This window comes from Anabaena sp. UHCC 0187 (genome assembly GCF_009712035.1).
Lineage (GTDB): Bacteria > Cyanobacteriota > Cyanobacteriia > Cyanobacteriales > Nostocaceae > Dolichospermum.
The window spans coordinates 459355-517025 of record NZ_VILB01000011.1 but is presented as its reverse complement, the minus strand read 5'-3'; the positions used below and the strand labels follow the sequence as shown (position 1 = coordinate 517025).

The 57671-nt window shown below is 37.9% G+C and carries 54 protein-coding genes; 26 read left to right on the top strand and 28 right to left on the bottom strand.

Annotated elements, in window-relative coordinates; all coding sequences use genetic code 11:
• Nucleotides 1–75: 75 nt before the first annotated feature.
• The gene (locus tag FJR11_RS11480) at nucleotides 76–543 is read left to right on the top strand and encodes a GNAT family N-acetyltransferase (protein ID WP_168503799.1); all 468 of its coding nucleotides are present in this window, start codon (nucleotides 76–78) and stop codon (nucleotides 541–543) included.
• Here FJR11_RS11480 and FJR11_RS11475 read toward each other — a convergent pair.
• Together FJR11_RS11475 and FJR11_RS11470 are read right to left on the bottom strand one after the other, a co-directional pair.
• A complete protein-coding gene (locus tag FJR11_RS11475) occupies nucleotides 488–1411 on the bottom strand; it encodes a sensor histidine kinase KdpD (protein ID WP_168503798.1) in 924 nt (307 codons plus the stop codon). The genes FJR11_RS11480 and FJR11_RS11475 overlap by 56 nt on opposite strands.
• A gap of 17 nt (nucleotides 1412–1428) precedes the next feature.
• Complete coding sequence (locus FJR11_RS11470) at nucleotides 1429–2004, bottom strand: L-threonylcarbamoyladenylate synthase (RefSeq protein ID WP_168503797.1); 576 nt, start codon at nucleotides 2002–2004, stop codon at nucleotides 1429–1431.
• Between the two features lie 236 nt (nucleotides 2005–2240).
• On the opposite strand from FJR11_RS11470, the gene FJR11_RS11465 reads away from it, so the two are divergent.
• From FJR11_RS11465 to hypB, 9 genes are all read left to right on the top strand, one after another.
• Nucleotides 2241–5480, top strand: coding sequence for a type ISP restriction/modification enzyme (locus tag FJR11_RS11465; RefSeq protein WP_168503796.1), 3240 nt, complete (start codon nucleotides 2241–2243; stop codon nucleotides 5478–5480).
• A gap of 119 nt (nucleotides 5481–5599) precedes the next feature.
• A complete protein-coding gene (locus FJR11_RS11460; RefSeq protein ID WP_168503795.1) occupies nucleotides 5600–6760 on the top strand; it encodes a hypothetical protein in 1161 nt (386 codons plus the stop codon).
• Between the two features lie 39 nt (nucleotides 6761–6799).
• Nucleotides 6800–9151, top strand: coding sequence for a carbamoyltransferase HypF (gene hypF / locus FJR11_RS11455; protein ID WP_168503794.1), 2352 nt, complete (start codon nucleotides 6800–6802; stop codon nucleotides 9149–9151).
• A 58-nt stretch (nucleotides 9152–9209) separates the two neighbouring features.
• Nucleotides 9210–9458, top strand: a complete 249-nt coding sequence (locus FJR11_RS11450; protein WP_168503793.1) for a HypC/HybG/HupF family hydrogenase formation chaperone — start codon at nucleotides 9210–9212, stop codon at nucleotides 9456–9458.
• A 49-nt stretch (nucleotides 9459–9507) separates the two neighbouring features.
• Nucleotides 9508–10659, top strand: coding sequence for a hydrogenase formation protein HypD (gene hypD, locus FJR11_RS11445; RefSeq protein WP_168503792.1), 1152 nt, complete (start codon nucleotides 9508–9510; stop codon nucleotides 10657–10659).
• Between the two features lie 24 nt (nucleotides 10660–10683).
• Nucleotides 10684–10974, top strand: a complete 291-nt coding sequence (locus FJR11_RS11440) for a tautomerase family protein (RefSeq protein WP_168503791.1) — start codon at nucleotides 10684–10686, stop codon at nucleotides 10972–10974.
• Between the two features lie 69 nt (nucleotides 10975–11043).
• A complete protein-coding gene (gene hypE / locus FJR11_RS11435) occupies nucleotides 11044–12138 on the top strand; it encodes a hydrogenase expression/formation protein HypE (protein WP_168503790.1) in 1095 nt (364 codons plus the stop codon).
• Nucleotides 12139–12190: 52 nt separating this feature from the next.
• Complete coding sequence (hypA, locus tag FJR11_RS11430) at nucleotides 12191–12532, top strand: hydrogenase maturation nickel metallochaperone HypA (protein ID WP_168503789.1); 342 nt, start codon at nucleotides 12191–12193, stop codon at nucleotides 12530–12532.
• Entirely contained in the window at nucleotides 12523–13347 is an 825-nt protein-coding gene (hypB, locus tag FJR11_RS11425) for a hydrogenase nickel incorporation protein HypB (protein ID WP_168503788.1), read from the top strand. Before hypA ends, hypB begins: the two co-directional genes overlap by 10 nt.
• A 292-nt stretch (nucleotides 13348–13639) precedes the next feature.
• Here the strand turns inward: hypB and FJR11_RS11420 are convergent, their stop codons facing one another.
• The 7 genes from FJR11_RS11420 to FJR11_RS11390 form a co-directional block, all read right to left on the bottom strand.
• Nucleotides 13640–14248, bottom strand: a complete 609-nt coding sequence (locus FJR11_RS11420; RefSeq protein WP_168503787.1) for a class I SAM-dependent methyltransferase — start codon at nucleotides 14246–14248, stop codon at nucleotides 13640–13642.
• 253 nt (nucleotides 14249–14501) lie between these two features.
• On the bottom strand, nucleotides 14502–14873 hold the full coding sequence (locus FJR11_RS11415; protein ID WP_015079393.1) for a hypothetical protein: 372 nt from the start codon (nucleotides 14871–14873) through the stop codon (nucleotides 14502–14504).
• The gene (locus tag FJR11_RS11410) at nucleotides 14866–15864 is read right to left on the bottom strand and encodes an LLM class flavin-dependent oxidoreductase (RefSeq protein WP_168503786.1); all 999 of its coding nucleotides are present in this window, start codon (nucleotides 15862–15864) and stop codon (nucleotides 14866–14868) included. Before FJR11_RS11410 ends, FJR11_RS11415 begins: the two co-directional genes overlap by 8 nt.
• An 18-nt stretch (nucleotides 15865–15882) precedes the next feature.
• Nucleotides 15883–16218, bottom strand: coding sequence for a hypothetical protein (locus FJR11_RS11405; protein ID WP_168503785.1), 336 nt, complete (start codon nucleotides 16216–16218; stop codon nucleotides 15883–15885).
• A 136-nt stretch (nucleotides 16219–16354) separates the two neighbouring features.
• Nucleotides 16355–16666: a hypothetical protein gene (locus FJR11_RS11400; protein WP_168503784.1), complete on the bottom strand. Its 312-nt coding sequence runs from the start codon at nucleotides 16664–16666 to the stop codon at nucleotides 16355–16357.
• 2 nt (nucleotides 16667–16668) lie between these two features.
• Nucleotides 16669–16932, bottom strand: coding sequence for a hypothetical protein (locus FJR11_RS11395; protein WP_015079389.1), 264 nt, complete (start codon nucleotides 16930–16932; stop codon nucleotides 16669–16671).
• 37 nt (nucleotides 16933–16969) lie between these two features.
• A complete protein-coding gene (locus FJR11_RS11390) occupies nucleotides 16970–17398 on the bottom strand; it encodes a hypothetical protein (RefSeq protein WP_168503783.1) in 429 nt (142 codons plus the stop codon).
• A gap of 900 nt (nucleotides 17399–18298) precedes the next feature.
• Between FJR11_RS11390 and cysK the strand changes: the two genes are divergently transcribed.
• From cysK to FJR11_RS11360, 6 genes are all read left to right on the top strand, one after another.
• On the top strand, nucleotides 18299–19240 hold the full coding sequence (gene cysK, locus FJR11_RS11385) for a cysteine synthase A (RefSeq protein ID WP_168503782.1): 942 nt from the start codon (nucleotides 18299–18301) through the stop codon (nucleotides 19238–19240).
• A gap of 204 nt (nucleotides 19241–19444) precedes the next feature.
• Nucleotides 19445–19966 carry a photosystem I assembly protein Ycf3 gene (locus FJR11_RS11380; protein ID WP_168503781.1) on the top strand — a complete coding sequence of 174 codons (522 nt, stop codon included), beginning with the start codon at nucleotides 19445–19447 and terminating at the stop codon, nucleotides 19964–19966.
• 82 nt (nucleotides 19967–20048) lie between these two features.
• Nucleotides 20049–20339 carry an Asp-tRNA(Asn)/Glu-tRNA(Gln) amidotransferase subunit GatC gene (gene gatC / locus FJR11_RS11375; protein ID WP_168503780.1) on the top strand — a complete coding sequence of 97 codons (291 nt, stop codon included), beginning with the start codon at nucleotides 20049–20051 and terminating at the stop codon, nucleotides 20337–20339.
• Nucleotides 20340–20599: 260 nt separating this feature from the next.
• Nucleotides 20600–21091: an N-acetyltransferase gene (locus FJR11_RS11370; protein ID WP_168503779.1), complete on the top strand. Its 492-nt coding sequence runs from the start codon at nucleotides 20600–20602 to the stop codon at nucleotides 21089–21091.
• 109 nt (nucleotides 21092–21200) lie between these two features.
• The gene (locus tag FJR11_RS11365) at nucleotides 21201–22304 is read left to right on the top strand and encodes a hypothetical protein (protein ID WP_254444739.1); all 1104 of its coding nucleotides are present in this window, start codon (nucleotides 21201–21203) and stop codon (nucleotides 22302–22304) included.
• A gap of 4 nt (nucleotides 22305–22308) precedes the next feature.
• On the top strand, nucleotides 22309–23373 hold the full coding sequence (locus FJR11_RS11360) for a hypothetical protein (protein WP_174763006.1): 1065 nt from the start codon (nucleotides 22309–22311) through the stop codon (nucleotides 23371–23373).
• 266 nt (nucleotides 23374–23639) lie between these two features.
• On the opposite strand, the gene hpnH is transcribed toward FJR11_RS11360, so the two are convergent.
• The 3 genes from hpnH to mutL all read right to left on the bottom strand — a co-directional run bounded on the left by hpnH (nucleotide 23640) and on the right by mutL (nucleotide 27522).
• On the bottom strand, nucleotides 23640–24656 hold the full coding sequence (gene hpnH / locus FJR11_RS11355) for an adenosyl-hopene transferase HpnH (protein WP_168503778.1): 1017 nt from the start codon (nucleotides 24654–24656) through the stop codon (nucleotides 23640–23642).
• Between the two features lie 128 nt (nucleotides 24657–24784).
• Nucleotides 24785–25765 carry a hopanoid-associated sugar epimerase gene (hpnA, locus tag FJR11_RS11350; protein ID WP_168503777.1) on the bottom strand — a complete coding sequence of 327 codons (981 nt, stop codon included), beginning with the start codon at nucleotides 25763–25765 and terminating at the stop codon, nucleotides 24785–24787.
• An 89-nt stretch (nucleotides 25766–25854) separates the two neighbouring features.
• Nucleotides 25855–27522 (bottom strand): DNA mismatch repair endonuclease MutL, encoded by a 1668-nt coding sequence (gene mutL / locus FJR11_RS11345; RefSeq protein ID WP_168503776.1) that lies wholly within the window; start codon nucleotides 27520–27522, stop codon nucleotides 25855–25857.
• A gap of 172 nt (nucleotides 27523–27694) precedes the next feature.
• Here mutL and FJR11_RS11340 point away from each other — a divergent pair, with 172 nt between their 5' ends.
• Nucleotides 27695–28030, top strand: coding sequence for a rhodanese-like domain-containing protein (locus tag FJR11_RS11340; RefSeq protein ID WP_168503775.1), 336 nt, complete (start codon nucleotides 27695–27697; stop codon nucleotides 28028–28030).
• Nucleotides 28031–28125: 95 nt separating this feature from the next.
• Here FJR11_RS11340 and FJR11_RS11335 read toward each other — a convergent pair whose 3' ends face one another.
• Nucleotides 28126–29136, bottom strand: a complete 1011-nt coding sequence (locus FJR11_RS11335) for an adenosine deaminase (protein ID WP_168503774.1) — start codon at nucleotides 29134–29136, stop codon at nucleotides 28126–28128.
• Nucleotides 29137–29396: 260 nt separating this feature from the next.
• On the opposite strand from FJR11_RS11335, the gene FJR11_RS11330 reads away from it, so the two are divergent.
• Nucleotides 29397–30119 (top strand): hypothetical protein, encoded by a 723-nt coding sequence (locus tag FJR11_RS11330; RefSeq protein ID WP_168503773.1) that lies wholly within the window; start codon nucleotides 29397–29399, stop codon nucleotides 30117–30119.
• Between the two features lie 120 nt (nucleotides 30120–30239).
• Here the strand turns inward: FJR11_RS11330 and FJR11_RS11325 are convergent, their stop codons facing one another.
• The 4 genes from FJR11_RS11325 to FJR11_RS11310 all read right to left on the bottom strand — a co-directional run bounded on the left by FJR11_RS11325 (nucleotide 30240) and on the right by FJR11_RS11310 (nucleotide 34525).
• Nucleotides 30240–31556, bottom strand: a complete 1317-nt coding sequence (locus FJR11_RS11325) for an ABC transporter substrate-binding protein (protein WP_168503772.1) — start codon at nucleotides 31554–31556, stop codon at nucleotides 30240–30242.
• Nucleotides 31557–31660: 104 nt separating this feature from the next.
• Nucleotides 31661–32413, bottom strand: coding sequence for an MBL fold metallo-hydrolase (locus FJR11_RS11320; RefSeq protein ID WP_168503771.1), 753 nt, complete (start codon nucleotides 32411–32413; stop codon nucleotides 31661–31663).
• 51 nt (nucleotides 32414–32464) lie between these two features.
• Complete coding sequence (locus tag FJR11_RS11315) at nucleotides 32465–33235, bottom strand: circadian clock KaiB family protein (RefSeq protein ID WP_168503770.1); 771 nt, start codon at nucleotides 33233–33235, stop codon at nucleotides 32465–32467.
• 33 nt (nucleotides 33236–33268) lie between these two features.
• The gene (locus tag FJR11_RS11310) at nucleotides 33269–34525 is read right to left on the bottom strand and encodes a type IV pilus twitching motility protein PilT (RefSeq protein ID WP_168503769.1); all 1257 of its coding nucleotides are present in this window, start codon (nucleotides 34523–34525) and stop codon (nucleotides 33269–33271) included.
• 477 nt (nucleotides 34526–35002) lie between these two features.
• Here FJR11_RS11310 and FJR11_RS11305 point away from each other — a divergent pair, with 477 nt between their 5' ends.
• Nucleotides 35003–35377, top strand: a complete 375-nt coding sequence (locus tag FJR11_RS11305) for a hypothetical protein (RefSeq protein ID WP_168503768.1) — start codon at nucleotides 35003–35005, stop codon at nucleotides 35375–35377.
• 133 nt (nucleotides 35378–35510) lie between these two features.
• Here the strand turns inward: FJR11_RS11305 and opcA are convergent, their stop codons facing one another.
• The 7 genes from opcA to FJR11_RS11275 form a co-directional block, all read right to left on the bottom strand.
• Entirely contained in the window at nucleotides 35511–36884 is a 1374-nt protein-coding gene (gene opcA / locus FJR11_RS11300; RefSeq protein WP_168503767.1) for a glucose-6-phosphate dehydrogenase assembly protein OpcA, read from the bottom strand.
• A 109-nt stretch (nucleotides 36885–36993) separates the two neighbouring features.
• A complete protein-coding gene (zwf, locus tag FJR11_RS11295; RefSeq protein ID WP_168503766.1) occupies nucleotides 36994–38523 on the bottom strand; it encodes a glucose-6-phosphate dehydrogenase in 1530 nt (509 codons plus the stop codon).
• A gap of 323 nt (nucleotides 38524–38846) precedes the next feature.
• Nucleotides 38847–39878, bottom strand: coding sequence for a class 1 fructose-bisphosphatase (gene fbp, locus FJR11_RS11290; RefSeq protein ID WP_168503765.1), 1032 nt, complete (start codon nucleotides 39876–39878; stop codon nucleotides 38847–38849).
• 355 nt (nucleotides 39879–40233) lie between these two features.
• On the bottom strand, nucleotides 40234–40365 hold the full coding sequence (locus FJR11_RS23770) for a hypothetical protein (protein WP_256366777.1): 132 nt from the start codon (nucleotides 40363–40365) through the stop codon (nucleotides 40234–40236).
• A 221-nt stretch (nucleotides 40366–40586) separates the two neighbouring features.
• Nucleotides 40587–40814 (bottom strand): hypothetical protein, encoded by a 228-nt coding sequence (locus FJR11_RS11285; protein WP_168503764.1) that lies wholly within the window; start codon nucleotides 40812–40814, stop codon nucleotides 40587–40589.
• 105 nt (nucleotides 40815–40919) lie between these two features.
• On the bottom strand, nucleotides 40920–42767 hold the full coding sequence (locus FJR11_RS11280) for a S8 family peptidase (protein WP_168503763.1): 1848 nt from the start codon (nucleotides 42765–42767) through the stop codon (nucleotides 40920–40922).
• Nucleotides 42768–42854: 87 nt separating this feature from the next.
• Nucleotides 42855–43289: a BLUF domain-containing protein gene (locus FJR11_RS11275; protein WP_168503762.1), complete on the bottom strand. Its 435-nt coding sequence runs from the start codon at nucleotides 43287–43289 to the stop codon at nucleotides 42855–42857.
• 316 nt (nucleotides 43290–43605) lie between these two features.
• Here FJR11_RS11275 and FJR11_RS11270 point away from each other — a divergent pair, with 316 nt between their 5' ends.
• The 3 genes from FJR11_RS11270 to FJR11_RS11260 are packed head-to-tail and all read left to right on the top strand — an operon-like array spanning nucleotide 43606 to nucleotide 46383.
• Nucleotides 43606–44034 carry a hypothetical protein gene (locus FJR11_RS11270; RefSeq protein ID WP_168503761.1) on the top strand — a complete coding sequence of 143 codons (429 nt, stop codon included), beginning with the start codon at nucleotides 43606–43608 and terminating at the stop codon, nucleotides 44032–44034.
• Nucleotides 44035–44089: 55 nt separating this feature from the next.
• The gene (locus tag FJR11_RS11265; RefSeq protein WP_168503760.1) at nucleotides 44090–45442 is read left to right on the top strand and encodes an AAA family ATPase; all 1353 of its coding nucleotides are present in this window, start codon (nucleotides 44090–44092) and stop codon (nucleotides 45440–45442) included.
• Nucleotides 45443–45465: 23 nt separating this feature from the next.
• Complete coding sequence (locus FJR11_RS11260; protein ID WP_254444738.1) at nucleotides 45466–46383, top strand: DUF4435 domain-containing protein; 918 nt, start codon at nucleotides 45466–45468, stop codon at nucleotides 46381–46383.
• A gap of 11 nt (nucleotides 46384–46394) precedes the next feature.
• Here the strand turns inward: FJR11_RS11260 and FJR11_RS11255 are convergent, their stop codons facing one another.
• Nucleotides 46395–47048, bottom strand: coding sequence for an alpha-ketoglutarate-dependent dioxygenase AlkB (locus FJR11_RS11255; protein WP_168503758.1), 654 nt, complete (start codon nucleotides 47046–47048; stop codon nucleotides 46395–46397).
• Between the two features lie 227 nt (nucleotides 47049–47275).
• On the opposite strand from FJR11_RS11255, the gene uvrA reads away from it, so the two are divergent.
• The gene (gene uvrA / locus FJR11_RS11250; protein WP_168503757.1) at nucleotides 47276–50218 is read left to right on the top strand and encodes an excinuclease ABC subunit UvrA; all 2943 of its coding nucleotides are present in this window, start codon (nucleotides 47276–47278) and stop codon (nucleotides 50216–50218) included.
• Nucleotides 50219–50399: 181 nt separating this feature from the next.
• The gene (locus tag FJR11_RS11245; RefSeq protein WP_174763005.1) at nucleotides 50400–50930 is read left to right on the top strand and encodes a hypothetical protein; all 531 of its coding nucleotides are present in this window, start codon (nucleotides 50400–50402) and stop codon (nucleotides 50928–50930) included.
• A gap of 2 nt (nucleotides 50931–50932) precedes the next feature.
• On the opposite strand, the gene FJR11_RS11240 is transcribed toward FJR11_RS11245, so the two are convergent.
• Nucleotides 50933–52063 carry an extracellular solute-binding protein gene (locus FJR11_RS11240; protein WP_168503756.1) on the bottom strand — a complete coding sequence of 377 codons (1131 nt, stop codon included), beginning with the start codon at nucleotides 52061–52063 and terminating at the stop codon, nucleotides 50933–50935.
• Nucleotides 52064–52285: 222 nt separating this feature from the next.
• On the opposite strand from FJR11_RS11240, the gene FJR11_RS11235 reads away from it, so the two are divergent.
• On the top strand, nucleotides 52286–53440 hold the full coding sequence (locus tag FJR11_RS11235) for an RNA-guided endonuclease TnpB family protein (protein ID WP_168503755.1): 1155 nt from the start codon (nucleotides 52286–52288) through the stop codon (nucleotides 53438–53440).
• Between the two features lie 143 nt (nucleotides 53441–53583).
• Here FJR11_RS11235 and FJR11_RS11230 read toward each other — a convergent pair whose 3' ends face one another.
• Nucleotides 53584–55776, bottom strand: coding sequence for an adenylate/guanylate cyclase domain-containing protein (locus FJR11_RS11230; protein WP_168503754.1), 2193 nt, complete (start codon nucleotides 55774–55776; stop codon nucleotides 53584–53586).
• Between the two features lie 322 nt (nucleotides 55777–56098).
• On the opposite strand from FJR11_RS11230, the gene FJR11_RS11225 reads away from it, so the two are divergent.
• Nucleotides 56099–56452, top strand: a complete 354-nt coding sequence (locus FJR11_RS11225; protein ID WP_168503753.1) for a hypothetical protein — start codon at nucleotides 56099–56101, stop codon at nucleotides 56450–56452.
• A gap of 146 nt (nucleotides 56453–56598) precedes the next feature.
• Here the strand turns inward: FJR11_RS11225 and cobT are convergent.
• A partial coding sequence (cobT, locus tag FJR11_RS11220) for a nicotinate mononucleotide-dependent phosphoribosyltransferase CobT (RefSeq protein ID WP_168503752.1) occupies nucleotides 56599–57671 on the bottom strand: 1073 nt, incomplete at its 5' end.

Genomic DNA, 57671 nt, shown 5'->3' with positions numbered 1-57671 from the left:
TATACAGGTTTAGTAATTTCTAGGAAAATATGCCATAACAGAAACAAAAATCCTAGGATAAATGGGTGTTTATAGATGAAATATTCTCAGATTCAATTTAGCCACAGTCATGCGGATATTGATCTTTACCAACTCCAAGAACTGTTTAATCTGGCTGCTTTTTGGGCAAAAGGACGAAGTATTAAGGATTGGGGTATAGCTATTGCTAATAGTGAACCTGTGATTTCTGTCTGGGATAGGGAATTATTAATTGGCTTTGCGAGAGCGACTTCTGATGGCATCTATCGCGCTACAATTTGGGATGTTGTCATTCATCCAGATTATCAAGGTAATGGATTGGGCAGCAAGCTAGTAGAAACTGTTTTAAGTCATCCGCGAATGCAAAAAGTAGAGCGTGTGTATTTGATGACAACTCACCAACAGGAATTTTATGAGAAGATTGGTTTTCAAGCAAATAACACAACAACAATGGTGCTATACAATCAATCTAATTTTGCTTTTGTTCCTGGAGAGATTCAACTTCAAGAGTCGTTAGAGGCATAGATATTTGCCATCTTGTTAACTGTGATTTTTCTTCCTGGTTGGTGAGGAAAGGCAAAATTTCTAACTTTCCTCCCATCAATTCTATTAAACTTTGATTAAGTGAAAGTTTCATTCCTGGTGACAGAACTATATTTTTCTGAGTTGTCTGATTTTCAGCTATCATCAAATCTATAGATTCACTTGTAACTACAGTTTCAGTGGGTACATCTAAGCAGATATTTACATAATTATCTGTAGGTTGTAGATGACTAGAAAGATAAATATTCCCTTCTTCCATTTGAGTAATTGTCGTATCTATCAAGTTTATTAATACTTGTTTGAGCCAACGGGAATCTGCCAAAATGTAAATTTCTGGATCTGGTGGTGATAAAGTAAAAGGATAATTACGATTGACTGCTAATAGATAAGTTAAGTTATAAATTTCTTGTAAAAATTCAGATAATTGCAAAGTTTCAATATCTAATTTATTTCTACCAGATTCTATTTTAGAAACAGTGAGAATTTCATCAATTAGTTTGAGTAATTTTAGGGATTTTTCGTGAGCTTGGCCGACAAATTCCCGTTCTTCTTCGGGATTTTCGCACAAGTCTGCCAAAATTAATTGATGTAATCCGATTAAACCACTTAATGGCGATCGCAATTCATGGCTAGTCCGAGCTAAAAAACCAGATTTAAACTGGCTGATTTCCCGCGCCATTTGATATGCTAATTGGGTTTGCTTCAATTCTTGTAAAATCTCAGTTTCTTGTTGCTGTGGAGCATTTGCCAAGGAAATGGATGGAGATTTAGAGGACTGAAGAAATAATTTACAAAAACCTATTCCTAATCCTATTCCTGTTCCTAGATATAGCCAGTTACTAAAATTCATGATTTTAAATGAAATGATCAATTATCTAATTTAATACTACCTGATCTTAAAATCTGCCAATTGTTCCCAGTCCATTTAGCAACGGTGGAAGGTATGCCCAAACCTTGATATTCTATAGATTCTAAAGTGAGAACTTCGGGAAATTGAGCTTCTATTTCGGCTTTTTTTTCTAAGGCTGGTTGTCCTGATAAATTAGCACTGGTTGTAGCCATTGGCCCAGTTTGCGCCAAAATAGTTTGAGCAATGGGATTATTTGGGACTCTAATCCCAATGGTAGTGGGTTCGAGAGGGTTCATGACTAGAGGAATTTTGTCACTAGCTGGTAAAACTAAAGTTAATGCACCTGGCCAATATTGATTAACAACTTTTTGCCAAATTTGGTATTCTATTTGGCTACCTTGAACATAATCCCACAAATCTTCCGCTTTGGCAGCCATTAAAATCAACGGTTTATCAAAACTGCGTTGTTTAGCAGCATAAATCAATTCTGATTGTGCGGGTATGGTGGCTAATGCGGGGACGGTATCTGTGGGGAAGCTGATGAGTTTTCCAGCGTTTGCGGCGGTTATCAGGGTTTGTAGAGAAACATTCATAAATAAATATAGTTTTCTTGCGAGAGTAGGGGTTTAGTGTTGCTAAACCCTTAATTTTGAAATCACATCAGAATCATACACAGCTAAGGTAACATTCTGCATCTTTCTTAACAATCAAAAAAAGATTGATAGATATAATGTTAGGAGAAAGAAGCGGGTAATGGTATCAAATTGATAAAATTTAAAAAATATGTGCCATCCTAGAAGGAGAATTAATAACTAATTTTCCAGGAATTATGTCTACTTTTAATAACTACATTCAAGATTTACAAGAAAATAGCCAACGTAGTGGAGAACGCAGTCATTACCCCAGTCTAAAAAGTCTAATTGAGGGTTTAACGATTGGTGTTAATGCTAGAATTGAAGAGAAAGGGAATCAAGCAGGAATCCCTGATTTAACTATCAGAAAAAATGATCTAATTTTGGGATATATAGAAGCTAAAGATATTAATATTGATTTAAGTAAAATCGAAAATACTGCACAAATCAAACGTTACTTAGAATCAAATATTGGTTATAATTTGATTTTAACTAATTATCTAGAATTTCGTTGGTATGTAGATGGAGAATGTGAGAAAATTGTTAAATTAGCTGATTTAGAACAAGGTGAAATTATTCTGGTTAAGGATTTACAAGCAATAACAGAATTACTGCAATCATTTCTGAATCAAAAAGCCAAAGATATTAATAATTATTATGATTTAGCTAAAGAAATGGCAGCTTATACCAAAACCATTAGAAATGCTATTCAATCATCTTTAGAAATAGAAACAAGTACAGAAGAATTAAATCAATTAAAAGAAACATTTAAAAAATTATTACTTTTAGATATAGATAATGATAAATTTGCGGATATGTACTCCCAAACTATTGCTTATGGGTTATTTACCGCAAAAATTGGTCATGCACAAAACCCTGGAGAATTTACATTTAGTCGGACAACAGCAAGTATTTATATTAGTGATAAAATCCCTTTTTTGAAAGGTTTATTTGATTTAGTTTTAGGAACTGATAGCGTTAGTAAAATTCACAAATCAATTGAAAATTTAATAGATTTATTCAACAACATAGACATGACCAATATTTTAGAAAATTTTGGTCAAGAAACCCGCACAGAAGATCCAGTTATTCACTTTTATGAAACATTTTTAGCTGCTTATCAAGCTTCATTAAGAAAAAGCAGGGGAGTTTATTATACTCCTGAACCTGTGGTTAATTTTATTGTCCGTTCTGTTAATGATCTTTTAGTTAATGAAGAAATTTTTGATTTACAATATGGTTTAGGAAATCGCAAAGTCACAATTCTTGACCCCGCAACCGGAACAGGAACTTTTTTATATGCAGTTATTAAACAAATTCGTGACAATGTCGCTAAATATGGTGTTGACAAATGGAATAGTTTTTTAAGAGATGTAAAACTTTTAAACCGCTTATTTGGGTTTGAATTATTGATGACTCCTTATACTATAGCACATCTAAAATTAGGTTTATTATTAGGAGATTTAGGTTATAAATTTGCACCAGAAGAAAGATTAAAAGTTTATTTAACTAATGCGTTGGAAGAAGGAATAAAACAAGGTGACTTAATTCCTGGTATTACGCAAATTATCGCTGAAGAATCAAGTCAAGCAGCAAAAGTAAAAACAGAAATTTCTGTGACTGTAGTATTAGGAAATCCTCCTTATTCTGTCAGTTCCCAAAATGCTAGTAAACGGAAAAGAATCTTAAATCAAGATGAGAGATATTTAGCTGACGTTGAGTATACTGGTTCAGTTTGGAATCGGATTTATAAAATAGGAAAAGCGGGTAAAACCATTACTGAATTAACTCATATTGGGGAACTTTTAGAATTATATAAAGGTAGGGTCAGACTAGAAGGAGAAAAAAATATTCAACCTTTAGATGATGATTATATTAAATTTATTCGTTTTGCTCAATATCAAATTGAAAATAATGCTCAAGATGCTGGTATTATTGGTTTTATTACTAATCATTCCTATCTCAATGGTTTAATTCATCGAGGTATGAGGGAAGAATTATTAAAGTATTTTGATAAATTATATATCATGGATTTACATGGTAATTCCTTATTAAAAGAAACCACCCCAGAGGGAAATATTGATCAAAATGTTTTTGATATTCAACAAGGTGTAGCGATTTTAATTGCTGTGCGCGAAAAAAGCAAACCTGATTATGGTTCTAGTGCTTATAAATCCAGAGATGGTATAAAGGAAATGGCAAAGGTGTTATATTATGATGTCTGGGGAAGACGTGAGGATAAATATAAGTTTTTAGAATCTGCAAGTTTAAATAATGTTGATTGGATAGAGTTACAACCAACTGAACCCAATTACTTTTTCGCACCAAAAGATTTTGATTTAGCTACTGAATATAATCAGGGATGCTTAATCAGCGATATATTTATAACTAATTCTAGTGGCTTTACCACTCATAGAGATAACTTTGCAATAGATTTTGATAAAGATGTAGTTAAAAAAAGAATAAGTGATTTAATTTCTGAAGATTTATCTAATGGTTATTTGCAAGAATTATATAGTATTCATGATAGTAGAGATTGGAATTTAGCTGAAGCGCGAAAACAAGTTAGAAAAAATCTCAACTGGGAAAATGATTTAATTTCTTGTTTGTATCGTCCTTTTGATAAGCGTTTCTGTTATTTAAGTACAGTAGCAATGGATTTTCCCCGTCCACCATTGAAACAGCATCTAATACAAGATAATCTAAGTTTATTATGTAATCGTCAGCTTTCTATTATAGGGTGGAGACATATTTTTGTTACTGATTTAGTTCCTGAAATCTGTTCTATTTCATCAGCAAGTAGAGAAAGGACTTATGTTTTTCCTCTCTACACATATCCAAATACAGAAAATAAACAAACAAACCTTTTCATAGAAAAAACTCCAAACTTATCTCCAAAATTCTTAGAAACTATCAAAGAAAAATTTGGTAAAATACCCACACCAGAACAAATATTTTACTATGCTTATGCTATATTTCATAGTCCTACCTATCGCACTAGATACGCTGAATTTCTGAAAATAGATTTTCCTCGTCTTCCCTTAACCAGTAATCAAAAACTCTTTCACGAATTAGCTATAAAAGGAGAAGAATTAGTTAATTTACATTTAATGAAATCTGATACACTCAACACCTTAACGACAACATACCAAGCCATAGGAGATAATCTAATTAGCGAAGTTACTTACAATGTAGAATTGCAAAGAGTTTATATAAATAAACAGAATTATTTTACAGATATTCCCCCACATATCTGGGAATTTAAAATTGGTGGATATCAAGTATTAGATAAATGGTTAAAAGATCGAAAAAACGCCAAGCGAGAATTATCTACTGAGGAAATTAACCAGTATCAAAAAATTGTCATTGCTTTAACAGAAACTTTGCGAATAATGCAGGAAATTGATAGAACTATTCCAGATTTTCCGATAATCTAAGTAGGTTGGGTTGACGCAAGGAAACCCAACATTTTCCGAACTTTGTTGGGTTTCGCTATCGCTTAACCCAACCTACAATTTTATTAACTGAACCATAAAATATTAATTCCCTATCTACATTGAAAACCCAAAATATCCCCCATTTACCCCTCTCCCCTCATGGTGCAAAAATAATATTAGGAAACAATATTACACCTGAACAAATAGCCATACCTATTGCACCTACTCCCACAACAATGTTTGGACCCCGTGCAGCTTGTTTATTGTCACCAACGGGACCATTATGGGTAGCAGATACAGGACATCATCGTTTATTAGGTTGGCGAAATTTACCCACAAAAGATCATCAACCGGCTGACTGGGTAATAGGACAACCAGACTTTTTTCATGAAGGACAAAACGCCAAAGGTACACCAGGGAAATCTACATTTAGTGTCCCTACAGGTATTTGTAAATGTGGTAATGGTTTAGCCGTTGCAGATGCTTGGAATCATCGGATTTTAATCTGGTATAATGTTCCCATAGATAGTCATATTCCCGCAGATTTAGTATTAGGACAAACTAACTTTATTGATAATTTACATAACCGAGGAAATCAACAACCTGCGGCAAATACTTTACATTGGCCTTATGGTGTTTTCTCTCATCAAGGTAAGCTATTTGTAGCTGATACTGGCAATCGTCGGTTATTAATTTGGCATCAATTACCCACAGAAAATGGACAACCTGCGGATATAGTTTTGGGACAACCAGATATGATATCTCGTAATGAAAATGGAGGGGGTTCTCCTACGGCTTCCAGTATGCGTTGGTGTCATGATATCACCCTTTGGGAAGATAATTTAGTTGTCACCGATGCAGGTAATAACCGAGTCATGATTTGGTCAGGAATTCCCACAGAAAATAATGCCCCTTGTGCGGTGGTTTTAGGACAAAAAAACTTCAATTTTGTGGAATTAAATCAAGGGGTTTATTTGCCTAGTGCCAGTAGTTTAAGTATGCCTTATGGGGTAGATGTTGCGGGGGATTGGTTAATAGTTGCTGATACTGCTAATTCTCGTTTGCTAGGATGGAAAAAACGAGCATCTATTTTATTATTGCAAGGTGCGGATGCTGATGGTGTGATGGGACAAGATAACTTTACAAATAAGAGTGAAAATCGGAATTTTGGACTACCAACAAGACGAAGTTTGAATTGGTGTTATGGAATTAAGGTTTGTGGGGAAACTGCGGTGGTTGCTGATTCTGGGAATAATCGCGTTTTGATTTGGAAGTTTTAATTATCTCACGCCAAGGCGCAAAGACGCAAAGGAAGAAAAATGCCGCTTGAGGAAATTCGGGTTTGTGGTACTGTGCAAGGTGTGGGTTTTCGTCCTACTGTGTATGGTTTGGCGAAGGTTTTGGGTTTGAAAGGTGATGTTTGTAATGATGGTGAAGGGGTGTTAATTCGTGTTTCTGGTAGTGAGGAAGAAATCACGGAGTTTGTAAATAAAATATATCAAGAATGTCCGCCTTTGGCAAGAATTAATGAGGTGATTAGAAGTCCATATTTGGGGGAGTTTGATTTTGATGATTTTGTGATTTCTCGCAGTGTTAATAGTGTGGTGAAAACGGAAATTTCTCCTGACGCGGCAAGTTGTCCCCAATGTCAAAGGGAGATTTTTGATCCTTTTAGTCGTTATTTTCGTTATCCTTTTACTAATTGTACTGATTGTGGTCCAAGGTTGAGTATTATTCGGGCTATTCCTTACGATAGAAATAACACTAGCATGGTGAATTTTTCAATGTGTAAGGAATGTGAAAAGGAATATCAAGATGTGGAAAATCGTCGGTTTCATGCCCAACCTGTGGCTTGTTTTACCTGTGGACCTCGCGCATGGTTAGAAAGGGCTGACGGTAAACCTGTAATATCTGATATGTTCTCAATGTTGGATGATGTTGATGCTGTTTGTACTTTATTACAAAAGGGTGAAATTGTTGCTATTAAAGGTTTAGGAGGTTTTCATTTAGCTTGTGGTGCAACTTTAGCAAATGCAGTTGCTAAACTCAGAAATCGTAAACAAAGATATCATAAACCGTTGGCTTTAATGGCTAGAGATATTAATATTATTTCTGAATATTGCTATATTAATGATTTAGAAAAAGAATTATTAACCAGTCCAGCAGCACCTATTGTTTTATTAAAAATTAAAGATCATAGTAAATTAGCATCTGCCATAGCCCCAGGACAAAATACCCTGGGTTTCATGCTACCTTATACGCCTTTACATCACTTAATTCTGAGAAGAATGAAAGTACCCATAGTTTTAACTAGTGGGAATATTTCTGATGAACCACAATGTATAGATAATGAAGATGCAAAAGATAAATTATCGAAAATAGCTGATTATTTTCTTTTACATAATCGAGATATTGTTAATAGGGTGGATGATTCCATAGTTAGAGTTATTGATAATCAACTTCAAACCCTCAGACGTGCCAGGGGATATGCACCAGCACCGATTAAATTACCACCTGGATTTGCAAAAATACCGCCAATTTTAGCAATGGGTAGCGAGTTAAAAAATACCTTTTGTTTATTAAGAGAAGGTGAGGCGATTTTATCACAACATTTAGGAGATTTGGAAAATGCGGCTGCTTTCAATGCTTATCAAGAAACATTGAATTTATATCTCAACTTATTTCAACATAAACCAGAAATAATTGCTATTGATAAACATCCAGAATATCTATCATCTAAACTTGGTAAAGAACTAGCAACAGGTAACAAAATTAAATTAGCAGAAATTCAACATCATCACGCCCATATTGCGGCTTGTATGGCAGAAAATCAAATTTCCTTAGATACAAAATCCATTTTAGGAATAGCATTTGATGGTTTAGGGTATGGTGAAGATGGTACAATATGGGGAGGAGAATTTATCTTAGCAGATTATCGAAATTTTCAACGTTTAGCCACATTTAAACCTATGTCCATGATAGGAGGAAAACAGGCAATTTATCAACCTTGGAGAAATACATACTCTCAATTGATTAATGCTTTTACCTGGGAAGAAATTAAAGAAAAATATAGTGATTTAGAAATAATCAAATTCTTGGAACATAAAAACCCTAAATTACTCAATCAAATCATAGAAAAAGGTATTAATTCACCCATAACATCATCAGTAGGGAGATTATTTGATGCAGTTGCAGCCGCAATAGGTATTTGTCGAGAACAATGCAGTTATGAAGGACAAGCAGCCATAGAAATGGAAGCAATAGCTGATATAAATATTTTAAACAATGATAAAGAAACTGTAAATTATTCCTTTAAACTTGAAAAATCAGATAATATCTATTATATAGATACATCTCCAACATGGCGAGAAATACTCAATGATATCAAACAGCAAATTTCACCATCAGAAATAGCTGCGAAATTTCATCAAAGTTTAGCTATTGCCACTGTCAAAATAGTTAAACAATTGAGACAAGAACATCAATTTAATCAAGTAGCATTAACAGGGGGAGTATTTCAAAATCAAATTCTATTACAACAGGTAAAAATGCGATTAGAAAAATTAGAAATTAATGTATTAACTCATAGCATAATTCCTGCAAATGATGGCGGATTATCACTAGGACAAGCCGTAATTGCAGCCGCTAAATACTTAAAAGAAATAACATAAAAACCTCTGTTGTCTCTGCGCCTCTGCGTGAAATAAATCTTAAAAAAGGAAAACTGAAATGTGCTTAGGAATACCCGGACAAATCACAGAAATAACCAACCCAGAACATAAACTAGCTATAGTTAATATTGGAGGAGTCAAACGCCAAATAAACATAGCCTGTATAGTTGACGAACAACACCCTCCAGAAGCTTGTATAGGAGATTGGGTATTAGTCCACGTTGGTTTTGCCATGAACCGAATCAACGAACAAGAAGCCGCAGAAACATTACAGTTACTAGAAGAAATAGCCCAATCTTATACTTAAAAACCTCTCTTCCTTTGCGTCTTTGCGCCTTTGCGTGAGAAATAAAAATATGAAATATGTAAACGAATTTCGTAACCCAGAAAAAGCCCAAGCCTTACAACAAGAAATCAAAAAACTCAGCCAAAAAATAGACAAACATATAAAAATAATGGAAGTATGCGGAGGACATACCCATGCTATTTTCAAATACGGAATCGAAGAAATATTACCCGATAATATTGAATTAATTCATGGTCCGGGTTGTCCAGTTTGCGTAATGCCTAAAGGGAGAATAGATGATGCGATCGCACTCTGCCAAAATCCTAACATAATCTTTACCACATTTGGCGACGCAATGCGCGTACCCGGTGCAAAAACCAGCTTATTGCAAGCCAAAGCCCAAGGTGCGGATATTCGCATGGTTTATTCACCCTTAGATAGCCTAAAAATAGCCAAAGAAAACCCCCATAAAGAAATAGTCTTTTTCGGCTTAGGCTTTGAAACCACCGCCCCCAGCACCGCATTTACCATCCTCCAAGCAGCCGCAGAAAATATTACTAACTTTAGTATGTTTTCTAATCATGTATTAGTAATTCCTGCCTTACAAGCATTATTAGAAAACCCCGATTTACAACTTGATGGTTTTGTCGGTCCCGGTCATGTAAGTATGGTCATAGGCACAGAACCATACGAATTTATTGCCCAAAAATATCATAAACCCATCGTTATTTCTGGCTTTGAACCATTAGATATCTTCCAATCAATTTGGATGTTATTAAAACAAATAGTAGAAAATCGTTGTCAAGTCGAAAATCAATATAATCGCTTAGTAGAACCTAGGGGAAATCAAAACGCCTTAACAGCCATAAATAAAGTGTTTACAGTGCGTGAAAAATTTGCATGGAGAGGTTTAGGAGAAATCCCCAATTCCGGTTTTAAAATTCGCGCAGAATACGCCCAATTTGATGCTGAAGCTAAATTTACAATTCCTAATTTAAAAGTAGCAGATCATAAAGCTTGCCAATGTGGAGAAATTCTTAAAGGAGTTTTAAAACCTTGGCAATGTAAAGTATTTGGAACAGCTTGCACACCGGAAACACCCATAGGAACTTGTATGGTTTCTTCTGAAGGTGCTTGTGCAGCGTATTATAAATATGGGCGACTTTCAACAATGGCTAAAAGAGAAAAATTAGGTGCATCGACCCAACCTCTATCAGTCTAAATTGCACAATTTGAGGAAAATTAGATGGCTTATGTAACCGTCCGCATTGGTAAAAATAATTCCATAGAAAAAAAGAGGAAATTAGTTAAAAATATAACTGATGCCTTATCCTCAGTTATAGACACTAAATCTGAATCAATAATTGTTCATATTGAAGAAATTGAAGGAGAAGATTGGGCAGTTGGTGGAGTTTTGTCTTATGATAAAAACAGCAATAGGCGCGATGAAAGAGACGACCGAGACGACCGAGACGACAGACGCGAAAGAAAAGAAAGGGACGACCGAGACGACCGAGATGATAGAAAAAATAGGTAAATAATTTAAACTGACAGGCAAGATGCCTGTCTTAAAAGAAAACACTTTATCATTAGAAAAAAATTAAAAATGACAATTAACTCTCATCAAAATCTGCTTTTTCAAAAAATAGAAACAGCCCGCCGTCGTCCTTCTCAAATTAAAGATACCCACATTAATTTATCTCATGGTAGTGGTGGTAAAGCCATGAGAGATTTAATAGATAATATCTTTGTTAAAAGTTTTGATAATCCCATTTTATCGCAATTAGAAGACCAAGCCACATTTGATTTAGCTAATCTTTCCCAACATGGCAATAGATTAGCATTTACTACAGATTCCTATGTCGTAGACCCCTTATTTTTTCCTGGTTCAGACATAGGAGAACTCGCTATCAATGGCACAATTAATGATTTAGCAGTGAGTGGGGCAAAACCTTTATATCTCACTTGTAGCATGATTTTAGAAGAAGGTTTACCAATAGAAACATTGCGAAAAGTTGTGGCTAGTATGCAAAAAGCGGCAGCATCAGCAGGAGTGCAAATAGTCACAGGAGACACAAAAGTTGTTAATCGTGGTTGTGCTGATAAACTATTTATTAATACTGCTGGTATTGGCATAATTCCCGCAAACATTGATATCTCTCCTCGCAATATTCAACCGGGAGACGTAGTAATTATTAATGGAGAAATAGGAAATCATGGAACAGCAATATTAATTGCCAGAGGAGAATTAGCATTAGAAACAGATATAGAAAGCGACTGTCAACCATTACATGAATTAGTCGCTGAAATTATCAAAGTTTGCCCACAAATTCACGCTATGAGAGACGCAACTAGAGGAGGTTTAGCCACAGTATTAAATGAATTTGCCCTCACAGCCAACGTAGGAATACGCATAAATGAAAACGCCATTCCCATTAGAGAAGAAGTAAATGGAGTCTGTGAAATACTCGGTTTAGAACCCTTGTATTTAGCCAACGAAGGAAAATTAGTTATAGTTGCACCACCAGAAAAAGCCGATTTAATTTTAGCAACAATGAAAACCCACCCCACAGGAAAACAAGCATCTATCATTGGTGAAATTATTCCCACACCACCAGGAATAGTCCTCTTAAAAACCACCTTCGGTGCAGAAAGAATAATAGATATGCTAGTCGGCGACCAACTCCCAAGAATTTGTTAAACTCCCTCCTCTCTCTGTGCCTCTGCGTCTCTGCGTGAAATAAAAAAAAGCTATGCACGAACTAGGAATCACCCAAAACATCATCGCTATAGTTAGCGAAAATGCCCAAAATAAAAAAGTTCAAAGAGTATTATTAGAAATTGGCGAATTATCAGCTATTATGCCAGATGCCATTAAATTCTGTTTTGATATTTGCGCCCAAGGTACAATAGTTGAAGGGGCAATATTAGAGATTTTAGAAATACCCGGAATGGCTAAATGTCGTCAATGTGGTACAACTTTTAGTATAGATAAACCTTTCGGGATTTGTGAATGTGGTAGTGTGCAATTAGATATCATAGCTGGTGAAGAATTAAAAATCAAAGAAATTGAAGTGGAGGAATTATGTGTGTAACTTGCGGCTGTGCTGACGATAATCAAACGACAATTACAAACATGGACAATGAACATCATCATACTCATACTTTAGCAGATGGGACTGTAATTACTCATACTCATCACCATGAAGAACTACCCCAAATTCATGCTAAAATTCATAATACAACGATATCTTTAGAACAAGAAATTTTAGGTAAAAATAACTTATTAGCTGCCCAAAATCGCGGCTGGTTTAAAGGTCGAAATATTCTGGCTTTGAATTTAATGAGTTCTCCCGGTGCGGGAAAAACTACATTATTAACTCGCACTATTAATGATTTAAAAGATAAATTAACTATTAGTGTGATTGAAGGTGATCAAGAAACTACTAATGATGCGGAAAAGATTAAACAAACAGGCTGTAAAGTCGTGCAAATTAACACGGGTACAGGCTGTCATTTAGACGCATCAATGATAGAAAGGGGTTTGCAGGAACTTAACCCACCTTTAAATTCTGTGGTGATGATTGAAAATGTCGGAAATTTGGTTTGTCCGGCTTTGTTTGACTTGGGAGAAGCTGCTAAGGTTGTAATTTTATCAGTGACGGAAGGGGAAGATAAACCAATTAAATATCCTCATATTTTCCGCAATAGTGAAATTATGATTCTCACGAAAGTTGATTTACTTCCCTATTTACAATTTGATGTTCAACGTTGTATTGAATATGCAAAACAGGTAAATCCCAAAATCCAAGTTTTCCAAGTTTCTGCTACTACTGGGGAAGGGTTGGTAGGTTTATATCATTGGTTATCTCAACAGGTGAATAATTCAACTAATTTAATTTCTCTATAAATCAATGTGCTTTGTGTTGAGTATAATATTTTTTTTACTAACCGCAGAGGCGCAGAGGACGCAGAGAGAATAAAAAATGCTTATACCCGCATTTCTCACAAACAATGTGATCGCAATCTATATAATCCTTATAGAGAAACTGTTTCAGGCATTTTTCACCGGGTTGATTTTTGATGCAGTCTGAAAACCCAGAATCCATATTTTATAAGGGTTTGAGGATTTTGGTGAGAAATCCGGGTTATATTGCACTATTTTCGTGGGGTGGGCATTGCCCACTCTCATAAAATTAGCTTTATTTCTGAAAAACCGTTAATAATACAAAACCTAATAAATCATAGTGGCCTAAACAATTTAAACCAGCATTATTACCCATTTCTTCTCTTTGTTTTTGGCTATAAAACTTAATTCCTGTATGAGAATGGGGCGTAATTTGACATGGTGATGAGTTATTAAAGGTGATGTCTACTAAATAGAATTTACCACCGGGAGAAAGTACCCTGGCTACCTCATTTAAAACCTGTTCTGGTTGGGGATAATGTAAGAAACTAATAGTATTAAAAACCGCATCAAATTGTCCCTCAGCAAAGGGGAGATTTTCCGCATTACCTTCAAGATAAATTAATCGGGGACGGTGACGGTTATTTTGTCTCGCTATCCGCAACATTTGGGTAGATAAATCTAAACCTGTAGCTGTAATTTCTGGAAAATGAGTTGCTAATCTATCTAATAAGCGTCCAGTCCCACAACCTAAATCTAGAACATTTGCATGAGGTGATAATTCAACTTTTGTGAGTAATCTTTGATGAATTGCTTGGTAAATAAATGAAGGAAATGCCCAATCATAACTATTTGCCCAACGGTCAAATAATTCTTTTTTATTATTGACAAAGTTACTAATCATGTCCGATATATTTTTGTATTTACTTTATTATAACAAGATAGAAGGCGTTGCTGATAGCCTGCGTGGCGAAGCCATATTGAGGTATGAAATTCCCAAATTGAACCTTTAAAACTCTTACCTTTGCGCCTTTGCGCCTTTGCGTGAGACTAAAATTCATACCCTTAATAAGCAACGCCAGATAGAAGATAGATACCCGACTACTTAAAGAAGTTGGGTATCTGGTGATTTTAGTGATTAAAATATAATTTAGGATTTACAACCAATCTCGATAGGCTGAAATTTCGGTTACTCCAATTTCAAAAGGTGATCCTTTGCCAAAGGGAGGATAAACGCGAATTTTGGCATTTTTAGTAAATCTTTCCAGTCTATTTCCCAATTGGGGAATATTGCTGACTATATGCCAATAAGCAACTATATCGGGACAGTCTACAATTAACATCAAAGTAGTGTTATTTGTAGTCATGTACCACTGACAATTAGATAGTAATACTTGAGTAATGCGATCGCACGCATAGAAAAAGCATCTACCAATAGACTGTTCTAACTCCAAATGAAGAATTCCATCCTCTTTTGTTACCTTAGTAGGAGGTAAATCATCGGGAGGAAGTAAAGAAAGTTTAGACATAATTCCGCACCTCTTGATTGTAGCGTTGCAAACTTTCTCGATTTTTTTGCAAAGAAAAAGATGAGGGTTTTAACGCTAGTGTGCTGAGATCTAATTCGTCCTGAAATTTCTTGATTTTGTCACGACAACCGTTAACATCACCGATAATTGAATTCTCAATCAAATAGTCTTCATCAAAACAAATATTTGTCCGATCAAATGCTGGTTGTTGAGGACTTTTCTGCATTACTTGAGTCGAGTTAGCTGTCATTTCTTTACTGAAGTGGCGAATAAAAGGCAATGCTTCATTTACCGCTTCATCATGAGTTTTACCTACAAAAAAGAACCGGGCTAACAGGAACTTATCAGCACCACTGGAATTAAATTCCCGATATTTATTGACTGTCTTCTTCAGTCTTTCTAAAGAAAAAGGTGGACCACCCATGATTCCAAAGGAATTTTTAGCAGCAAATTCAATTGCTTCATCATCACCCGTAGCAACATATATGGGAATTGGTTTTTGCAATGGTTGGGGATGAATTGTGAGATTTTCACATTGATAATATTCGCCATTAAATGATACGTCAGTTTCATATAAAAGCTTTTGAATCAATGCTACTGACTCTAACATTCTGGTACGAGATTCCTGAGTTGTCACCCCAAAATGTTTATTTTGCTGCGGAAATGGTCCACCTTTAGCAACTCCAAAAGCCAGCCTCCCACTACAAAGATTGTCCAAAGTAGCAATATCTTCAGCTACGCGAATTGGTTGGTGAAATGGCAATAACACAGCCGCAGTTCCTAGACGAATTTGCGAAGTCACACCTGCTAAATGCGCCAATAACAACAGAATTGAAGAACTAAGATTGAACTCATTAAAATGATGTTCTGTTACCCAAGCTTCTTCAAAACCTAAACTTTCAGCCTCTTTTACCAATAAAACTTGCTCAAAGATAGTCCGTCTAGCATCTTGGTGATGATTTTCGTAATTGCAGAAAAGTCCTGTTTTCATTGTTGACCAAATATTAGATTAGGCTGCCATTAATTGCAACTCCAACCATAATCGAGGTTCAGACTGTTTTAACTTCGACATAGGGTCACGTAGCAATCGTTTAGCATTGAGACAAACTACTTGAATTAAACCCATATTTTCGGCTAAGTCTCTGAGGATTTCTTTTTTGGCTTGAATACAGGGCATTATGTCTTCTCGACAATAAATTCCTATATATCGAAACCGTTTTGCAGGTCGTCCCCAAAAGCAAGTGATAACTTTCACATGACAGCCTTCTAAGAGTTCTCCCACGGCTGGATAATAGTCATTTACGACTCTAATAAATTCTTGGGCTAGGATGTCTTCAGTAATCATTTGACTGATTCTTCTGTAGCTTCCATAACTCTATTTAGTATAACATATAATTGTCATTTAAACCTGACAAAATTAATAATAAAATACCAGATCCCCGACTTCTTTAAGAAGTCGGGGATCTAAAGATTTCAAGTTTTTATCGAGAATTACGTTCTGCTACTAAAACATCAGCAATAATATCTGGTAGACTTTTCAAATCGGTATATCCTTCTGCACCAGAAATTGGCGAAATAAAAGTATAGTTAGGGTCACAGACTCCTGTGTCATAAACCTGCATAAACCATCTATCAGGTAATCCCTCTACACCCAATTCTACAATGTACCAACTCTCACCCATTAATCGAGAATTGCACACTGTAAACCAATCTCTATAGTCATCAGCAATATTCCAATCTGCCAAAAGAAATTCTAATGATATTTTTCCAGCATCAGTTGAAGTCAATAGCATTATTACTCCTGAGTGACAACTTGATTAGAAACTTCAGGATATAAACCTAATTCCTTTGCTAATTGTTTAGCAACAAAAAATAGAAATTGCGCTCCATCTTGATTACCTTGATGGGCAAACATTGTGGCTACTTGTAACATTGCTTGAACTAAACCAGAATCAATTAATTCCGGTTGTGCTTCCAAAACTTCTGGTTCTTGACCATTAGGACATTGGAGAAGTTCATCAATTAAATTAAAATACTGTGTTTGGCGTTCGTCTGTCATGATAATTTAGTTTATGGTGAATGATTAATTTGCAAAATTACTGTTCGATGCTTTGTTGCCACATTCTTTCCAACATGGCAATATGTTCTTTTAATACAGCAGCCCGGTAGACAAGATACCTGTCATAAGCGATAATTCCTACACCAATACAAATCGGTGTCACTAAAAATAACCATTGCAAAATTGTCGCTAATTTATATTTTTTTGCCGCAATTTTTAGTTGATGTAGAAAATTATTGTCAGATAATTTAACCTTGACTAAAGATGGCTGAGTATTGATAATCTGTGTTTGGGGAACTAATTGAGGAGATGCTATCTTTATTTTCGGCAATTCACAGGATAAATTCTGTGTTTTAACGAACTCTCTATGTTGTCCCCAAACTATAGCAAATACTACTACCCCTGGAGAAATCAATGCTAAAGTTACCAAACTTACGGTCAGCACATTTAAAAGTTTGACTTTCATATTTATTCTCCATTGCCAGGTATAGATTACCTAGATAGAAATAAAATTTCTATTAGATTGATTTTTGCACCTTTTTGTTATTCAAAATATGCTTATCAAAATCTACTCAAAAACAAAATTATGTCCTTTCCGTATGGAGTAATACAGATAGTATTTAGATAAATCTTGAGAGATATAGGAGTTAAGAAGTCCCCCCTGATTCGTCAGACTTTCATCTTAGGAACTTCGGGGGGTAGAGGGGAATCTCTGCGTAAATCCTATATCGTTTATATCAGTTGCCTTTCTAGTCCCAGCTTTAAGCGATGCCAATTAATATTATTAAGATGATTACGACAATACTCACAGCCTGTAATCCTGACTGTGCAAGCATATAAAAAAATATTTGGTGTAGGGGTGCTAGTATTTTTTGAGTGGGGTACTAGCATTTTTGAGGGAGGGGACGGGGGATTTTGTACTCAAACTCAAACTAAGATGGGCTATTGGTTTGAGATATTTTGAAAGTAAGATTCACAAGTACAAACTGTACTCAAATCACAGGATCTCATGACAAGGCTAGACCTAAGATATCTTGAATAACTCAGAAACAAAATTAAGATATTCTAAGGAAATTAGAATAGTATTGTTTTCAACAATCAATACCTTCACCATTTTTGTAGGTTGGGTTAAGCGACAGCGCAACCCAACATTGGCGGTAAGATAGTAAGAGTTGTTGGGTTTCCTTGCGTCAACCCAACCTACGAATCAAGACTTTTTTCAATTTGGCGAAGGTATTAACAATTGGTAAAATTTTGTGCTGGCAATAGACAGAGATTGTGGTAGAATAGCTATGGCTGATATAAAAATTAATCAGATAAATACGTAACCAAAATAGATTAATATATAAATTTTAGGAGTGAATAAATGCGAATTGCTAAAGACGTAACAGAACTTATTGGGAAAACTCCATTAATTCAGTTAAATAAAATTCCCCAAGCCGAGGGAGTGGTAGCTAGAATAGTTGTCAAATTAGAAAGCATGAATCCTGCGGCCTCTGTAAAAGATAGAATTGGCGTAAGCATGATTCTTTCCGCTGAAGCCGAAGGTTTAATTTCACCGGGTAAAACCATTTTAGTCGAACCCACATCTGGTAATACAGGTATCGCCTTAGCAATGGTAGCAGCCGCCCGTGGCTATCAATTAATTTTAACCATGCCGGAAACCATGAGCCAAGAAAGACGCGCCATGTTGCGGGCTTATGGTGCTAGTTTGGAATTAACACCCGGTACTCAAGGAATGCGGGGAGCAATTAACAAAGCGGAGGAAATTGTTGCCAATACTCCCAATGCTTTTATGTTGCAGCAATTTGCTAACTCAGCCAATCCAAAAATTCACCGAGAAACCACCGCTGAGGAAATTTGGGAAGATACTGACGGAGAAGTTGATATCTTAATTTCTGGGGTCGGAACTGGCGGCACAATTACTGGTATTGCTGAGGTCATTAAAGAACGGAAACCGAGTTTTCAAGTAATTGCCGTAGAACCTAGTAATAGTCCGATTCTATCGGGTGGTAAGGCAGGTTCTCACAAAATTCAAGGTATTGGTGCGGGGTTTATTCCTGATGTTTTGCGTCAAGACTTAATTGATGAAGTAGTACAAGTTGAAGACGCAGCCGCAATGGAATATGGACGGAGATTAGCTAGAGAAGAAGGGTTATTATCAGGAATATCTTCAGGTGCGGCTTTAGCTGCTGCTATTGAAGTCGGTAAACGCCCAGAAAATGCTGGTAAATTAATAGTAATGATTCAACCTTCTTTTGGTGAACGCTATTTAAGTACCGCCATGTTTCAAGATTTGATGAGTTAATTAATTAACCCAAATTTTGAATGTGGATATTCCATTCCATAGGATTTTAATAGTGCTTTTGGGATTTTCCTAAAAGCTTGGTGTGATACTGCCACTGTTACCGATGCAGGTGATAGTGCTATCGTTATTTTATCCGGTAACATCCGGGTTAAATATCGCGTAAATGTATCATCCTGCTTCATTTGAGCAACCATAGAGGCGAATATGCCAAGAACACAGAAAAACGATAACTTTGTTGACAAATCCTTTACCGTAATGGCGGATATCATTCTCAAGATATTGCCAACCAACCGAAAAGCTAAAGAAGCATTTGTTTACTACCGAGATGGGATGTCCGCACAGGCAGAAGGTGAATATGCCGAAGCCCTAGATTACTATGTAGAAGCCCTGGAAATGGAAGAAGACTCCAATGATCGGAGTTATATTCTCTATAATATGGGCTTAATTTATGCCAGTAATGGTGATCATAATAAGGCTTTAGAGTATTATCATCAAGCCATTGAGTTAAATCCCCAATTACCCCAAGCCTTGAATAATATTGCGGTAATATATCATTTTCAAGGTGAGAAGGCTAAGGAAGCCGGAGATCATGATGGTGGTGAAGCATTATTTGATCAAGCATCGGATTATTGGATTAGAGCAATTCGCATGGCTCCCAATAATTATATTGAAGCTCAAAACTGGATCAAAACCACCGGGCGATCGCAAATTGACGTATTCTTTTAAATTAATCATTTGTCGGTTGTACAATTTTGCCTAACAACTGACAAATGACAACTAACAACTGACAACTGACAACTGACAAATTATGATTGATAGTGAACAAGTTCGTAAAGTTGCTAATCTCGCTCGTTTAGAATTGACAGCAGATGAAGAAGTACAATTTACTACTCAATTGGGTAGTATTCTGGATTATATAGAACAACTAAATCAACTGGATGTCACCAATGTAATACCGACAACCAGAGCTATTGATGTTAGCAATGTCACCAGAGAAGATATTCTTCAACCCTGCCCTGACAGAGAAGCAATCCTCAGCAGTGCGCCTCAACAGGAAGGTGATTTTTTCCGAGTTCCCAAAATTCTTAATGCTGATTAGCTAGGAACTGATTGAAGATATAGGAAATATAGGCAAGAATTTTTTCTTTCTCCTCAACTCCTGCAATATCACTACAAAAGAGTAGAGACGCTCCGAGGAACGTCTCTACATCCCCGTAGGGACAGGGGATTAGGGGATTAGGTTTTTGGGTATGAGTTCAATATAGCAGATGATTTTTTATTTGCCAAGTATTTTGGCAACTATTTTCCGCATACTGGTGTCAAAAAACGAGGCGTATTTTTTGGAAACGGAGGAGAAAAATGAAAAAGCCAAATATTACAATTAGAAAAGCCACCATAAATGATCATCAAGGCGTGATTAAGTACGCTATCAAACTTGTTCATCAACATCAAAATTTTAATCCCTTGAGGTTTGTTGAATTTGCCAATCATGAACAACAGCTTTTTGATTTTTTTGCCGAAGAGATTGTTAATCCCCAAGCAGTTGTTTTGGTTGTCGAAGTCGAAAATGAAATTGTTGGTTACTCATTTACACGGTTAGAAGAAAGCAGTTTGGTTGATATTGCACCAGCTTCAGCATGGCTTCATGACATTTATATTGATGAATCGGTGCGGGGATGGGGAGCAGGAAAATTGCTGTTAGATGCTTCTATAGATGCCGCAAAACAGTTAGGTTCACAAATATTGATCCTTCAAGTTGCAGCACAAAACGAATTTGCTAAAAAGCTATTTGAAGATAATGGATTTAGTGTGGCAACTTACGAGATGATGATGGATTTAAATGCAGGATGAAATAAAGTTAGAGATTTTATGAGAGCATTAGGAATAAAAGTAACTATAACAAGTGATGGTAAGTTGTAAGTCAATAAACTGGTAAGATATAATTTGAGTACCACAAAATATGGATTTATCTATGAAATTCAAAATAATTGATATTCAAGAAGATACAAATCTTAATTGCTACTCTGTTCTTACAGTAGTTAGCATTCCTGATTTTATAGAATTTGTTAAACCTATTCATGAAGAAAAAGGCAACCTTGATGAGCAGAGAGAAGTTTTGCAAACTAGGTCTGCTAAAATTATTCGTAATCAAATGCTGGAAGATTTGAAAGAGGGTGGAATACTACCTCCTATAGTATTAGGAATTATTTGTTATGAAGATATAGATCAACATAATTTTTTTAATTTAATTCAAAATAAACAAAAAATTAGTATTTTAGATGGAATGCAAAGAATACAAGCCTTAAAAGATGCTATGCTTCAAAAAGAAATTGCTCAGAATTTGAGGGTTGAGTTTTGGTTTGCTCCAGATGAAGATGCTTTATTATATAGAATGTTGGTACTCAATTCTGGTCAAATTCCTTGGGGAATTGATAAACAATTAGAAGTAGTTTTTAAACCGATTGTGCAGAATTTAAAATATCGTATTCCCTATTTAGAGAATTTAATTTCTGAAAAAATATATAAACAGTCAGAAATTGTCGAGTTATTTTTGGCATTTACTTCTAGAAAAGTCAGAATTAACAAAAAACAACAATTAGCTGAATATCATGCAGCTTTAGATATTATGAGTTTAATTAGGGAGAAATCAGTACACACTATTGGTAAATTTGAAGAAATATTTATATTGATGACTGAAATTGACCAATTACTTGAAGGAATTGAAGACCGCTATGTTTTTAATAATCAAACTGCAAGAGTTGGTTTTATGGTAGCTTGTGCCGAAAAAACCTTTGGTTTATTAGGAAGTAATCTTGAAAAAGACTATTCACAAATAGAGAGTAATTTTCACGATATACGATTAAAACTACATAGACTTAAATCTCAGATAGTTTGTCAGAGTCTTGAGCAAAACTATAACTTTCTTGCCTTGGATATTTTAAAAGAAAACTTACGTTCTATTCCCAAAGAAAAACATAGACAAGCTTTTTTAGATGGGTTTAAAGTGATCTTTTCTGAACCTGAAATTGACTCTTTTGCTGTTTGTTGGAATAAAATGTACTAAAACTATGAGCAGAAATATTATAATATCAATCAAAAGAGTCGTAGAAAAAATATCAAATGTTATTGATACAAAGGAAACTTATACTATTCATGGTGATTCAACTTGTATGGACTGGTTGAAATTTCTAAATATTGATAATATAATACGGTTATTTCCTAATTTTTATAGTGCTTGGCTGACTTATCGAAATTTTCATTATTTAGTATTAATCAATCATGAATTTTCATCTCAATTTCCCAGTTTTTTGCAAGAAGAAACTCTTAATTCGGGTGCTTGGATAGTCATTATTGATGAATTAGACTTATCTATTAAAAAAGATGCGGATATATCAATATTAGAAGAAATTTTGGATAACGAATGGGAAACTAAGAAAACTAGAAATGGAGAAGAACTTAAATCAGTCAATATTGAGGAAGAAATTAATGGATATACGCTAAAAGATTTCTTTCCAAGAATTGCTTTATATAAAATAATTGACAGATTTACTCAAAAAGAAGAATTAAATCAAATGACAGGCATTGCTTTAACCGAAAACAATAGTTATTGTTTGCTACCATATAGTGTGGAACTATTGCAAGAGTTTAAAAGTACCTTTGAAAATGGGAATAAATATATTCCTTTTGAAAATATTTTAGCGAGTTATGTAGCCTCTGATTTTAAATTTGCTTATTTGGATTTGTATAGGTGCATAGAAGGATTACAACCTCTCTATTTTTTAAAAGATTTTTATGATAAATTGGGCTTTAAATATGATAAATTGACATTGACAGGCAAATCTGTCCAAGATTTCTATAGTGATTTTTATGAAACTACGAAATTAGAACCTAAATTAGAAGATTCTTTAAAAAAGCTACTGGACTCAATAAATATAAATTATCAATATGCTGATAAACAAAATTATAGTCCTAGTAAGTATTTGTGTAACCTCAGAAATCAAATTGTTCATTTGCGTCCAAAGCAAACTAATAATTTAATACCTAAATCAATTGATAATTGGAATCTTTTAATATTTGATATGCTAACAATAGTTCAAGAACTTTATCAAGCTAATCAAGACTTATTAACTTGATTAGGAAATCAGTATTTTACTTTATTCTTGATTAACTAAAAAATCAGAATCAAGAATTTGAGAAATACTATAGGAATTTTCAGAAGGAAAAAATGATTAATCTGACAATTATTTTATCCTGATATGGCTACGCCACGCTTCGCTATCAGATATTTTTACCATCAGAATCAGGAATTTCTAGATTTGAAGATTAATAAGATTAAATACCACTTAACTACTATTTAATCCTGTACATCCTTTAATCCTGAGTATCCTGATTCAGACGATTACTTCCCAAACACAGTAGTTAGAGAACGAGCAATATTTTTCGGCTGCATAGCATCCATTGCTGCTGTTGGTTCATAACCACAATGAACCATACAATCAGCACATTTAGGATTACCACTAGCGCCGCCATATTGACTCCAATCAGTCTTATCCAACAACTCTTTGAAGGTTGCATAGTAACCCTCATTCAACAGATAGCAAGGTTTTTGCCAGCCGAGAACACTGTAACTAGGACTACCCCAAGGAGTGCATTCATAGTCTTTCTCACCAATGAGAAAATCTAAGAATAAAGGATTGTGATTAAAGTTCCAATTCTTCTTACCAGATGTGTAAGGTGAGAGAATTTCTCTAAATAAAGCGCGGGTTTGTTCTTTTTGCAGAAAATGATCTTGATCTGGGGCCCATTCGTAACTATAACCAGGAGAAATCATCATCCCGTCAGTACCCAAGGTTTCCAGAAAATCAAAAAATCCCTGCATTTCTTGAATATCACAACCTTCAAAAATAGTAGTGTTAGTAGCGACACGAAAACCCTTAGCTTTAGCTGCGCGAATTGCTTGAACAGCAGTATCAAAAACGCCTTTTCTGTCTACACATTTATCATGCCATTCTCGCATTCCATCTAAATGGACGCTAAAAGTTAGATAGGGAGAAGGTTTAAACTTATCAAGACTCTTTTCTAGTAATAAACCATTAGTACACAAGTAAATATATTTCTTGCGTTTAATTAAACCCTCAACAATTTCACCTATTTGGGGATGTAATAAAGGTTCTCCACCAGGAATAGAAACAACTGGTGCGCCGCATTCTTCCACCGCCGCAAAACACTGTTCTGGGGTAAGATTTTGCTTGAGTATTTCCACTGGATGCTGGATTTTACCGCAACCAGTACAAGCTAAATTACACCGAAACAGCGGTTCTAACATCAAGACCAGGGGAAAGCGTTTCCGTCCTAATAGACGTTGAGTTACTAGATACTTACCAATATCAATTGCTTGTTGTAAATTAATTGCCATGAAACTAACACTCCTCGATTAATTACACCACTTACTTAAAGACCTAACCCCCAACCCCCTTCCCTAAGATGGAAGGGGGCTTATTTCCCCTCTCCTTGTAGGAGAGGGGTTAGGGGAGAGGTTTTTCATTAGACATAACCATTAGACACAAACCAATCTACAGCATCCTTGAGGGCTATATTCAGAGGGGACTGAGGTAAACCTAATTCGCGGATAGCCTTAGAAGCATCATAATACATTGGTTGCTGTGCCATGCGGACACCATCTATGGGAACGGTGGGGGTTTTTCCTAGAGGTGCAAGAATTTTTTCATCTACCCAAGCTACAGTTAGGGGTATCCAAGCTGGTATAGATGTTTGCGGTGCGGGTAAATTGGTGATGTGGGAAAGTTGTTCTAGAAGTTGTTTGAGACTAAGATTTTGATTACCGAGAATATAGCGATCGCCTGACTGGCCTTTTTGTAATCCTAATAAATGTCCCCAAGCTACATCTCGCACATCAATAAAATTTAACCCCGTATCCACATAAGCTGGCATTTGTCGCCGCAAAAACCGCAGAATAATGTCCCCTGTGGGTGTCGGTTTAATATCTAAGGGACCAATGGGACTACTAGGATTAACAATCACAATATCCTGTCCTTTTTTTGCAGCTTCTATTGCAACTTGTTCAGCCAAAAATTTAGATTTTTTGTAGTCTCCTACTAATTTTGCTACCGGACTTTGATGGGTTTCATTCACAATTTCCCCTGATTTACCGACACCAATAGCAGCAACAGAACTGGTATAAACTGTCCTTTCAATTCCCGCTTTTTCAGCCGCTGCTAAAATATTGCGCGTACCTTCCACATTATCAAGATAAAGCAATTCTCGGTCTTTTTGCCACAGAGAATAATGGGCAGCAACATGAAACAAATATTGACAACCCTGCATCTGTTCCCAGATATTTGGGTTATTTAAATCGCCTTTAACAATATCTACAGCCAAACCCTGTAAATTTCCCAGGTTACTACTAGAACGGACTAAAGCTGTAACTTTGTAGCCTTCCTGTAGCAGCAACCGCACGACATGAGAACCAATAAACCCCGTACCACCAGTGACAAAAGCCCGCATTCAATTACCCCTTATTCCTCACCCACATTTCTCACAAATAAAAAATCGTATACCAAAATAGTTATTTTCAAACACCCTCTAAAGATACTTTAAATTCCATGACTTTTGCCAATTACCCAATTCCGTCGAAAAAACCGTGCCAATGCCGATTCTTCCAAAGATAAATAAATTGGTCTACCATGGGGACAGGTACGCGGGTTACGGGTCTGTTGCCAATTATCTAATAAAGTCTGCATTTCTGGTAAACTCATTTTTGTGCCATTGCGAATTGCACTCCGACAAGCAACAGCAACTTGAGCAGTTTGTAAATCTCCTCCCCAACTTAATTCTAAAATTGCCTCAGCACAATCTTCCCGTTGTTTTAATATAGCTGGTATGTTACGCACTGCCCAAAGTTTATCACCAAATGGTTCAATATCTAGACCAATCCGTTGTAATTGGGAAACCTGTGCTGGTGATAATTGATAAATAATAATTGGAGTTTCTACAGGTACTAATTGCCAGTTATCACATAACTTTTCATATAATACTCGTTCATGGGCAATATGTTGTTCTACTAACCACATTCCCCCAGAATGTTCAGCCACAATATAAGTATTACTTACTTGAGCAACAGCTTTTAAATAGTTTTGATTTTCACTACTTGGGGAATTTTGGGAACTGGAAGAATTAAAGTTATATTCACCTTTGGATTCGGCGACTTTTAATAAATTACTAACTCTGGTGGTGTGAACTGATTCTTTAATATTAGTTTCCGAAATCCGCAGTGATTTATTAATAGCTTCGGTAATTTGTTCTTGCCAAAAAGGTAGTTCATTCAGATAAATTTCTGTTTTAGCTGGGTTACGATTCCAGTTAATTTGTTCAGGAGAAATAGTCAAATGTAAAAAACAAACAGGATAGCGATCGCGTGGTAATGTTTTATGAAAAGCCGAAAGAATAGTTTGTTCTAATTCCGGTGTTTTAATCATTCTGCCATTAATTGCCACCTTCACCCAATCAGGACGATGACGATGACATCTATCGGGTAATCCTATCACTAAATGCAAAGATGAATTTTCCAAGTTTGGGATTTCTACATTCACTTCTTGTAAATCACCTTGTCGTACTTGGGGGAGGATTTGGGGAATTAGTTTTCCTACAGTTGGTGCGGGACAAATCGTAAACCATTCTTTGTCATTTTGCCAAACTTGATAATTAACATGAGGATGACATAAAGCTATTTGTTGAATTATCCCTTGTACAGCTTTCAATTGTTGATTTGTTGCTGGTAAACCTTGACGACGGTTTTCACAATTAGCAAATAAATTATTAACAGTTACTACAGTACCAGGTGCAATGGCAGCAAAGTCTACTTCTGCTACTTCTCCTTCATTATTGTAATTAATTCGCCAGCCTTCACTTCCCCCCAAAGGACGACTTAAAACTTCTACATTTGCCAAAGTTGTTAAACTATGTAACGCCTCACCACGAAACCCCAAACTGCTAATTTTCCACAAATCTGCACTAGAATGAATTTTACTGGTACTGTGTGCAGTTGCGGCTTGTTGCAAATCATCCAAGTTCATCCCGCAACCATTATCAGCCACACGAACTCGCCACAATTGCGGCCATAAAGAAACTACAATGCGCGTTGCTCCAGCATCTAGAGAATTTTCCACCAACTCCCTGACAACAGCCATTAAAGAGTCAATTACCTCTCCTGCCGTAATTAGATATACAACCTCTGTTGGTAAAGCTTGAATAGTAGATGTCATTATGAATAATTACAAATTAAAAATTAAAAATTGTCTGTACATTCAGACAATTAGCTTACAATATTATGATTACAAAATTATTATTTCTCAAATCTGCTGTCATTCTAAAGAAATACAAATTAAGAGGGGATATTTGGTAGATTTCTGATTAGATTAGACGCGGGAAAAGTTTATGAGTATTAATTTAGTTGCTGATGTTAATGACTTAAGGACAAGTCTCCAATGGGGTCAACCTGCTTTTACAATTATTGATGTGCGCGATCGCTCAACATACAATCATAGCCGCATCACCGGAGCAATTTCTATCCCCCTCAATGACCTGGAATCTCGCGCCCAAACATCCCTCCACAGAGAACGCCAAATCTACATTTATGGCGAAAATGACAGCCAATCAGCCCTAGCTGTGAGAACCTTACAATTCCTCGGTTTTACCACCGTGGCTGAACTGGGTGGTGGTTTAGAAGCCTGGAAATCCATTGGTGGTGCTACAGAAGGCGTAGCAGCTTAAAGGAGGCAGGGGAGCAGGGGGCAGGGAGCAGAGAGAAAGAAGTTTCCTATTCCCTATTCTCTCTTAACTGTCACCTGTCACCTGTCACCTATTTTCTACCTCAACAACCCAGTTAACAAAGATGCTGGACGTTGACTGTGAGGCCAAGCGAACGCATGACGAAAAGCTGCATCCTGACAAGCTTGTAACTGTTGAAAATTAATAATGTCGTAAGTCAAAAGATTTTCATATTCAAACGGGAGACGCATATTATGTAATCCCGCATTATCCGTACAAATGGCAATATCAACTCCGGCTGCAAAACAGCGGTCAAAAACTAATTTTAGCTGACGAATATCCTGTAAAGTCCCAGTTTTTAAGTAAGTTGTCGGACAAACCTCTAAACATTGCCCTCTTCTCGCAATTTCTGGCAGTAATTCAGGATACAAAAGCGGAATTTGGATACCGTGACCAATTCGCATTAAATAGGGTAACAATTCTGGATAACAACCGTCCTTGGTTTCATAAAGATGCCCTGTGGTGTTAATACCCAAAGAATGGGCATAATTATATAAACTGACCCATTCTTCCATGCGTTCAGCATAATAGCGATCGCCACCTGCCACATCTATCGCACAGACATATTCTTTATTTTGTGCCGCTAAATCAATAATTGCCTGATTTACCTCAAAGGGTAAACGGGAGTGCATACAGAGAATTTGACGAGTAACAATGGGATATTCGGGTACATGACTAGATTTACCGACAATATCCACAATTTCCCCCATTTTATCAATTCTCTCATTTTGGCTCAAATGTTCAGGAGTGCGTAAATAGGGAGTATAACGTAATTCCAAATAAGCCAAATTCTCAAAAATATAAGCGCCGCGCAATAAGCGGTAAATAAAGTAGGGTAAGGTTTCTACGGTTTGCACACTTTCAACTAGGGTGTGCAGTTCTAAATATTCATCTAAGGTGTTCCGGGGACGAGTGTAAAAATCTTCAAATTCTGGATATTCAGCAAAGCGAGAAATTAACTCAGTATTATGACGTTGGAAATATCGCCATAGTACACGAGGTACGACTGAACCACCTAAATGCCGATGCAATTCTGCGTATAAAGCCATAGTGGTATTTTGCTGCGAAAATTTCATTAATTTTAACAAAAACCTCAATAAAAAAAATGGCATTGCTAAAATTAGGCTGGGATAAGGATTTTATCAATTACCCATTACCGACCTAAAATATATAATTAGCAACTTGGGTTAATTCAACAAAATCAAGATGCAAATTTTTAGTTTTCGTGTTAAATGGTGAGTATTAACGAAATTTGTTAACTTAGATGATATCTAATAGGTGTCAGTCTTAAATCTAGTGAGGAGTGAACATGAGTAATATTAATCTTCGTAAAAGCTTTTTGGCCTTACCAGGTATTGTGGCTTTGGTAATCCTAGGTAGTGGAATTTCCGTCAATGCTCAAACAACTGAGCCAGAAACAATTATCATCCCCACAAACCAAGAATCAATATCTACCACAGCTACCGAAGAAATAGCCAGCCGGACAATCACACCTGTACCAGGGACAGTGGAAACTTCATCAGTCATGCTCAATCCTGGTTCTACAGAAGCTAGTGAAAAAACAGAACCATCCAATCGAGTAGCACAATCCGACATTGGTATAGCTAGAGAAACTCGTGGTGGTAGTAGCTATGTTGGCGTTGGTGTGAACGTTGGTGTAACAGGTAACTCTTCTGCCTTGGGTGATGGTAATTTCACTGTCATCAGTAAAATTGGTGTTACCAAATCTCTATCAGTTAGACCAGCAGTAATCTTAGGAAACGACACCACAATTCTCGCTCCTATCACTTACGATTTTTCCTTTAAATCAGCAGATCCATTTAGTGAACCTTTAGCCATAGCTCCTTATGTGGGATTAGGTGCAGCCATTAAAACTGGTAATCAATCTGAAACCGCTTTTTTAGTAACTGGTGGGATAGACGTACCCCTAAATAATCGCCTAACCGCCACAGCCGCCGTCAACGCTGGGTTTTTTAATCAAACTGATGTCGGGCTTTTATTAGGTGTTGGTTATAACTTCAGTGGGTTTTAGAAAATAGGGAATAGGTGACAGGTGCTACGCCACGGGGACAGGTGACAGTTAAGAGAGAATAGGGAATAGGAAACTTCTTTCTCCCAGCCCCCTGCTGCACCCTGCCCCCTGTTCCTCTGCTTACTTAGGACTAACCTTATCAATTACCTTGATTTTGCCATCATCGCCCACAGTCCAGACATCATAAGTACCAATAACATCACCGTTAGCGTCAACATCTACATCACCGCTTGCGCCTTGGTAATTAATCTGTTTCCCTGCTTTCAGAAGCTTCAATCCTTCACAGACATCGCTAACTGGTGTACCACTACCAGCGGCTACTTCCCGCAGTTTACCAGCGATCGCTACCCCTGTATTTTCCTTAGCGGCTTGGGCGGCTAATACCAATAAGGCCGCAGCGTCCCAAGCTTGAGGTGCATATTCTCCTGGTGAACCGCCTTTTTTATCTTTCCAAAGTTTATTAAAGTTTTCCAAACCTGGACCACTAGAACCAGGAACTGTCCCAATTGCCCCGGATAAAATATACTTGCCATCACTAGCTTTACCGACTTGATCAGGGAAAGTAGGGGATTTTACACCGTCAGTGAGTAAAATTTGTACTCCTTTGGTGACACCTTGCTGATAAGCAGCTTTGAGAAATAAACTCCCAGTTTCTGCATATAACACACCTAAAACAGCATCTGGTTTGCCAGCAAATGCCGCAGTTGCTTCTGTATCAAATGTTTGCGCTTTAGGATCATAGCGAACAGGCTTATCTTTATTAACTACTGTTCCACCTAATTTTTCAAAAGTCTCCACAAATGCTTTTTCAAAACCCACACCATAGTCATTGTTAATAACTACAGTGGAAACGCGTTTAAAACCCTTTTTCCGAGCCAGTTGAGCCAAAGCCAATGCTTGGTAAGTATCAGGGGGAGCAGTCCGCGCCCAAAAGCCCTTAAAGTCGCCTTTTTTAGCTTTGTCAGTAAATACGGGGCTGGTGCTACCAGGAGAAATGATCATAACCTTATTAGGTACAGCCACAGAAACCGCCGCAGTAGACACACTACTAGCAAAAGAACCGACAACACCACCGACTTTATCTAAAGTTGCTAATTTAGTCATTCCCGCAGCCCCGGCTTTGGGGTCTGTTTGGTCGTCTACTTGTATCAAAGTGACTTTTTCACCATTTACACCCCCGCAAGCGTTAACTGTGTCTACCAGTAAGGGAACTGAACCAACCATTTGTTGGCCAATGGAAGCCAAGTCACCAGTTGTGGGTAATAAACTCCCAATTTTCAATCCTTTGGTATCACTGGTTGTAGTAGTAGCTGTTGGTGAAGCGGGACTACTTGCTGTAGGTGATGATGGGGGAGTAGGATTTTCACAAGCGGCTAATAAGAAACCACTGGCGAGGGTAGCTATACTCAAGGCTAGGGAAACACGAATTTTTGCCATAGTTAATCACACAGATATTGAGAAAACTTGATGTACATATATTTACATCAAGCCTTTAAATCGCAGATTATAACATCCTCAAACTATCATTGATTTTAAATTATTCAAACCATAACTTTTTCACCGGGTTTAGGCGCAATTACCTGGGTTGTTAAATTGTTTTTTTCGAGTAATGTCTGAAATTCTTCTACAGTTCCCCTAGCTTGGAGGAATTTTACCAATAATCCCTCAAACAAAATATCCCCTCCGGCTGCGGTAGGAAGCATAAATCGAGGCTTTACCGATTTTGCCACTTCTAGGGCGCTATTCATGCCTTTGATAATCGGACCAAGTACAGGTAAACTCAAATCAATAATTGGTGTAATTACTACGTCAATGGGTGCTATTTCTTGGAGTTGGGGAGAATGATAACCATGAGGTTCATAATACAATGTAGAATTATTTGCTAAATCTTTGAGCAGATAGCCGTTTTCTAATAAAGTCGGTCCAATGGGAGAACCGGGAAAAGCTTTAATTTCTACTTGTTGATTTAAGGTGAAGGTTTCGCCATGATTAAGGCTAATGATTTGTTGATAACCCAGTTTTTCTACTACTTTAACCGCATTGGGAGAAGCAACAACAGGGATATTTTTGTCAAGTTGCTTTAAGGTGGGTGGGTGTGCGTGATCTTCTAAGCCTTGAGAAAGGAGAATTAAATTTATATTATCTGGTATTGACCGATCCTGAGAACGAGAACCTTTAAATAACCAATCTAAATTATTAAAGGTTAAATCACCAATTAACCAAGGGTCAATTAGTATTCTCTGTTCCCCAATTTCCACCAACCAACTATTACTATCTAACCAAGTAAAATTCATAATTACAGAAGTTCCTCATTTTTAATTTTTAATTCTGAATTTTTAATTGACTCACTGTCCCGCTAACATTTGTAAAAGTTTATCCATATTATCTAAATTACCAACCATCCGCCGAATTGGATGCGGCCAAACCTTAACTAAAGTAGGAGTAGCGGAAACTTGATCAATTTCCGCCTGTTCTGGATTTGTGAGAACATCAACAACTTTAAGAGTATAAGGATATCCTAGCGATCGCTCTAGGGATTCGTGCAAGTTTTGGAGAATTTTTTCCGTAGTGGCGCTATGACCGGCGACAAACAAGCGCAAAACATAGCCTGGGGGACTTTGGCTATTTTCTAGTGCTGCTTGTGTATTGGCCACTGGTTGCGGGTACTGTGAAGGAGAATCAGCCAAATCCAAACGCACAATTAAATCATGATCTTCCCAAAGTTGAGGAAACGTAGTGCGATAAGTTGATAATACCAAGCGATCGCACAATCCATCCTGCCAAGGTGCTGATTGCCACACCAAATCCCCCGTCCCAAAAATCGCATTTAGCACAGGTTGATGACGAATTACTGCGGGATAAGCTTCCGCAAATATTTGAAGTTGTTGAGTTCGAGGATTTAACCAGTGATCAATAGTTGCAGTATAACAAGGTACTAAAAAATGTGGCGGCTCTGGTAAATCGAGGATTTCCTGCAAAGCCGCACACAGATGTAAATGCCATCGTCCTTGTTTACTAGGGTCAATACAATAAATTAAATCTCCTCCAGGCGTAAATAAGGCAATACCTTTGAACAACTGAGGCTTAGATAGTTTGTCTAAATTCAACTTAGTCATTGGTCATTGGTCATTGGTGATTACCATTACCCATTAAACACGACCTCGGAGGAATTGCGCCATTTCATTGGGAGTTGGCGACATTTCCAAAGCTGTTTCCTCAGTAATTCGGCCTTCTTGGTAAAGATTGAGTAATGACTGATTCATTGTCACCATGCCATCAAAGCCGGCTTGTTTCATTAACTCTCCAATTTCATCATACTTACCGTCTTTCACCCATTCTTTGACAGCTTCAGTATTAATGAGAACATCATGAAAAGCTGCCCGTTTGCCATCTGTAGTTCGGCATAAACCTTGAGCAATAACACATACTAAGGATTCCGCCAATGCTACGCGCATGGCATCTTGTTCTGCACCGGAATACAAATTGAGAATCCGTTCAATAGTTTTTACAGCACTATTGGTGTGCAGAGTTCCCATCACCAAGTGACCTGTTTGCGCTGCTTTGAGTGCAGTATTCACAGTTTCCTTATCCCGCATTTCCCCCACCAGAATCAAATCTGGATCTTCCCGCAAAGCTGCTTTTAAGGCGTTATCAAATTTCAAAGTGTGCATTCCCACTTCCCGTTGTTTGACTAGGGACTTGCGACTTTGGTGAACAAATTCTACTGGATCTTCAATCGTAATAATATGTTTAGCCATCTCCCGATTGATATAATCAACCATTGCTGCCATTGTTGTGGATTTACCTGAACCAGTTGGCCCTGTCACCAAAACCAAGCCTTTGTGACTATGACAAATATCCCGAAACACTGGTGGTAAACGCAATTGCTCCATAGACAGAATTTTGAGAGGAATTAACCGCAGTACCATGGCATAACCACGCAGGGAGTCAAAGATATTAATCCGCACACGGGCAAATTCGTACTGAGTCGCCCCATCAAATTCTAGTTGTTCTTGAAACCTTTGAATTTCTGCATCTGTGAGAATCTCCCGCAACCAACTCATAAAAGTCGGTTTATCAATTTCCGGATAACTTGTAGTTTGAATCTCCCCCCGGCTGCGGAAGCGGGGTATTTCTCCTACTCCCAAGTGAACATCAGAGTAACCCTGATCAAATGCTTCTTTGATCAACTGCGCCAAGGTAAGTCCTGAAGCTTTATTTGTGGGGGTAGTTGAAGATGCTGCTGCTGGATTTATGCCCACAGGTGCAGTCATTGTTGACTGTGCTGCATTCATTCCTAAATTATTTACCCCTTGACGCTGTGCTGTTGGTAGCGGACCTGTTGCCGTTGCTGTTGGTAATGGTGGCGGTGGCGGTGGCATTCTGCGTGCTTGTGGTTCTGTCATATATTTTGGTAGATGGAAAATTTAACTAATTGCTAAAATCATAAAGTAGCTGTAACTAATAATATAAGTGATTGCAGACAAAGAGATGGGTAAATGCGCGGAAAATTTAGAATTACCCGTCACCTGTTATCTGTGTTTTCTCACTTCTTTATGAATTATGAGAAACAATCCAGTTTGCTATAAGAAATGTTAAGCATCTGGCAAGTCCGATGGCGGGGATCAATATCTGCTTCTCATCTATCATTAGGCTATATTTCTCAAGGCATAGACCACAACTCTTTTCCCTACCTGTGGGTATATGTGAATTCTCATTCATAAGTAGAAAAAATCAACTGTAAACTTTAGTAAAGAAATGCTCATTTTGGAGCTAAGGTTTTATATACTAAATTTCACTGAAACAAAATCAAAATCAGTTAATTCGCTTTCGAGTGATCAACAACTGAAATTTAAACTTGCTGTGTATTAGGAGGAAAAGTCATGGTTTCTGCTCAAAGCTCTAATCTAGGTCAGACCGACTCCTTGTTAATGATGAAAAGCTTTTTAATCTGGACATTTACATTGGCAGTGTGCTTGTTAGTCGTCGGCTTTCCATTGGTTGTATTGATGGCTACAGTTGGTTGTCTATTGTCTATTGTTTTGCAATCTGTGATGCCTGCTAGTGCCGTGTTAATTGTGGCAGGTGGTTTAGTAATGTTTAATGTTATGGCAGTATTAATTGCTGCTGGAGTGCTAACGGCTAAAGGTATTCATCCTACGCAAATAAAATGGTTAAGTTGGTTGCATGGTAAAGCTGAAAAAGCCCAAACCACTGTTTATGCAGCTTGTCCTTTAACTTGTGAAATCAACCAATAATTATCATTAGCTAAAACTCGACAAACAGTACATCTGCCCGGTTTAGCCGGGTTTTTTAATGTTTAGAAAAGGCAAGAGGCAAGAGGCAAGAGGCAAGAATATTACCAATTACCCATTACCCATTACCAATTAACTATTTGCCTAATTTAATAGTGTTACCAATGACAGTTAGACTGTCTTCAAATAAAGCCTCACGTCCCCAGCGTTGTACCTGTTGACTTAACAACGCTTCTGCCTTTTGTTCCGAAAGAGAACTGACCTGTTGGAACAACCCAGAAGACTGAGCGCCACCATGAGTTTCCATTCGCATACAACCGCCAGTTTCTGAACAAATCACAGTTCCACAATTAGCTTGAGGATTGGTAGAACTCAAGCGCAAACCAATTAAATCACCAATAATTTCGCCCATATCAGCAATGGGAACACCTGCTAACTCGGCTTCTATGTGTTTTTGGTCTTGAGACAGGAATTTAATGTATGTGATATCATAATCACCGTTTTCCTGCCGATAGGAAACTGGCTGCCATTCCAAGCGATTAGCTAACCAACCCAAATACAACAATGCTTGAGCAGCATTGCCTTTTTCATAATCAATATTGACACGATCAATTTCTTTGAGCGCAGCGCGACGATTAGGCGCATCAAAAGCTTGTGCTGTCAACTCTTGCCATGCTGACAACCGCCGCCAATTCAAATCAGCCAGAGGTACACCAGATTCTACTAACTTTTGCAAGCTGAGTAAATCATCTTCTGGTGTATTAAAGTTGCAAGAATCAACAATGACATTATTGCAAACTGCCGCTAAACGTTTGAATAGAGGGTTAGCAGCATCAGGTGTAGCTTTCCACCAAAGGAACTTAGGTAAACCACCAATTAACAAAGCGGGAATCATCCCCCCAATGCGTTCTAAAGCCCCAGCAGTCCCAGTGAGAGTAATATATTCACAGCAGACAAGAGTGCTAGAAGATTGCTTTTGAATTGGACAATAGGCAGAAACTTGTGCCTTTACCCCTTCATCATCCCCAGCAATGGGACATAAAGCAATGATTCGGCAAGGGTTACGGATAGCAATTTCGTCAGCAATGGTGGGACTGGTAGGACTGAAAGTATAGCCCATAGCTGCACCATGATTATCTCCCTTGGGTCCAGTTTGCTGCTTTTGGAAATACTCTTGGCGCAAAGCCGTGAGAGTTTCTGGTGTAGCACTACCAGTTTCTGGAAGATGATGCTTTTTCTGTAATTCTTGTAAGGCTGTTTTGGTTTGGGGTCCCAAAATGCCATCAACCGGACCATTATAAAAGCCTGTCGCAGTTAACAAATACTGGGTTTCTTCGGGTTCGTAAACCACTAAAGTAAATGTTGTTGCACGGGTAGCAGCGGGTAAACCACCGTCTTCCCCTTGAATACCGTAACTTTGCCAAACTTTAGTGAGTTCCACTTCAATTTCGCTGAGGGAAACATCCTTGGGCGCTTGCAAAGAAAAAATTGTTGGTGCTTGGGAAATCATAGTCTATTTTGGATTGTGAGTAAAAAACTGGTGATTGGTAATTGGTGATTGGTAATTGGTAAGATTTATTTGCCCATTACCCATTACCTATTACCCATTACCCAAATACTTAAAGTCTGCGCCAACGGCGGCCGTCTTGGTTAATTAATAATTCTGCTTCTGTTGGTTCCCATGTACCAGCTTCATACTGAGGCACTGTAGCCGGATCTGCGGGTAAATCCCATACAGATAGGGCTGGTGTAACTACTTGCCAAGCAGCTTCTACTTCATCCGCCCGTGTAAATAAAGTTTGGTCGCCCATCATACAATCAAGGAAAAGGCGGTCATAGGCGTCACTTGTAGCTGAAATCCCAAAAGAACCATAGCTAAAATCCATATCTACGGAACGGGTACGGAAATCGCCACCGGGCATTTTCACATCAAACCGCAGGGAAATCCCTTCATTGGGTTGTATCCGCATGGTCAAAACGTTGGGACTTGCTTGTTGAGAAGCGGAGGGGAACATTCTGGCAGGAACTTCGCGGAAGTGAATGGCAATTTCACTGACTTTTTTTGGCATCCGCTTGCCAGTCCGCAGGTAGAAAGGAACACCTTTCCAACGCCAGTTATCCACCATAAACTTCATAGCTACATAGGTGGGGGTGGTGGATTCAGGATTAACTCCTGGTTCATTTCGATACCCTTCTACCTGTTGTCCTTTCATCCAGCCGGCGCTGTACTGGCCACGAATTGCTGATTTTGACAAATCATGAACATCCGCTAATCGAGTAGCTCGTAGCACCTTCACCTTTTCTGTACGGATACTATCAGCATCCATAGCGTTGGGCGCTTCCATAGCCGTTAAACAGTAAAGCTGCATGAGGTGGTTTTGCAACATATCCCGCAATGCACCGGCACTTTCATAATAGCCAGCCCGGTCTTCAACGCCTACGGTTTCAGCTACAGTGATTTGTACGTGGTCAACAAATTGCCGATTCCACAAAGGTTCAAAAATGGCATTGGCAAAGCGGAAAACCAGCAAGTTTTGGACTGTTTCTTTACCTAAGTAGTGGTCAATGCGATAAACTTGGTTTTCTTTACAAAACTTTTGGACTACTTGGTTGAGGTTTTGGGCGGAAGCTAAGTCACGTCCAAAGGGTTTTTCGATCACGAGACGATGTTTTTCGGGATCATCTAACATTCCCCCTAACCCTAGCTGCTTAATAGCTTCAGGGAAGAAGTTGGGGGCAACGGAAAGGTAGAACATCCGGTTTCCGCGTGTTCCCCGTTTCTCGTCTAGTTCAGCTAATAGGGTTTTGAGTTTTTGATAACCTGCGGGGTCGTCTATGTTCCCAGGACAGTAAAACAAACCTTGAGAAAAGTCTTGCCAAAGTTCACCTAGTTCTACACCAGCATGAGCTTCTTCCATGCCTTTTTGCATCTGCTCACGGAAGTATTCATGACTCCATTCCCGACGGGCTACGCCCACAATGGTGGTTTCTGCGGGAATCCGTCTTTCTCTCCGCAATTTGTATAATGCTGGGACTAATTTCCGCCAAGTTAAATCTCCAGACGCGCCAAAGATGACAATTATTTGTGGTTCGGGCATTCCTTGCTGCTGTAGTCCAGCCCGCAATGGATTTTCTAACAAACTGACCATAGGATTTTAGATTTTAGATTTTAGATTTGGGGTTGGGGTTTAGGTAAGAGGGGAAAGTAAAGATTTTCCTGATTTCTTTATCTTTCTCTGATTCCCCAATTCCCTCTACAGGTGAGAATAGCTTGACTTGGCTTTTTAAAGAGTTCAGGAATGACACAGACGGTACACAGACGGGAGATTGTAGGTACATCAATACAGAATTTAAGTTAATCAATGCTTTACTCTGGTCATTGTTTCATGACGGCACTGATATTGCTGTTGATGTTGGAGTGTTTTAAGGTTTTGATGGGTAATTCAACTAGCGATCGCTCAAAACCACAAATTTAGCTTTTAATAAAAGACATCACCTTGGCGACATTTTCTTTACTACCAATAATTAACGGTGTCCGCTGGTGCAGTTTGGTAGGAACTACATCTAAAATATCCATTGTTCCTGTAGTCGCTATACCCCCAGCTTGTTCAATTAAAAATGCTAAGGGAGCAGTTTCATACAGCAAACGTAATTTACCCTCTGGTTTTTGTAGTGTTCCTGGATAGAGAAATACCCCACCCTGTAATAAAATTCTGTGAATATCGCTGACCATTGCGCCACTGTAACGGGAACTATAGCCTTCTGTGCGGTGAACATAACGGATATATTCTCGAAAAGATTCATCCCATTGCCAGAAGTTACCATCATTAACGCTATAGGTGGCGGCATGATCTGGCATTTTGATATTTTCTTGACAGAGAATAAACTCACCTAAGCTAGGATCAAGAATGAATGAATGTACACCTGTACCTATGCTATAAACTAGCATGGTGCTTGGTCCATAAAGAATATATCCTGCTGCTAATTGCTTGCGGCCATTTGTAAGTAGATCCTTGGCTTCACCATCAGCATCTTCTCCTTCTTGCTGACGAATGGCAAAGATAGAACCTAAACTGAGATTGTTATCTGTGTTAGATGAGCCGTCAATGGGGTCATAAAGAAGCGTATAACGACCAATGGGGCAGTTTTCGGGGATGTAGTAGGGTTTTTCCATCTCTTCGGAAGCCAGACGACAAACTAAGCCGCTTTGCTTGAAGACGGAAATAAATACTTCATTGGCGTAAACATCCATCTTTTTCACGGATTCTCCCTGGACGTTGACTTCTCCAGTAAATCCCAGCACCCCTTCCATTAAACCAGCGCGACTCAAGCGACGGGCAACTAATTTACCCGCTAAAGCGATGCGATTCATGAGCGCACTTAAATCCTGTGCGTCTGGTCCAAAACTCTGGAGTTGCTGGAGGACGTGGCGGGATAATGTTGTACAATCACGGTCTAGAGCTTTATCTGTGGACAAATCTAAAGGTTCTGATACTTGAGTCATGTTGTTTGCTGCTATGGGGTCATGTTCCTGCTTCTATCTTAGAAAGGGAATTTCATAACTTAAATGTGATTTTATATAAACTAAAGAATTGAATTTTTGATTTGAAGATCCTCAACTTTTTGAAGAAGTCGGGGATCTGGGTTTTTCAGTATTTTTTCTAGATAAGAAATAATTATTTTAGTGCTTGTTTTCACTACGCACTTAGTTTAAACTCATGGAGTTAGGCAAATATGAGGATTTGATAGTCATGATCAAGATGAAGATCTCTACCCCCTTATAATCGCCAAAACCCTTGCTATGGCTGGATTTATGGCTTATGTTTTGTTAGCTGCTACCCCTGCTCATGCTCTTAATTTCAATTTTCAGTTTCGGGATATACTGCTACACCTGTTCCCTTTGAGTTTAACTCGGCTGTGGGAATAGCAACATTAGGTATTTGCTTTGGTGCTGCTAAAGTCCGCAGAAACCATCTTGCTAAAAAACGCATGGTATCGGTTGAGGCTTAGTTTGATTTTATAGATAAAACATAATAAACATCTTTGAGTCGGCTTGAGCCGACTTTCGTTATGAGACTGGGAATTCATTCCCAGACGGGTTTAAATATTACCATTGCCCGTGAGTCCGCCTTAGAATGAATTCTCAGGCTAATATCAAAAGTAAGCTAAAGCTAACTAAAGATGAAATTTTTGGGGAGAATCATCATCTTGATTATGTCATCACTTCAAAAGACTGAACTTCTAAAACAGATCCAATCATTGCCGTTGTCATTAAATCTTCTCGGACTTTTCCTATAACTGTGGCTTTTTGTCCTGATTTTAATAGATTTTTATCAGAACTTTTGGGAATTTCGTAAGTCACACCATCTTCTGTGATCAAAGCCCAAGCACCAAGTCCAATATTTCGACGTTCGATAGTACCAGTAATTGTAATAGTCATTTGTCATTTGTTAGTTGTTAGTTGTTAGTTGTCAGTTGTTAGGTAAGAGGTAAGAGGTAAGAGGAAAAAATTACCAATTACCAATTACCCATTACCCATTACCAATTAAGCAGTTTGTCCGTTGTTTTTCAATGCTAAACGAGCTAGTCCGTAACAAAGTAAAGCATTAACAAGAAGGAAAATTCGGGCTAGGTTACTATTTCCTAAACCCCAAACAGCGGGATCATAAACTGCACTAACTGTTAAGAAAGCTGTTATTCCTAAAGTGACACCAATTGCAAACAATTTCCCAGTGGGATGTCCTAAAAATAAGGCTATTAACACAAAGGGAATTAAGACACTGGCAAAAAGCGGATTTAATGCGTCCGTTCCCTGTAAAGTGTTGCCTAGTTCGGGAATGGAACTACCTAAAACCCGGAAAGGCCATTGAGGAAGATCAAAGATATAAAATCCCTTGAGGAAGAATAAGCCAGAACTACCAAAAATTAAACCACTAGATAAAGACCAACTCCAAGCGAAGGGAAAGTAAACCCGTAAGAACCAAGCGAGGAGATAAGAACCTACCACCATTAATATTTTAGGCACTAAAGCGATCGCCCCGCCATCTATCCAAAAGCCGGGATTCAGATAGCCCTGTTCTCGCAACCAGCGGAAAAAGTCGGGAACACTAATGATGCCGTCACTGGCTAATTTAACCGCTGCTTCGGCGTTAAGTTGTCCAGCCCCATAATAGTTTAAACCGTCATCTTGAATGACTCTGGCTGACTGTTGCAAAACCTGTAAAATTTCATCGGGTTCTTTGATTCCCAAGGCTTTGATTAATGCCGCTACACCTGCAACGTGGGGAGAAGCCATACTTGTGCCTTGAAGTCCCAGAAATACACCTTCTCCTTCTTCATTAATAGTTTCTTGGAGAATTGTCCCGGTTTCACTCCCCCCAGGGGCAGAAATATCCACACCAGCACCATAATTAGAATAGGATGCTCTTTCGCCGTCTGCTCCAAAGGCGGAAACACCGATAACATGATCATAACGGGCAGGATAGCTAACGCCGTTGGTGTCTTCATTTCCGGCAGCGGCAATGATAGTTACACCTTTGTTATGGGCGTATTTAACAGCATCTTCCATGAGTTGGCTGGCACCACCACCACCTAAACTCATGTTAATGATATCTGCACCGTTATCAGCCGCAAATTTAATGGCTTCGGCAATATCGGCTACTGTTCCTGCACCGTCAGCATTTAAGACCTTTAAGGGCATGAGGCTGGCTTCATAGGCCACTCCCGCGACACCATAGGCGTTATTGGTAGCTTGGGCTACTGTACCGGCGACATGAGTTCCATGGCCGTTGTCGTCTTTGGCTGCTTCTGTGTCGTTGACAAAATCATAGCCTTTGACAAATTTGGTTTCATTTAAGTCGCGGACTTTGGTAATACCAGTATCAATGACGGCAACGGTGATGCCACTACCTTTACTCCGCGTCCATGCGGCTTCTATGCCGATTTTGTGCAAATTCCACTGTTTGCTGTAATATTGGTCATTGGGACCGATTAAAGAGGAAGTGGGTTCTTTGTCGTTTTCGGGTGCTAATAGTTCTCCCAACCAAGTAGCTTTTCCTTCGGGTACGGTTCTGTAAATGTAATTTGGTTCGATAAATTCTGTAACTTTGGCAAAGGGAGATTTTTTTAAATCTGTGAGTCTTTGGCGATCCCCTTTGATAATATAGACATGATCCGCTGCTGAATATTTATTATCCAGTTGGGGAGTAACATGATATTGTTGGGCGATCGCTTGTAAATCCTTTTGAATGTCAGTTTCTAATCTATCTTCCCGAAAATCGAGTAAAATTGTCTCGAAGTCACCTTTAGCTGCTAGTCCCTGAAAATTCAGAAACCCCCATACCGCAGCAGTCAGTCCGATGACAAACAAGCACAATAATATAAGTTTTTTCATATCCACTGATACCGCTTTTTGTCAGTTTGTTCACTACAATAACTTATAATAGGGAGTATTAGGTAGGTATCATGCCTGCGATCAAAATCAGGCGGCTTTGTCATATAATGCGGCTAATGCTTGCATCAGGTTAAGACATTGCTGTGCAGTCATGGTGTGTGGTTGTAAGGTAGTAGATGGAGAATATTTTAAAATCAAATTTCTCACTTGCTGAGAGTTTAAATCGCTAATATTTACGGCTTTCATAGACCAAACCCCAAAAAGACGACTTTCAATGGGGATACATTCAATCAATTCCGGGGTATGATGGCGCGTGTCTAGGGCAATGCGATGATAAGTTTTACTAATTACCGTGCGGTCGCCTTCCAATATCTGTAAAAATATCGAATCACCATAACATAGTAGTCCTGTAATCCCCTCTGCTTGGTTATTTTTCTCAGATTTCTGCATAATCGCTTTGAGATCATGATACTCCAAATCAGATTTTGCATAACTACTATAAATTAGACGGTATAAATTCATCCTGTCTCCTGGTTATTCAGTCTAATACCTTGATTTTCTACTAAATTCGTATGACATAGTTCTCAATGCCAATAATACTTGTCAATTTTCAAATCTTCAGTTACTTGTAATTACTGAATTTACTTGGATTGAACAAGTAATATTTGGTAGCTATACTAATATTGCATATAGGGGTACGCAGTTGCATGAAGTCCGCAACAATTCTTGAAATCATCTGCCAATCAAGACTTTGCTATTCTTATTCAATCCAGAACCGTTATAATTTTAAAGAATATACATTAGCAAAGCTCCTCTAAAAGAGGTATTACGAATTAATATGGAACGTGGTCTTTTATGGTTACCTTTATTAGTGGCATTTTTCTGGTTAGCGTGGCAAGGTTCACGGGAATATCAAAAACTTCAAGCTTATCAAATTTGGGCAGAACAATTTGAACGAGCTAAATATGATATCTATGCAGTATTAGCTCAAAAAGGTAATGATATTACTTGGGGAAAACCCACAACTAAAGGCCCAATTGAAGTAGAAACTTTTTCTTTATTGGATGTTCAAGAAATTCGCTTTTTAGTCAATGGTAATTCTGTGGATATAGAAAATCCACCTCAAAAAGGTCGTCAAATTGAATTAGAGTTTTTATTAACTAATACTAAATCAATTCGTGTGCCTTTTACAGAAGTTCCTCTGGCAGCAGAATGGGGTAAATTTTTGCAGAGGACATTAAAGAATTTACAGATTGAAACACAGTGAAGAATCATAAAGCTATCAGGCTTGATAATGTCTATGAATATGGGAGTTAATTATTATGCGAATTAAGCAAATTTCCGTTAGTGGCTTATTTGGAATTTTTGATCATGTAATTCCATTGAATATGGATGATAGAATCACCGTCATTCATAGTCCTAACGGTTTTGGAAAAACAGCAATGTTGAGAATTTTGAATGGATTTTTTAACTCTCAATACTCGGAGTTGCGAACTATCCCCTTTAGTAAATTTTGCGTTGAATTTGATGATGGTAGTAATGTTGAGATTATCAAAAATATTGATAACTCAAAAGAAACAGAGAACAATTTTGTTTTTAATTTTCATGATAACCATGATAACAATAATGTAGATAGAACTAATTTTCAGCCAAAACGTCGTCCTGATATAGAAAATCTTCCACTTGGTATTTTGGATGACTATATACCAGGATTAGAACGAATATCGTCTAGAAAATGGCTTTATACTCCTACTCAAGAAAATCTTTCTTTAGAAGAAGTTCTAGAGCGTTTTGGTGATTCATTGGGGATAAAATTTAAATCAGAAGCAGAACCCGAATGGTTTGAAAAATTAAATAAAAATATTTATATTCGTCTGATAGAATCGCAACGCTTACTAAACTTATTTCCTAATCGTCCTTTCAAATTAGATGACAGAACACCTTCAATATTATCAACTGTATCTGCATATTCTTATGAACTTGCCAAGCTAATGCAAGATAAGTTTAAAGAATATGGAACAATATCTCAATCTCTTGATAGAAGTTTTCCCATGAGGGTAGTAAAACAACAGTCATCATCAGATTTAACAGATGAACAACTACGCAATCAACTTAATGAACTTGAAGAAACTCGTTCTGGTCTTATAGAAGTAGGACTTTTAGATAAAGATGAAGACTCAGAGTTTCAAATTCAGCCTCAAGATATAGATGAAAGTACCAAAAATGCTTTATCAGTATATGTTGAAGATGTAGAAAAAAAACTCAATGTCTTTACTGAAATAGCGACTAAAATTAATTTATTAAAGCGGATTATTAATAATAAATTTTCCTATAAAGAAATAAATTTTAGCAAAGAAAAAGGATTCATTTTTACAACACTTTATAATTCCTCCTTATCTGATTCAAAAACTCTATCACCAACTGATTTATCATCAGGTGAACAACATGAATTAGTGCTTTTATATGAACTATTATTTAAAGTTAAACCCAATTCCTTAGTCTTAATTGATGAACCTGAATTATCTCTTCATGTAGGCTGGCAAGTGCAGCTTTTAAAGGACTTGCAAGAGATTACAAAGATTGTTGATGTAGATATTCTCATAGCTACTCATTCACCAGATATTATACAAGATAGGTGGGATTTAACGGTTGAACTGAAAGGTCTTGTAAAATGAGAAAATTGTTAACTGTTCACCGTATGGCCAACAAGATTCGACTATTAAGAGAGACTTATTCAGGCTCTTTTTTATTAGTAGAAGGAAAGTCTGACAAAGTTTTTTATAAACGATTTATTGATAACTTAGCTTGTCGCTTAGAAATTGCTGATGTAGAAACTACTGATGTAGAAACTACTGATGTAGAAATTGCTGATGTAGAAATTCCTGATACAAGAAAATCTAATAAGCAGTTTGTTATTGAGATTTTGAAGAATTTGGAGAAATCAAATTTTCAGGGAGTTCTAGCAATTGTTGATGCAGATTTTGACCACTTGCAAAATACAACTGTTACAATTCCCAATCTACTCCGCACGGATACTCATGACCTCGAAACCATGTTAATCGAGTCTCCCGCTTTTGATAAAGTAATTGTGATGTTTGGTTCAGAGGAGAAAATTATCAAATTTGGTCGAGATTTAAGAACCGCATTGGTTGAATGTAGTAAGTCAGTTGGCTATTTACGCTGGGTATCTCAATCTGATGGATTAAATCTGAAATTTGAGGGTATTGAATTCAAAAAGTTCGTTGATAACCAAACTATTCAAATTAGTGAAATTGAACTGATTAAAGAAGTAAAGAATAAATCCAAAGCCTACTCATTGGACAATAAAGATTTACAAAAACGACTAACAAATAAGAAAAACAGCAGCCATAATCCTTGGCAAGTGTGCTGTGGTCATGATTTAGTAGAAATTCTATCAATTGCTTTACGGAAGGCTATTGGTTCTAACCCAGCCATTGATGTTAAATCCAATAGTGATGATAGTAAGAACACTCTTGAAAATATTTTACTACTTGCCTATGAAGAAAATTACTTCTATCAAACACAGCTTTATTTGGAAATCCGCAAATGGGAAACCAAAAATCAACCATTTAAAGTTTTACAAAATGATCTATAACTTTAAACAATTCATTTGATAACCCTAAAAGTGAGATTTATTCTCGGCATTACTGGTTTTGCAGTTTTAGGGATTTGATGTTGCCAATATTCCTGGGTTTTCCCTTTCATGATTAACAGGCTACCATGAGTTAAATTGAATGCCACTTTTTCTAATGTTTTATTAAATTTATGTCGAAGCTGGAATTTTCTTTCTCCCCCAAAACTCACAGAAGCAATAATGGGATCTTTCCCTAATTCTGGCTCATCATCAGAATGCCATCCCATACTGTCTTTACCATGACGATAAAGATTGATTAAAACACTATTAAAAGAAATTTTAGCTATGTCTTCAATTCTATTTCTAATCAAAAACAAAACTGGTGTCCAAGGTATGGGATTCATGGTAATATTCGAGTATGTGTAAGATTTTCCAGGATCTCCATACCATGCAGTTAATCTGGGTATGTCTATCTCTTTACCATAGAATTTGATCTTGTCTTGTCGCCAATTAATTTCCGTCAATAACCGCTGGAAGATGAGATCACTTTCTTCCTCTAGAAAATAACTAGGATAGAGGATAAGTTCTGCGTCAGGAACAGAAAGTTTATTTACTGGCAAATTTGCAGTAAGTTGATTCTGCTGTAAGAGATTCAGGCTTAATTGCGTATCAGTATTGTATTTCATTAAACAAAGGATAATCACAATATGACCACAAAACTTAGTGATCTGATTTTATAGCTGCTACCTGCACGGTAAGTAAAAGTTAATAACTTATTCTTGAAAATATCAGGCTTCAAGATTGCCTTTGGCATTTTTTCTTCACAGTCTAGCAACTTACGTTACTATAACCTGAGTAAAGATAGTATTATTAAGGATTGTTTCACTGTGCAACCTTTCCTTAACCTGTCAATATGTCAGAAAATCTAGCTGCTTCTTTAAACGATGTGCTGCCAAACGCTCACAATAGCCAGAATACTATCCGCATTCGGGGCGCTAGGCAGCATAATCTGAAAAATATTGATTTGGAATTACCCCGCGATCGCTTGATTGTCTTTACTGGCGTTTCTGGTTCGGGTAAATCCTCTTTGGCCTTTGATACCATTTTCGCCGAAGGACAACGCCGTTATGTGGAATCTCTGAGTGCCTATGCTCGGCAATTTTTGGGACAGTTGGATAAACCGGATGTGGAAGCAATTGAAGGTTTAAGTCCGGCAATTTCCATTGACCAAAAATCAACTTCCCATAATCCCCGTTCCACAGTGGGGACGGTGACGGAAATTTATGACTATTTGCGCTTGTTATATGGTCGCGCTGGTGAACCCCATTGTCCCCTCTGCGATCGCTCTATTGCTCCTCAAACCATTGACCAGATGTGCGATCGGATCATGGAACTTCCCGACCGTACCCGCTTCCAAATCTTAGCCCCTGTAGTCCGGGGGAAAAAGGGAACTCACCGCAAATTAATTTCTGGTTTAGCCGCGCAAGGATTTGTCCGAATTCGGGTAAATGGAGAGGTGCGAGAGCTATCAGATTCCATCGAGTTAGATAAAAATAACACACATACTATAGAACTGGTTATTGACAGATTAGTTAAAAAAGATGGTATTCAAGAGCGTTTGGTAGATTCTCTAGCAACTTGCCTTAAGCAATCTCACGGAATTGCAACAATTGAGGTATTAAAAGATACATCGGATAAGATAGCGCTGGAGCGACCTGATAGTAAGTATATATCAACTGAGGCAGAAAATCAAGGTATTTCAGAACAAGAATTACCCACAGAAATGGTATTTTCTGAAAATTTTGCTTGTCCCGAACATGGTGCGGTAATGGAAGAATTATCCCCCCGGTTGTTTTCTTTTAATTCCCCCTATGGTGCTTGTCCCCATTGTCATGGGATTGGGACGTTAAGAAGATTTTCCCCGGAGTTGGTTGTCCCTAACCCAGATTCGCCCATGTATGCAGCGATCGCCCCTTGGTCAGAAAAGGAAAACTCCTATTATTTGGAATTACTGTATGCTGTGGGGTTAAATTATGGCTTTGAATTACAAACCCAATGGGGGAAGTTGACACCGGAACAGCAAAAAGTTGTTTTGTATGGAGAAGAGAAACGAACCACAGAGGCGCAGAGGTCGCAGAGTTTTAAGGGTGTAATTCCCATTTTACAAAGACAGTATGAAGGGGGAACGGAGTTAGTTAAACAGAAATTAGAAGAATATTTAATTGACCAACCCTGTGAAGTTTGTGGAGGGAAAAGATTAAAACCGGAAGCTTTAGCTGTGAAGTTGGGACAATATGGAATTTTAGATTTTACCAGTGTTTCCATTCGGGAATGTCGGGAAAGAATAGAAAAATTAAAATTGAGCGATCGCCAAACCCAAATAGCCGATTTAGTTCTGAGAGAAGTTAAAGCCAGATTACAATTTTTATTAGATGTGGGCTTAGATTACCTCACCTTAGATCGTCCCGCCATGACATTATCAGGTGGAGAAGCCCAACGCATTCGGTTAGCCACACAAATCGGTTCAGGACTAACAGGAGTTCTTTACGTTTTAGACGAACCCAGCATTGGTTTACATCAACGAGATAACGGACGATTACTCAAAACCTTAACCAAATTACGCGACCTAGGAAATACCTTAATAGTCGTCGAACATGACGAAGAAACTATCCGCGCCGCTAACTATATAGTTGATATTGGACCTGGAGCAGGAATTCATGGCGGAAATATTATTTCCGAAGGCAGTTTAGAGAACTTACTCAATGCTGAAGAATCTTTAACTGGTGCTTACCTATCAGGAAGAAGAGTCATCACTACCCCAGCTAAAAGAAGAGAAGGAAACGGCCGCGCTTTAACTATTAGAAATGCCCATCGGAACAACTTACAAAATATAGATGTAGAAATTCCCTTGGGAAAACTTGTTTCCGTCACAGGAGTTTCCGGTTCAGGAAAATCTACCTTAATTAACGAATTACTTTATCCATCCTTACAACATCATTTACTGAAAAAAGCTCCCGCACCCAAAGATATAGATGAAATCAAGGGTTTAAACTGCGTTGATAAAGCCATTGTTATTGACCAATCACCCATAGGCAGAACTCCCCGTTCTAATCCAGCCACCTACACCGGAGTTTTCGATATTATTCGTGATGTCTTTTCCCAAACAGTAGAAGCCAAAACCAGAGGTTATAAACCTGGACAATTTTCTTTTAACGTTAAAGGTGGACGTTGCGAAGCTTGTAGTGGACAGGGTGTAAACGTGATTGAAATGAATTTTCTTCCTGACGTTTATGTGCAATGTGAAATTTGCAAAGGTGCGAGATATAACCGAGAAACTCTCCAAGTTAAATATAAAGATAAATCAATTTCTGATGTTTTGAATATGACAGTGGAGGAAGCATTAGATTTCTGTCAAAACATTCCCAAAGCAGTAACGAGATTACAAACTTTATTTGATGTTGGTTTAGGTTATGTGCAATTAGGACAACCAGCCACAACCTTATCCGGTGGAGAAGCGCAACGGGTGAAGTTAGCCACAGAATTATCTCGACGAGCGACAGGAAAAACTTTGTATTTAATTGATGAACCCACCACAGGATTATCTTTTTATGATGTCCACAAATTGTTGGACGTTTTACAAAGATTGGTAGATAAAGGCAATTCAATCTTAGTCATTGAACATAACTTAGATGTCATTCGTTGTTCTGATTGGGTGATAGATTTAGGCCCAGAAGGAGGAGATAAAGGCGGAGAACTGATTGCTGCCGGAACGCCGGAAGATGTGGCGAAAAATGAGAGGTCTTATACTGGTCAATATTTACAGCAAGTCTTGGCGCAATATCCGGCGGTGGGATAATTTTTTTTCTCACGCAGAGCCGCAGAGGGGCAGAGGAAAGAGTACGGAGAGAGGACTCTTTTCTTCCTCTTCCTTCGTGTCCTTTGCGTCTATCCCTACGGGACGCTATGGCTAACGCCACGCTTCGCGAACGCGAACGTGGTTCAATTACTACCCACCCTCAACACCAACAGGAAAATATATGACTAAAAATAACTTATTTACCCGCAAAAAACCCCTACTATTATTAGCAATTCTGAGTTTCGCTGCTTCTTGTTTTTTACCTATTCTCCCATCCAAAGCCAAAAATATCCCCTTACCTTCTAATGCACCTTTAGAATTAGATTTACTCACCCAACCCACCCAGAATATCATCACTGCTAAAACTATTCATCCCCAAAAATTGACAGTTCCGAGTTTATGGTGGGCTAAGGAAAACTCGGAAAACAAACTTTTAGATAATTGGATAGCTTACCCAGCGTCACAAACAGAACCCCCACGAGTAGATTTAATTGTTAATCAGCAAATTTGGAGTTTATTAGACTATATGGAAAGGTATGTTTTTGTGAATCGTTTAGGTAGCATAGCCAGTAAATCTGGTTACAATATCCGAGTTTTTGACTATCAAAAAGAATCTTTAGCCTCTTACACCTGTAATTTTCCTCAAAGTCCTGCTTCTTGTAGCATTCAAATGAATAATCAAAGCAAAGTTGGATTACGTTATTCTCTATAACATCAAGATTGTTTCATCTTCATAAATAAAGCTTCATACTCTTTCATAACTGCTGGAGGTAAGGGGAGTAAAAACTCACTTTTAGCGAAAATTTCCGAATTAGTGAATAATAAACTCTGTAATTTCTGCTGGATATCCCCTACTACAATATTCTTGTTAATAGGGGAATTACTTTTAGTTAGTAAGGCAATTTGTTGAGATATCTTGGGTTGCAAACAAAAATCTAGCCATTGATCTGCTAAACTGTTAGGAGTAACACCTGTCGGACTGACCCACATATCTGCCCAAATTGCTGTTCCTGATTGGGGAACAACTGCGGCAAATTTTTGATAACTACTTATTACCGGAATAATATCATCAGACCAACCGACAGCTAACCAAGTATCCCCAGTAATTAATGGTTCTAGATAGTTTGTAGAATCATAAAATTTGACTTGTTGATTTAAGGCTTGTAATGCTGGTTTTAGTGCAGAGATTTGATTAATATTTTCTGTATTATAAGATTTTCCTAATTTCTTCAAAACCAAACCAATTACTTCTCTGGGATGATTAAGTAAAGAAATCCGATTTTGCAATTCACTTCGCCATAAATCACTCCAGTCCGTTGGTTTCCAACCTAATTTCTGAAACTTTTCTTGATTATAAATAATTACTGTATTCCCCCAACGGTAAGGAATACCCCAAATTTTCCCTTGTTCGTCACGTTTAATTATTTGTTGCCATTTTTCATGTAAGTTAGCTAAATTTTTGATATTTGCTGTTTCTAATGGTTGAATTAGTTTTTGATTAATTGCTGCTTGTAACCAATAATCTCCCAAGGTGACTAAATTTGCGGTCGGTGGTTTTTGATTTTGGTTGAATGGTAAAAAACGAGTCCATTCTTTTTGATTATTTGTTGACGGTTGTTGCCAAGTTTGTAATAATTTAAATAAATCCTCAAGCTGATTAATTGGGGTAAATTTCAACTTTCCCCCGGCAGTTACAGTTTTCCGAAACTGATTAACGACCTGACCAGGGATTGAACCTTTTAATAATTGTACATTTAAGGGCGGTTGCTGGTTTGTTCCGCATCCTGTGATGATTTGGGAAAGTGCTAATGTACTTGTGCCTAATAAAAAAGATCGTCTATCCATTAATTTTGCAGTTGGTGAATATAGCCATCCTAAATCATTTTTACAAGAATACCCGGTAAGCGTAAAGCTCAGTCCTTCGACAAGCTCAGGAACCATCACTTCAGTGCTGAGATATAAGCGGCTCGTGCGACTTCAGTCGCATTCAATCCTATACCAATTACCTTGACAATCTTACGCCATAAATAGTAGTATAAGATAGGAGGTAAGGGGAAGGTAGGAACGATGCTTGTTTTTGAGTTTAAAGTTTATGGAAAATCAGTTCAGCTAACAGCAATAGATGACGCAATTCGGACTGCCCAATTCGTTCGCAATAGCTGTATTCGGCTATGGATGGACGTTAAAGGTGTAGGCAAGAATGACTTGCAGAAATATTGTGCAGTCCTAGCGGCTAATTTCCCCTTTGCCAATGAACTCAATTCTATGGCAAGGCAAGCCAGTGCAGAACGAGCATGGTCTTCTATCTCTAGATTCTACGATAACTGCAAAAAGGGGATTTCTGGAAAAAAGGGGTTTCCTCAGTTCCAAAAAGATTGCCGTTCTGTTGAGTATAAAACATCAGGATGGCGGCTTGCAGATAATCGTAAATCCATCACTTTCACAGATAAAAAAGGTGTTGGCAGATTAAAAATGAAAGGGACTCGTGACCTTCATTTCTACCAAATCAACCAAATAAAACGGGTAAGATTGGTAAAAAGGGCTGATGGTTATTATTGTCAATTTTGCATTGATGTTAACCGTCAAGAAAATATAGAACCATCAGGAAATACGATTGGATTAGATGTAGGTTTAAAAGAATACTACACAGATTCCAATGGCGTAATGATTGAGAATCCTAAGTTTCTTCGGGAAGCAGAAAAGGTTCTTAAGCGTTCACAACGCCGTGTTTCTAGAAAAGTCAAAGGTTCAAAAAATCGAGGCAAAGCTAGACAGATTTTAGGAAAACGCCACCTCAAAATAAGTAGGAAACGTAAAGACCATGCTGTGAAATTAGCACGGTGCGTAGTTCAGTCTAACGACTTGATATCCTATGAAGATTTGAGAATTAAAAACATGGTGAAAAATCATTGTTTAGCTAAGTCAATAAACGACGCATCCTGGTATCAGTTCCGTATCTGGCTTGAATATTTTGGACTCGTATTCAAGAGAGTCACGGTGGCTGTTAATCCACAATATACTAGCCAGGAATGCTCTAGTTGCGGTGAAATTGTCAAGAAAACGCTATCTACTCGAACCCACGTTTGTAAGTGTGGATGCTTCATGGATAGAGATGAAAACGCAGCCTTAATCATCCTTAGTCGGGGATTGAGTACCGTAGGGCATACGGGAACTTTTGCGCTAGACGCAAGCAACGCTTGGGGAGATGAGACCCCTGCTTAGGTTGGAGAAATCCTGTCTAAGTAAGTCACGTCCTTGATTCAAGAATCTCAGTGTCTTTAGACCTGAGAGTGTCAACGCAAACTGTCTCCATAGGCTTTCACGGTTGAGTTGGATCAGGCAATTTTAGTATCAGCTTAATGTTGCTATTTTTCTTCAAAAGCCCAGATACCGCTCCAATTTTCAGGTGTCCCTTTCACCAGTAATTGCTGAACTCGCTCCAGATAAAGTTTAGCAGTTTTATCTAGTGGATTAACTACTAGAACCTGCTGAAAATAGTCTTTGGCAGCGGTAAAATTGCCCTGATTATAGTGCTTCTGTCCAGAGTCAAAAATGGCTATGGTTTGCAGCTTTAAGGCTTGAATGGATTCGGGTGCAGCATTGAGGACTTCATAGATAGCAATTGGTTCTGTCCGTCCTTTCACAATAACTCGGTCTAAGAAACGAATCTTGTATTGATGAGGATTGCTCAATCGCTGTAACACATTTTCTGAAATTAGCAGAGAAATGCCGTAATATTTTGTTAATCCTTCTAGACGAGCCGTTAAATTAACATTATCCGATAAAGCATCTCCTTCAATGCGGTGATCTTCACCAACTATGCCCATCATTATATGTCCAAAGTGGATGCCCATACCCACTTCAATCGGTAAAAAGCCCTCTGCTTCACGATGTCGGTTGTATTCTTGCACCTGTTTGAACTTGGCAATACCTGATGCCACTGCATCATCTACACTATTAGGAAAGACTGCCATCATCCCATCACCAAGAAACTTGACAATGAACCCATTATGAGCGCGAATTTCCGGAGAGACACGGTGTAGATAAGCGTTGACAAAATCAAAATTCTCTTTGGGTGTCATCTTCTCAGATAGGGTTGTAAATGAGCGAATATCCGAGAACATAACTGCCATTTCTTTGCTGATATGATCACCAAGCTCAATGTCAATGACACTTTGCTTGTCGAAAAACTTCAGATACTCTGGTGGGAAAAATCGAGCGAAGGAGTTCTTTTGCGCTTCTAATATATTAAATGATGTTTTGAGTTGGCTGGACATATTGTTAAATAAATCAGCTAAATTGTCGATCTCAATAATCTGGAAAGTGTCGTTGAAAACTACGAGAGTATCTAGATTGCCATTAGCAATCTCATTGGCTGCTTGACTCAATGTCATCACAGGATCAATAATTCTCCGCGAGGTAAAAATGGCAATGACAATTGTGGCTAGAAATGTTAAGAAGCAGAGCAAGATTGTATTATTTTTACTAATGTTGATTTGTCCCATGAAGTCAGATTCAGGGACGGAGGTGATAATTAGCCAATTTAACCCTAAAGCATCTTGCCAAGGCTTAATATGCACAAAAACTCGTTCACCGTTGTTGAGTTTGAAATCAAGCTGTTGGGCTGTTTTAACTGTGTCAAGATTTTGGAAGTGCGATTCTAAATGCCTTGCGGTTGCTTGAATTATTGGGTCTTGACTGGAACGTGAACTCAAGCGTTCTGCCTTCCCATTCACCTCAATGTAAGGCTTTTCAGCACTGGAACTAGAGACAATTAATCCATTGCGTTCGATAATGAAAACTCTGCCAGATTTGGTGATCTTCAAACCTTGAAGAAAGGTGCTGACTTGTGAGAGAATAAAATCAATTCCTAGTACACCAACTAACCGATTTGCTTGGTTATAGACGGGGTAGCTAGAGGAAATTGAAAGAACATCCGGGCGATCGCTCCACTGGTAAACTGAACTCCAAGTTGGCCGACCTGCTGTTGCTGCATTGCTATACCACTCTTGTTCCCGAAAGGCATAGTTTTCTTCGGCAATGGTGCGCGTAGGATTTCCCTGTCCATCTAGCGCATAGCGCACGTAATTATTGACCTGATTCGGTTTTGTTAATTCTAAATACAAATCACCATTATCTTCACGACCAATACCCAAAAACTTTCCCGTTTCTGTGCCAAAGTTAATATAGCTAAGATTTTTAAATGTTTTCATCTGCTTCCAAAAAAAGCGGGTAGTATTAGTACCCTGCCCTTTGATCAATCCTAATTTCATGGCTTCTATATTAATTTCGTTGACCTGATGCGGTGTGACTAGATAAGCTTCTAGACGTTCACTGACTCGTTCTTGAACTTGGCTTTGAAGTTGATTAGCGAGATCATTAACTGCCTGTTGACCATTTTTGAAGGAAAGATAGCCGACTAAGCCAACGGCAGTAGTTACTTGTAATATAAAGGGAACAATAAGTGTGGTACGCAGGGGAAATTTTTTGATTCGTGCTGCTGGAGTTTTGGAAATTGAGGATTTAACTGGATTAGTTTTTGCAGGCTTAAAAAACATAGGAAAAATATTTCTTATCTACGCTGTTTATGTATCAAATCAATTTCCCCTGGTATCGCTCTTGATCAATGATTTTTCCCTTTGTGAGAAATTGGGGTGTCTCTCTCAATTCATAATTATTAAATCTGCTGGAATATTTGTGAAATTTGGGTTGAAGCGTTATCCAACTTCAAATTCGATGTACGTGTATTTACTAGCTTAACAGATCAATACTATCAGTATTTGTAAAAAATGAGCGAAAAGTTAAATGATCCATAAGTATATCTAAAATCGTCAGTAAAGTGAATAAAATATATAGAATATTTTTCAATGCAGGTATTAAATGGAATCATTAGAAAAACAAATTCTCACCTTAAGTGAGAAAGTTAATGCCATCTATGAAGTGATTGAAAGGCTGGATATGCGGCTATCTCAAGCTTTGTCAGATTCATCTTTAGAGCAATTACCAGTCATAGAACATTATCTAGAAAAGAAACAACCAGGATATAATTTACAAGAATTGGAGCATAAAGATGTTTTAGTAGATCGTCTTGTCTATCCAGAAATGAACTATCAAGCTACAGATAGACAAATAACACCAGAAATCCAAATTCAACGGCTAACAACTCAATTAACCGCTGCATATCATCGGATTGCAGCCTTAGAAGAACAGTTACTCAAACAGAGAGTTTATTAGTAAGCATTCAGCTATCAGTGGTCAACAGTCAGCTAAAACCGGATTTTAGGGGTTTTGAAGTGGGGAGACTGACATCAGTAATTAATATTCAGAATGCTTATCAATTCAATTCTTGCTGATAGCTGACGGCTGAATGCTTACGTTTATTAATTGGTGCTAAGTTGCTCAAGTTGGGCTTCAATAGCTGCTAATAGTTGATTTTGCTGCCAATTTTGACTTAAGGAAGCAGCAATACAAGCCGCACCAGCACCAACACCTTCTTTCACAAAACCCCGTTCATAAGCTTGAAGTTGGGGATATCGAGAATTAGTAAAACTCAATTGTGTAGCTAACAAGGGAGGGATGCTATTTTTGGGGAAACTTTGGGCTAAATCAACTGTCGCACCGGTAGGATCTTCGGCTACCCAGCGGGTTGTACCGATAACAACTTCTGCGGGTTGCCAAGATAAAGAGTATGTGTGAGCGATCGCTTGAATTAAAGCATAAACTGCTAACATTTGTGTACCCCCACCTAATAATACCCCACAACTCCGACTAGCAGCGATCGCCATTCCTGCTACTACCACCTGCATGGGATCACCCACCGCAGCTATAAGTGCTAAAGGATCTACAGACGGTGGCATTTTTGCCAATCCAGCTTGTACCAAATCCCATTTTTGCCCATGATTACACACAGGATGACTACTATTAACTTTATCAATAGCATCAATTCCTAACCCAGTTAAAATTGCCAAAGCGGTTGTTGTCCCACCGACAACACACTCGCTCAAAATTAGATATCCATCAGTAATATCAGCACTTAATTGATCACCCCAACGCAATCCTTGTGCCAGTAAATGTTTAACCGTAGCTATATCCATAGCTGCACCCTGACTTAAACACCTCGCCGGCGCACCACCCAAATCAATTAATGGTACAGGTGGAGTATGTAGCAATCCCGCATTAAACAAGTACACAGGGATGTTTAAATTAGCCACCACCGCCTTAGAAATCAGCACAGGAGAAGCCCCGCAAGTCAAAGGTGGGAGAGGGTACTTGGCTTGATGTTTAGCACCGTAATAGAGAAATTCAGCATCAGCACAAGCCGTATATCGGCGATCCTCTGGAGTCAAACCAGCCGCAGAAATACCAGGAATTAAACCAGTTTCCGTAAATCCTAAAATACAAGCAAATATCGGTAATTTACCCCGATAACGATGTAGCCATGCTTCCGCTTGGG

What these genes read in the sequence shown, in the direction of transcription:
- FJR11_RS11480 (WP_168503799.1), top strand. Translation starts at nt 76, where the DNA reads ATGAAATATTCTCAGATTCAATTTAGCCACAGTCATGCGGATATTGAT.
- FJR11_RS11475 (WP_168503798.1), bottom strand. Translation starts at nt 1,411, where the DNA reads ATGAATTTTAGTAACTGGCTATATCTAGGAACAGGAATAGGATTAGGA.
- FJR11_RS11470 (WP_168503797.1), bottom strand. Translation starts at nt 2,004, where the DNA reads ATGAATGTTTCTCTACAAACCCTGATAACCGCCGCAAACGCTGGAAAA.
- FJR11_RS11465 (WP_168503796.1), top strand. Translation starts at nt 2,241, where the DNA reads ATGTCTACTTTTAATAACTACATTCAAGATTTACAAGAAAATAGCCAA.
- hypF (WP_168503794.1), top strand. Translation starts at nt 6,800, where the DNA reads ATGCCGCTTGAGGAAATTCGGGTTTGTGGTACTGTGCAAGGTGTGGGT.
- FJR11_RS11450 (WP_168503793.1), top strand. Translation starts at nt 9,210, where the DNA reads ATGTGCTTAGGAATACCCGGACAAATCACAGAAATAACCAACCCAGAA.
- hypD (WP_168503792.1), top strand. Translation starts at nt 9,508, where the DNA reads ATGAAATATGTAAACGAATTTCGTAACCCAGAAAAAGCCCAAGCCTTA.
- FJR11_RS11440 (WP_168503791.1), top strand. Translation starts at nt 10,684, where the DNA reads ATGGCTTATGTAACCGTCCGCATTGGTAAAAATAATTCCATAGAAAAA.
- hypE (WP_168503790.1), top strand. Translation starts at nt 11,044, where the DNA reads ATGACAATTAACTCTCATCAAAATCTGCTTTTTCAAAAAATAGAAACA.
- hypA (WP_168503789.1), top strand. Translation starts at nt 12,191, where the DNA reads ATGCACGAACTAGGAATCACCCAAAACATCATCGCTATAGTTAGCGAA.
- hypB (WP_168503788.1), top strand. Translation starts at nt 12,523, where the DNA reads ATGTGTGTAACTTGCGGCTGTGCTGACGATAATCAAACGACAATTACA.
- FJR11_RS11420 (WP_168503787.1), bottom strand. Translation starts at nt 14,248, where the DNA reads ATGATTAGTAACTTTGTCAATAATAAAAAAGAATTATTTGACCGTTGG.
- FJR11_RS11415 (WP_015079393.1), bottom strand. Translation starts at nt 14,873, where the DNA reads ATGTCTAAACTTTCTTTACTTCCTCCCGATGATTTACCTCCTACTAAG.
- FJR11_RS11410 (WP_168503786.1), bottom strand. Translation starts at nt 15,864, where the DNA reads ATGAAAACAGGACTTTTCTGCAATTACGAAAATCATCACCAAGATGCT.
- FJR11_RS11405 (WP_168503785.1), bottom strand. Translation starts at nt 16,218, where the DNA reads ATGATTACTGAAGACATCCTAGCCCAAGAATTTATTAGAGTCGTAAAT.
- FJR11_RS11400 (WP_168503784.1), bottom strand. Translation starts at nt 16,666, where the DNA reads ATGCTATTGACTTCAACTGATGCTGGAAAAATATCATTAGAATTTCTT.
- FJR11_RS11395 (WP_015079389.1), bottom strand. Translation starts at nt 16,932, where the DNA reads ATGACAGACGAACGCCAAACACAGTATTTTAATTTAATTGATGAACTT.
- FJR11_RS11390 (WP_168503783.1), bottom strand. Translation starts at nt 17,398, where the DNA reads ATGAAAGTCAAACTTTTAAATGTGCTGACCGTAAGTTTGGTAACTTTA.
- cysK (WP_168503782.1), top strand. Translation starts at nt 18,299, where the DNA reads ATGCGAATTGCTAAAGACGTAACAGAACTTATTGGGAAAACTCCATTA.
- FJR11_RS11380 (WP_168503781.1), top strand. Translation starts at nt 19,445, where the DNA reads ATGCCAAGAACACAGAAAAACGATAACTTTGTTGACAAATCCTTTACC.
- gatC (WP_168503780.1), top strand. Translation starts at nt 20,049, where the DNA reads ATGATTGATAGTGAACAAGTTCGTAAAGTTGCTAATCTCGCTCGTTTA.
- FJR11_RS11370 (WP_168503779.1), top strand. Translation starts at nt 20,600, where the DNA reads ATGAAAAAGCCAAATATTACAATTAGAAAAGCCACCATAAATGATCAT.
- FJR11_RS11365 (WP_254444739.1), top strand. Translation starts at nt 21,201, where the DNA reads ATGGATTTATCTATGAAATTCAAAATAATTGATATTCAAGAAGATACA.
- FJR11_RS11360 (WP_174763006.1), top strand. Translation starts at nt 22,309, where the DNA reads ATGAGCAGAAATATTATAATATCAATCAAAAGAGTCGTAGAAAAAATA.
- hpnH (WP_168503778.1), bottom strand. Translation starts at nt 24,656, where the DNA reads ATGGCAATTAATTTACAACAAGCAATTGATATTGGTAAGTATCTAGTA.
- hpnA (WP_168503777.1), bottom strand. Translation starts at nt 25,765, where the DNA reads ATGCGGGCTTTTGTCACTGGTGGTACGGGGTTTATTGGTTCTCATGTC.
- mutL (WP_168503776.1), bottom strand. Translation starts at nt 27,522, where the DNA reads ATGACATCTACTATTCAAGCTTTACCAACAGAGGTTGTATATCTAATT.
- FJR11_RS11340 (WP_168503775.1), top strand. Translation starts at nt 27,695, where the DNA reads ATGAGTATTAATTTAGTTGCTGATGTTAATGACTTAAGGACAAGTCTC.
- FJR11_RS11335 (WP_168503774.1), bottom strand. Translation starts at nt 29,136, where the DNA reads ATGGCTTTATACGCAGAATTGCATCGGCATTTAGGTGGTTCAGTCGTA.
- FJR11_RS11330 (WP_168503773.1), top strand. Translation starts at nt 29,397, where the DNA reads ATGAGTAATATTAATCTTCGTAAAAGCTTTTTGGCCTTACCAGGTATT.
- FJR11_RS11325 (WP_168503772.1), bottom strand. Translation starts at nt 31,556, where the DNA reads ATGGCAAAAATTCGTGTTTCCCTAGCCTTGAGTATAGCTACCCTCGCC.
- FJR11_RS11320 (WP_168503771.1), bottom strand. Translation starts at nt 32,413, where the DNA reads ATGAATTTTACTTGGTTAGATAGTAATAGTTGGTTGGTGGAAATTGGG.
- FJR11_RS11315 (WP_168503770.1), bottom strand. Translation starts at nt 33,235, where the DNA reads ATGACTAAGTTGAATTTAGACAAACTATCTAAGCCTCAGTTGTTCAAA.
- FJR11_RS11310 (WP_168503769.1), bottom strand. Translation starts at nt 34,525, where the DNA reads ATGACAGAACCACAAGCACGCAGAATGCCACCGCCACCGCCACCATTA.
- FJR11_RS11305 (WP_168503768.1), top strand. Translation starts at nt 35,003, where the DNA reads ATGGTTTCTGCTCAAAGCTCTAATCTAGGTCAGACCGACTCCTTGTTA.
- opcA (WP_168503767.1), bottom strand. Translation starts at nt 36,884, where the DNA reads ATGATTTCCCAAGCACCAACAATTTTTTCTTTGCAAGCGCCCAAGGAT.
- zwf (WP_168503766.1), bottom strand. Translation starts at nt 38,523, where the DNA reads ATGGTCAGTTTGTTAGAAAATCCATTGCGGGCTGGACTACAGCAGCAA.
- fbp (WP_168503765.1), bottom strand. Translation starts at nt 39,878, where the DNA reads ATGACTCAAGTATCAGAACCTTTAGATTTGTCCACAGATAAAGCTCTA.
- FJR11_RS23770 (WP_256366777.1), bottom strand. Translation starts at nt 40,365, where the DNA reads ATGCGTTTTTTAGCAAGATGGTTTCTGCGGACTTTAGCAGCACCAAAG.
- FJR11_RS11285 (WP_168503764.1), bottom strand. Translation starts at nt 40,814, where the DNA reads ATGACTATTACAATTACTGGTACTATCGAACGTCGAAATATTGGACTT.
- FJR11_RS11280 (WP_168503763.1), bottom strand. Translation starts at nt 42,767, where the DNA reads ATGAAAAAACTTATATTATTGTGCTTGTTTGTCATCGGACTGACTGCT.
- FJR11_RS11275 (WP_168503762.1), bottom strand. Translation starts at nt 43,289, where the DNA reads ATGAATTTATACCGTCTAATTTATAGTAGTTATGCAAAATCTGATTTG.
- FJR11_RS11270 (WP_168503761.1), top strand. Translation starts at nt 43,606, where the DNA reads ATGGAACGTGGTCTTTTATGGTTACCTTTATTAGTGGCATTTTTCTGG.
- FJR11_RS11265 (WP_168503760.1), top strand. Translation starts at nt 44,090, where the DNA reads ATGCGAATTAAGCAAATTTCCGTTAGTGGCTTATTTGGAATTTTTGAT.
- FJR11_RS11260 (WP_254444738.1), top strand. Translation starts at nt 45,466, where the DNA reads ATGGCCAACAAGATTCGACTATTAAGAGAGACTTATTCAGGCTCTTTT.
- FJR11_RS11255 (WP_168503758.1), bottom strand. Translation starts at nt 47,048, where the DNA reads ATGAAATACAATACTGATACGCAATTAAGCCTGAATCTCTTACAGCAG.
- uvrA (WP_168503757.1), top strand. Translation starts at nt 47,276, where the DNA reads ATGTCAGAAAATCTAGCTGCTTCTTTAAACGATGTGCTGCCAAACGCT.
- FJR11_RS11245 (WP_174763005.1), top strand. Translation starts at nt 50,400, where the DNA reads ATGACTAAAAATAACTTATTTACCCGCAAAAAACCCCTACTATTATTA.
- FJR11_RS11240 (WP_168503756.1), bottom strand. Translation starts at nt 52,063, where the DNA reads ATGGATAGACGATCTTTTTTATTAGGCACAAGTACATTAGCACTTTCC.
- FJR11_RS11235 (WP_168503755.1), top strand. Translation starts at nt 52,286, where the DNA reads ATGCTTGTTTTTGAGTTTAAAGTTTATGGAAAATCAGTTCAGCTAACA.
- FJR11_RS11230 (WP_168503754.1), bottom strand. Translation starts at nt 55,776, where the DNA reads ATGTTTTTTAAGCCTGCAAAAACTAATCCAGTTAAATCCTCAATTTCC.
- FJR11_RS11225 (WP_168503753.1), top strand. Translation starts at nt 56,099, where the DNA reads ATGGAATCATTAGAAAAACAAATTCTCACCTTAAGTGAGAAAGTTAAT.